Annotated in this window: 56 protein-coding genes and 1 tRNA gene (2 of these 57 running past the window's edge); 33 read left to right on the top strand and 24 right to left on the bottom strand. The window is 68.5% G+C overall.

What is annotated here, in order from left to right; all coding sequences use genetic code 11:
- From GBB76_RS08075 to GBB76_RS08040, 8 genes are all read left to right on the top strand, one after another.
- A protein-coding gene (locus GBB76_RS08075) for a DUF3445 domain-containing protein (RefSeq protein ID WP_152302831.1) crosses the window boundary here: on the top strand, positions 1-68 show its 3' end. Its footprint begins 871 nt before the window's first position; only the last 68 of its 939 coding nucleotides appear in the window; the start codon falls outside the window, past its left edge; the stop codon is at positions 66-68.
- 70 nt (positions 69-138) lie between these two features.
- Positions 139-639 carry a DUF6790 family protein gene (locus tag GBB76_RS08070; RefSeq protein ID WP_152302830.1) on the top strand — a complete coding sequence of 167 codons (501 nt, stop codon included), beginning with the start codon at positions 139-141 and terminating at the stop codon, positions 637-639.
- A gap of 46 nt (positions 640-685) precedes the next feature.
- Positions 686-2,077, top strand: a complete 1,392-nt coding sequence (locus tag GBB76_RS08065) for an AarF/ABC1/UbiB kinase family protein (RefSeq protein WP_152302829.1) — start codon at positions 686-688, stop codon at positions 2,075-2,077.
- A gap of 87 nt (positions 2,078-2,164) precedes the next feature.
- A complete protein-coding gene (locus GBB76_RS08060; protein WP_152302828.1) occupies positions 2,165-2,458 on the top strand; it encodes an aa3-type cytochrome c oxidase subunit IV in 294 nt (97 codons plus the stop codon).
- A 9-nt stretch (positions 2,459-2,467) separates the two neighbouring features.
- Positions 2,468-3,613 (top strand): Re/Si-specific NAD(P)(+) transhydrogenase subunit alpha, encoded by a 1,146-nt coding sequence (locus tag GBB76_RS08055; protein ID WP_152302827.1) that lies wholly within the window; start codon positions 2,468-2,470, stop codon positions 3,611-3,613.
- A 113-nt stretch (positions 3,614-3,726) separates the two neighbouring features.
- Complete coding sequence (locus GBB76_RS08050; protein WP_152302826.1) at positions 3,727-4,206, top strand: proton-translocating transhydrogenase family protein; 480 nt, start codon at positions 3,727-3,729, stop codon at positions 4,204-4,206.
- A 10-nt stretch (positions 4,207-4,216) separates the two neighbouring features.
- Positions 4,217-5,620 carry an NAD(P)(+) transhydrogenase (Re/Si-specific) subunit beta gene (locus GBB76_RS08045; protein WP_152302825.1) on the top strand — a complete coding sequence of 468 codons (1,404 nt, stop codon included), beginning with the start codon at positions 4,217-4,219 and terminating at the stop codon, positions 5,618-5,620.
- Positions 5,621-5,806: 186 nt separating this feature from the next.
- Entirely contained in the window at positions 5,807-6,262 is a 456-nt protein-coding gene (locus tag GBB76_RS08040; RefSeq protein ID WP_152302824.1) for a CBS domain-containing protein, read from the top strand.
- Between the two features lie 81 nt (positions 6,263-6,343).
- Here GBB76_RS08040 and rpoH read toward each other — a convergent pair whose 3' ends face one another.
- On the bottom strand, positions 6,344-7,255 hold the full coding sequence (gene rpoH / locus GBB76_RS08035; RefSeq protein ID WP_152302823.1) for an RNA polymerase sigma factor RpoH: 912 nt from the start codon (positions 7,253-7,255) through the stop codon (positions 6,344-6,346).
- 155 nt (positions 7,256-7,410) lie between these two features.
- Positions 7,411-8,454 (bottom strand): RluA family pseudouridine synthase, encoded by a 1,044-nt coding sequence (locus GBB76_RS08030; RefSeq protein WP_152302822.1) that lies wholly within the window; start codon positions 8,452-8,454, stop codon positions 7,411-7,413.
- Here GBB76_RS08030 and GBB76_RS08025 point away from each other — a divergent pair.
- From GBB76_RS08025 to fghA, 5 genes are all read left to right on the top strand, one after another.
- On the top strand, positions 8,453-8,794 hold the full coding sequence (locus GBB76_RS08025) for a hypothetical protein (protein WP_152302821.1): 342 nt from the start codon (positions 8,453-8,455) through the stop codon (positions 8,792-8,794). The two genes, GBB76_RS08030 and GBB76_RS08025, sit on opposite strands and share 2 nt — an antisense overlap.
- Before the next feature lie 108 nt (positions 8,795-8,902).
- Positions 8,903-8,977, top strand: a tRNA-Glu gene (locus GBB76_RS08020).
- 361 nt (positions 8,978-9,338) lie between these two features.
- Positions 9,339-9,620 carry a metal-sensing transcriptional repressor gene (locus tag GBB76_RS08015; protein ID WP_152302820.1) on the top strand — a complete coding sequence of 94 codons (282 nt, stop codon included), beginning with the start codon at positions 9,339-9,341 and terminating at the stop codon, positions 9,618-9,620.
- A 30-nt stretch (positions 9,621-9,650) separates the two neighbouring features.
- Positions 9,651-10,778 carry an S-(hydroxymethyl)glutathione dehydrogenase/class III alcohol dehydrogenase gene (locus tag GBB76_RS08010; protein ID WP_152302819.1) on the top strand — a complete coding sequence of 376 codons (1,128 nt, stop codon included), beginning with the start codon at positions 9,651-9,653 and terminating at the stop codon, positions 10,776-10,778.
- Positions 10,778-11,614 (top strand): S-formylglutathione hydrolase, encoded by an 837-nt coding sequence (gene fghA / locus GBB76_RS08005; RefSeq protein WP_152302818.1) that lies wholly within the window; start codon positions 10,778-10,780, stop codon positions 11,612-11,614. Before GBB76_RS08010 ends, fghA begins: the two co-directional genes overlap by 1 nt.
- Positions 11,615-11,726: 112 nt before the next feature.
- Here the strand turns inward: fghA and GBB76_RS08000 are convergent, their stop codons facing one another.
- The 5 genes from GBB76_RS08000 to GBB76_RS07980 all read right to left on the bottom strand — a co-directional run bounded on the left by GBB76_RS08000 (position 11,727) and on the right by GBB76_RS07980 (position 16,920).
- The gene (locus GBB76_RS08000; RefSeq protein ID WP_152302817.1) at positions 11,727-12,440 is read right to left on the bottom strand and encodes an enoyl-CoA hydratase/isomerase family protein; all 714 of its coding nucleotides are present in this window, start codon (positions 12,438-12,440) and stop codon (positions 11,727-11,729) included.
- Positions 12,440-13,645, bottom strand: a complete 1,206-nt coding sequence (locus tag GBB76_RS07995; protein ID WP_152302816.1) for a CaiB/BaiF CoA-transferase family protein — start codon at positions 13,643-13,645, stop codon at positions 12,440-12,442. The genes GBB76_RS08000 and GBB76_RS07995 overlap by 1 nt, the downstream gene beginning before the upstream one ends.
- Positions 13,642-14,154, bottom strand: a complete 513-nt coding sequence (locus GBB76_RS07990; protein ID WP_152302815.1) for a flavin reductase family protein — start codon at positions 14,152-14,154, stop codon at positions 13,642-13,644. Before GBB76_RS07990 ends, GBB76_RS07995 begins: the two co-directional genes overlap by 4 nt.
- Before the next feature lie 26 nt (positions 14,155-14,180).
- Positions 14,181-15,347 carry an LLM class flavin-dependent oxidoreductase gene (locus GBB76_RS07985; protein ID WP_246669077.1) on the bottom strand — a complete coding sequence of 389 codons (1,167 nt, stop codon included), beginning with the start codon at positions 15,345-15,347 and terminating at the stop codon, positions 14,181-14,183.
- A 220-nt stretch (positions 15,348-15,567) separates the two neighbouring features.
- Positions 15,568-16,920, bottom strand: coding sequence for an MFS transporter (locus GBB76_RS07980; RefSeq protein ID WP_246669076.1), 1,353 nt, complete (start codon positions 16,918-16,920; stop codon positions 15,568-15,570).
- 319 nt (positions 16,921-17,239) lie between these two features.
- On the opposite strand from GBB76_RS07980, the gene GBB76_RS07975 reads away from it, so the two are divergent.
- Positions 17,240-18,154: a LysR family transcriptional regulator gene (locus tag GBB76_RS07975; RefSeq protein WP_162375528.1), complete on the top strand. Its 915-nt coding sequence runs from the start codon at positions 17,240-17,242 to the stop codon at positions 18,152-18,154.
- A 13-nt stretch (positions 18,155-18,167) separates the two neighbouring features.
- Here GBB76_RS07975 and GBB76_RS07970 read toward each other — a convergent pair whose 3' ends face one another.
- The 4 genes from GBB76_RS07970 to GBB76_RS07955 all read right to left on the bottom strand — a co-directional run bounded on the left by GBB76_RS07970 (position 18,168) and on the right by GBB76_RS07955 (position 22,310).
- Positions 18,168-19,019, bottom strand: a complete 852-nt coding sequence (locus GBB76_RS07970) for an ABC transporter permease (protein ID WP_152302812.1) — start codon at positions 19,017-19,019, stop codon at positions 18,168-18,170.
- The gene (locus tag GBB76_RS07965; RefSeq protein ID WP_152302811.1) at positions 19,016-19,867 is read right to left on the bottom strand and encodes an ABC transporter permease; all 852 of its coding nucleotides are present in this window, start codon (positions 19,865-19,867) and stop codon (positions 19,016-19,018) included. The genes GBB76_RS07970 and GBB76_RS07965 overlap by 4 nt, the downstream gene beginning before the upstream one ends.
- 113 nt (positions 19,868-19,980) lie before the next feature.
- Positions 19,981-21,162, bottom strand: a complete 1,182-nt coding sequence (locus GBB76_RS07960; protein ID WP_162375526.1) for a PotD/PotF family extracellular solute-binding protein — start codon at positions 21,160-21,162, stop codon at positions 19,981-19,983.
- 38 nt (positions 21,163-21,200) lie between these two features.
- Positions 21,201-22,310 (bottom strand): ABC transporter ATP-binding protein, encoded by a 1,110-nt coding sequence (locus GBB76_RS07955; RefSeq protein WP_152302809.1) that lies wholly within the window; start codon positions 22,308-22,310, stop codon positions 21,201-21,203.
- Positions 22,311-22,474: 164 nt separating this feature from the next.
- On the opposite strand from GBB76_RS07955, the gene GBB76_RS07950 reads away from it, so the two are divergent.
- Positions 22,475-24,310: a hydantoinase B/oxoprolinase family protein gene (locus GBB76_RS07950; protein ID WP_246669075.1), complete on the top strand. Its 1,836-nt coding sequence runs from the start codon at positions 22,475-22,477 to the stop codon at positions 24,308-24,310.
- Between the two features lie 20 nt (positions 24,311-24,330).
- Positions 24,331-26,385 (top strand): hydantoinase/oxoprolinase family protein, encoded by a 2,055-nt coding sequence (locus GBB76_RS07945; protein WP_162375524.1) that lies wholly within the window; start codon positions 24,331-24,333, stop codon positions 26,383-26,385.
- Between the two features lie 136 nt (positions 26,386-26,521).
- On the opposite strand, the gene GBB76_RS07940 is transcribed toward GBB76_RS07945, so the two are convergent.
- The gene (locus GBB76_RS07940; protein WP_202911180.1) at positions 26,522-27,928 is read right to left on the bottom strand and encodes an aminotransferase; all 1,407 of its coding nucleotides are present in this window, start codon (positions 27,926-27,928) and stop codon (positions 26,522-26,524) included.
- Positions 27,929-28,019: 91 nt separating this feature from the next.
- Between GBB76_RS07940 and GBB76_RS07935 the strand changes: the two genes are divergently transcribed.
- Positions 28,020-29,450 (top strand): aldehyde dehydrogenase family protein, encoded by a 1,431-nt coding sequence (locus GBB76_RS07935; protein WP_152302807.1) that lies wholly within the window; start codon positions 28,020-28,022, stop codon positions 29,448-29,450.
- Between the two features lie 24 nt (positions 29,451-29,474).
- Here GBB76_RS07935 and GBB76_RS07930 read toward each other — a convergent pair whose 3' ends face one another.
- A complete protein-coding gene (locus tag GBB76_RS07930) occupies positions 29,475-30,173 on the bottom strand; it encodes a GntR family transcriptional regulator (protein ID WP_152302806.1) in 699 nt (232 codons plus the stop codon).
- A gap of 659 nt (positions 30,174-30,832) precedes the next feature.
- Between GBB76_RS07930 and GBB76_RS07925 the strand changes: the two genes are divergently transcribed.
- The 5 genes from GBB76_RS07925 to GBB76_RS18920 all read left to right on the top strand — a co-directional run bounded on the left by GBB76_RS07925 (position 30,833) and on the right by GBB76_RS18920 (position 33,162).
- On the top strand, positions 30,833-31,144 hold the full coding sequence (locus GBB76_RS07925; RefSeq protein WP_152302805.1) for a hypothetical protein: 312 nt from the start codon (positions 30,833-30,835) through the stop codon (positions 31,142-31,144).
- Between the two features lie 39 nt (positions 31,145-31,183).
- A complete protein-coding gene (locus GBB76_RS07920) occupies positions 31,184-31,459 on the top strand; it encodes a DUF1488 domain-containing protein (RefSeq protein WP_152302804.1) in 276 nt (91 codons plus the stop codon).
- Between the two features lie 27 nt (positions 31,460-31,486).
- A complete protein-coding gene (locus tag GBB76_RS07915) occupies positions 31,487-32,299 on the top strand; it encodes a transglutaminase family protein (RefSeq protein WP_152302803.1) in 813 nt (270 codons plus the stop codon).
- A gap of 313 nt (positions 32,300-32,612) precedes the next feature.
- The gene (locus tag GBB76_RS07910; protein WP_152302802.1) at positions 32,613-32,825 is read left to right on the top strand and encodes a cold-shock protein; all 213 of its coding nucleotides are present in this window, start codon (positions 32,613-32,615) and stop codon (positions 32,823-32,825) included.
- Between the two features lie 208 nt (positions 32,826-33,033).
- Positions 33,034-33,162, top strand: a complete 129-nt coding sequence (locus GBB76_RS18920) for a hypothetical protein (protein ID WP_256366652.1) — start codon at positions 33,034-33,036, stop codon at positions 33,160-33,162.
- A 113-nt stretch (positions 33,163-33,275) separates the two neighbouring features.
- Here GBB76_RS18920 and GBB76_RS07905 read toward each other — a convergent pair whose 3' ends face one another.
- Positions 33,276-33,941 carry a GntR family transcriptional regulator gene (locus GBB76_RS07905; RefSeq protein ID WP_152302801.1) on the bottom strand — a complete coding sequence of 222 codons (666 nt, stop codon included), beginning with the start codon at positions 33,939-33,941 and terminating at the stop codon, positions 33,276-33,278.
- Positions 33,942-34,134: 193 nt separating this feature from the next.
- Here GBB76_RS07905 and GBB76_RS07900 point away from each other — a divergent pair, with 193 nt between their 5' ends.
- The 5 genes from GBB76_RS07900 to GBB76_RS07880 all read left to right on the top strand — a co-directional run bounded on the left by GBB76_RS07900 (position 34,135) and on the right by GBB76_RS07880 (position 40,119).
- Complete coding sequence (locus GBB76_RS07900) at positions 34,135-35,502, top strand: malonyl-CoA decarboxylase (protein WP_152302800.1); 1,368 nt, start codon at positions 34,135-34,137, stop codon at positions 35,500-35,502.
- A gap of 8 nt (positions 35,503-35,510) precedes the next feature.
- Positions 35,511-37,037, top strand: coding sequence for a malonyl-CoA synthase (locus tag GBB76_RS07895; protein ID WP_152302799.1), 1,527 nt, complete (start codon positions 35,511-35,513; stop codon positions 37,035-37,037).
- A 112-nt stretch (positions 37,038-37,149) separates the two neighbouring features.
- Positions 37,150-38,154 carry a TRAP transporter substrate-binding protein DctP gene (dctP, locus tag GBB76_RS07890; protein WP_152302798.1) on the top strand — a complete coding sequence of 335 codons (1,005 nt, stop codon included), beginning with the start codon at positions 37,150-37,152 and terminating at the stop codon, positions 38,152-38,154.
- Positions 38,155-38,293: 139 nt separating this feature from the next.
- Entirely contained in the window at positions 38,294-38,800 is a 507-nt protein-coding gene (locus GBB76_RS07885; protein WP_152302797.1) for a TRAP transporter small permease, read from the top strand.
- The gene (locus tag GBB76_RS07880; protein ID WP_202911179.1) at positions 38,800-40,119 is read left to right on the top strand and encodes a TRAP transporter large permease; all 1,320 of its coding nucleotides are present in this window, start codon (positions 38,800-38,802) and stop codon (positions 40,117-40,119) included. Before GBB76_RS07885 ends, GBB76_RS07880 begins: the two co-directional genes overlap by 1 nt.
- 244 nt (positions 40,120-40,363) lie before the next feature.
- On the opposite strand, the gene GBB76_RS07875 is transcribed toward GBB76_RS07880, so the two are convergent.
- Together GBB76_RS07875 and rpsU are read right to left on the bottom strand one after the other, a co-directional pair.
- Positions 40,364-40,573, bottom strand: coding sequence for a cold-shock protein (locus GBB76_RS07875; RefSeq protein WP_152302795.1), 210 nt, complete (start codon positions 40,571-40,573; stop codon positions 40,364-40,366).
- 179 nt (positions 40,574-40,752) lie between these two features.
- Positions 40,753-41,031 (bottom strand): 30S ribosomal protein S21, encoded by a 279-nt coding sequence (gene rpsU, locus GBB76_RS07870; protein WP_152304791.1) that lies wholly within the window; start codon positions 41,029-41,031, stop codon positions 40,753-40,755.
- Between the two features lie 233 nt (positions 41,032-41,264).
- On the opposite strand from rpsU, the gene GBB76_RS07865 reads away from it, so the two are divergent.
- The 4 genes from GBB76_RS07865 (at position 41,265) to gltS (ending at position 45,566) form a co-directional block, all read left to right on the top strand.
- A complete protein-coding gene (locus GBB76_RS07865) occupies positions 41,265-41,489 on the top strand; it encodes a hypothetical protein (protein WP_152302794.1) in 225 nt (74 codons plus the stop codon).
- Between the two features lie 348 nt (positions 41,490-41,837).
- Entirely contained in the window at positions 41,838-42,875 is a 1,038-nt protein-coding gene (locus tag GBB76_RS07860) for a patatin-like phospholipase family protein (RefSeq protein WP_246669074.1), read from the top strand.
- Between the two features lie 3 nt (positions 42,876-42,878).
- Entirely contained in the window at positions 42,879-44,330 is a 1,452-nt protein-coding gene (locus tag GBB76_RS07855; RefSeq protein WP_152302792.1) for a GntP family permease, read from the top strand.
- A 30-nt stretch (positions 44,331-44,360) separates the two neighbouring features.
- Positions 44,361-45,566 carry a sodium/glutamate symporter gene (gene gltS, locus GBB76_RS07850; protein WP_152302791.1) on the top strand — a complete coding sequence of 402 codons (1,206 nt, stop codon included), beginning with the start codon at positions 44,361-44,363 and terminating at the stop codon, positions 45,564-45,566.
- Positions 45,567-45,575: 9 nt separating this feature from the next.
- Here gltS and GBB76_RS07845 read toward each other — a convergent pair whose 3' ends face one another.
- The 8 genes from GBB76_RS07845 to GBB76_RS07810 form a co-directional block, all read right to left on the bottom strand.
- The gene (locus GBB76_RS07845; protein ID WP_152302790.1) at positions 45,576-46,796 is read right to left on the bottom strand and encodes an alpha/beta hydrolase; all 1,221 of its coding nucleotides are present in this window, start codon (positions 46,794-46,796) and stop codon (positions 45,576-45,578) included.
- A gap of 99 nt (positions 46,797-46,895) precedes the next feature.
- A complete protein-coding gene (locus tag GBB76_RS07840; protein ID WP_152302789.1) occupies positions 46,896-48,527 on the bottom strand; it encodes a complex I subunit 5 family protein in 1,632 nt (543 codons plus the stop codon).
- Positions 48,528-48,537: 10 nt separating this feature from the next.
- Positions 48,538-50,028, bottom strand: a complete 1,491-nt coding sequence (locus tag GBB76_RS07835) for a complex I subunit 5 family protein (RefSeq protein ID WP_152302788.1) — start codon at positions 50,026-50,028, stop codon at positions 48,538-48,540.
- Between the two features lies 1 nt (position 50,029).
- Complete coding sequence (locus GBB76_RS07830) at positions 50,030-50,356, bottom strand: NADH-quinone oxidoreductase subunit K (RefSeq protein ID WP_152302787.1); 327 nt, start codon at positions 50,354-50,356, stop codon at positions 50,030-50,032.
- The gene (locus GBB76_RS07825) at positions 50,353-51,276 is read right to left on the bottom strand and encodes an MnhB domain-containing protein (RefSeq protein WP_152302786.1); all 924 of its coding nucleotides are present in this window, start codon (positions 51,274-51,276) and stop codon (positions 50,353-50,355) included. The genes GBB76_RS07830 and GBB76_RS07825 overlap by 4 nt, the downstream gene beginning before the upstream one ends.
- Positions 51,276-51,563, bottom strand: a complete 288-nt coding sequence (locus tag GBB76_RS07820; protein ID WP_152302785.1) for a monovalent cation/H(+) antiporter subunit G — start codon at positions 51,561-51,563, stop codon at positions 51,276-51,278. Before GBB76_RS07820 ends, GBB76_RS07825 begins: the two co-directional genes overlap by 1 nt.
- Complete coding sequence (locus GBB76_RS07815) at positions 51,560-51,835, bottom strand: multiple resistance and pH regulation protein F (RefSeq protein WP_152302784.1); 276 nt, start codon at positions 51,833-51,835, stop codon at positions 51,560-51,562. The genes GBB76_RS07820 and GBB76_RS07815 overlap by 4 nt, the downstream gene beginning before the upstream one ends.
- On the bottom strand, positions 51,828-52,373 hold the full coding sequence (locus GBB76_RS07810) for a Na+/H+ antiporter subunit E (protein ID WP_162375519.1): 546 nt from the start codon (positions 52,371-52,373) through the stop codon (positions 51,828-51,830). Before GBB76_RS07810 ends, GBB76_RS07815 begins: the two co-directional genes overlap by 8 nt.
- Before the next feature lie 300 nt (positions 52,374-52,673).
- On the opposite strand from GBB76_RS07810, the gene GBB76_RS07805 reads away from it, so the two are divergent.
- Together GBB76_RS07805 and GBB76_RS07800 are read left to right on the top strand one after the other, a co-directional pair.
- On the top strand, positions 52,674-53,807 hold the full coding sequence (locus GBB76_RS07805; RefSeq protein ID WP_152302782.1) for an efflux RND transporter periplasmic adaptor subunit: 1,134 nt from the start codon (positions 52,674-52,676) through the stop codon (positions 53,805-53,807).
- Positions 53,807-55,321 carry the start of an efflux RND transporter permease subunit gene (locus tag GBB76_RS07800; RefSeq protein ID WP_152302781.1) on the top strand. Its footprint extends 1,524 nt past the window's final position, so only the first 1,515 of its 3,039 coding nucleotides appear in the window; it begins with the start codon at positions 53,807-53,809; its stop codon lies off the right edge, out of view. Before GBB76_RS07805 ends, GBB76_RS07800 begins: the two co-directional genes overlap by 1 nt.

Genomic DNA, 55,321 nt, shown 5'->3' with positions numbered 1-55,321 from the left:
ACAAGGCGCTGACCGAGCACCGCGACGCCGTCGCCGCCGCGCTGGAGCGCATCGCCCGGGGCGAGTAGGCTTACTCGCGCTTGGGAGTGCCGACATTCGGGCGCGGCCTTGCGGCCGGCCCGCATGGGGAGATGCAACATGGTGTTCTGGGTTCCGCTGCTGGCCTGGGTCGCGGCGCTGGCGATTCCGGCGGTCCTCCTGCTGCGCGGGCCGCGCCCGCTCACGCTCGCGGCGGTAGCCGACCAGCTTCTGCGGTACATCCTGCTGATCCCGGTCGGCCTTGTCGGGCTGTGGGCCTTTCTCGGCCATGTCTTCTTCGCCGCGCAGTCCGCCGCCGCCATCGGCTGGGCGCCGAGCCCGTTCCAGTTCGAGGTCGGCATGGCCAATCTCGGCATCGGCCTGGCCGGGGTGATCGGCGCCTTCGTGTCGTCGCCCGGCTTCCGCGCGGCGGTCGGCGTGGTCTCGCTCGGCTTCCTCGGCGGCGCCGGCGTCGGCCATCTCGTCCAGATCGCCGAGACCGGCAATCACGCCGCCGGCAATGCCGGCCCCATCCTCTACACCGATTTCCTCACCCCGCTGGCGGTGCTCGGCCTGCTGCTGGCGCAGAAGCTGGCGCGGCGCGGCGGTCCTGCGACATGAGCGCCGTCCCGGTTGCGCGCCGGCGCCGGCGTCCTAGCTAGTGGGCATGTCCGACGACGACACGCCCGATTCCGCCCCGGTCCCGCCGCGCGACAGCGAGGCCAACCGCCTGACCGCCCGCGCGGCGCGCTATGCGCGCGTCGGAACGAAGGTCGGCGGCGTCGCGGCGCGCATCGCCGGCATGCGGCTGTTCGGGGTCGACGACCACAATGGCGGCAATGCGGCGGCGCTGGCCGCCGCGCTGGGGGGCCTCAAGGGCCCGATCATGAAGGTCGCCCAGCTTCTGGCCACCATTCCCGACGCGCTGCCGCCCGAATATGCCGCCGAGCTGGCGACGCTGCAGAACCAGGCGCCGCCCATGGGCTGGGCCTTCGTGAAGCGCCGCATGATGGCGGAACTCGGCCCCGACTGGGCCGGCCGCTTCCTCTCCTTCGACAAGGAGCCGGCCGCCGCCGCCTCGCTCGGGCAAGTGCACCGTGCCCGTGCGCCCGACGGCGCCGAGCTGGCGGTGAAGCTGCAATATCCCGACATGCAGTCCGCCGTGGAGGCGGACCTGAAGCAGCTTGGCGTGGTGCTCGCCATCCATCGCCGGATGGAGCCCGCCATCGACACCCGCGAGATCGCCGAGGAAATCGGCGCGCGGGTGCGCGAGGAGCTGGACTACCGGCGCGAGGCCGCCCATGCGGCGCTCTATGCCGACATCTTGCACGATGTGCCGGCCGTGCGGGTGCCGGGCGTGCACCGCGATCTGTCGACCGGCCGCCTGCTCACGCTCGACTGGCTGGAGGGGGGTCGCCTGCTCGACTATGTCGGCGAGCCGCTGGAGGTGCGCAACGCCATCGCCCGCGCCATGTTCGCCGCCTGGTGGCTGCCCTTCGCCCGTTTCGGCGTCATTCACGGCGATCCCCATCTCGGCAACTACACCGTCTTCGAGACGGAGGGGCGGGCGGCAGGCATCAACCTGCTCGACTATGGCTGCATCCGCATCTTCCCGCCGAGCTTCGTCGGCGGTGTCGTCGACCTCTATCGCGGCCTGCAGCGGGGCGAGGAGGCGCGCATCGTCCATGCCTATGAGACCTGGGGCTTCCGCGGGCTCAGCCGCGAGCTGATCGAGGTGCTCAACATCTGGGCCGGCTTCATCTACGGGCCGCTGCTCGACGACCGTGTGCGCAGCATCGCCGACGGCGTGGCGCCGGGCGAGTACGGGCGGCGCGAGGCGTTCCGCGTGCACAAGGCGCTCAAGGAGAGGGGCCCGGTGCGGGTGCCGCGCGAATTCGTCTTCATGGACCGCGCCGCCATCGGCCTCGGCGGGGTGTTCCTGCACCTGAAGGCGGAGATGAACTTCCACGCCCTGTTCGAGGACGCCATCGCCGATTTCGAGGTCGGGCAGGTGGCGGCGCGGCAAGGCGCCGCGCTGGCAAAGGCCGGGCTCTCCTAGTCTCCGGGGCGGCGCGCCGTTGCCCGAGCCGGCGTCTTCCGCTAAAGCGGAGGCACGCTTCTATTATTCCTTTGGAGGGGGTCTCAGATGGCCGACCACGGACTGCCGGAATACGCCACGGCTGACGGCAACGACTATGCCGAGCACGAGGGCACCTATGAGTTCTTCACCAAGCTGACGCTGGTGGGCACGGTCAATCTGGTCAGCTTCATGATCGCGCTGGCGATTGGCGCCGTGAACGGCCACTGGTTCATCTTCACCCTCGGCACGCTGGCCGCCATCGCCCTGACCGCGATCGGCCTCGGCTCCCGCGATGGCAAGCCCAAGCTGCTGTTCAGCCTGCTCGGTGTGCTCGTCCTCGCCCTGATCGTTACTTCCTGAGATCCAGCCATGCGCATCGCAGTAGTCAAGGAGAGCTCTGGTTCGGAGCCACGGGTCGCCGCGTCTGCCGACACGGTAAAGCGCTACATTGGATTGGGCGCGGAGGTTTTTGTTTCGTCGGGTGCGGGAGTTGCGTCCGGGATCGGGGATTCGGAGTATGAGGGCGCGGGAGCGCGGGTGGTGGCGGACAACGCGGCTGCGGTCGCGGGTGCGGACATCGTGCTCGGGGTGCGCCGTCCTGCGGCGGCGGCGCTGAAGGGGGTCAATCCCGGGGCGCTGGCGATCGCCATCATGGACCCGCACGGGCACGAGAGCGAGCTCGAGGCGCTGGCCAAGGCGGGGGTGTCGAGCTTCGCGATGGAGCTGATGCCGCGCATCACAAGGGCGCAGGTGATGGACGTGCTGTCCTCCCAGGCGAACCTCGCCGGTTATCGCGCGGTGGTGGACGCGGCCGCCGAGTTCGGCCGGGCCTTCCCGATGATGATGACGGCGGCGGGCACGGTGCCGGCGGCGCGGGTGTTCGTGATGGGGGCGGGCGTGGCCGGCCTGCAGGCGATCGCCACGGCGCGCCGGCTGGGGGCGGTGGTCTCGGCCACCGATGTGCGCCCGGCCTCGAAGGAGCAGGTGGAGTCTCTCGGCGCCAAGTTCATCGCGGTCGAGGACGAGGAGTTCAAGCAGGCCGAGACGGCGGGCGGCTACGCCAAGGCGATGTCGGCGGAGTACCAGGCCAAGCAGGCGGCGCTGACGGCGACGCACATCGCCAAGCAGGACATCGTCATCACCACGGCGCTGATCCCGGGCCGGGCGGCGCCGCAGCTGGTGAGCGCGGAGATGGTGGCGTCGATGAAGCCGGGCTCGGTGCTGATCGACCTGGCGGTGGAGCGCGGCGGCAATGTCGAGGGCGCGGTCCCCGGCGAGGTGGTGGTGACGGCGAACGGCGCGAAGATCGTCGGGCACCTGAACGTGCCGGGCCGTCTGGCGGCCACGGCCTCGCAGCTCTACGCCAAGAACCTGTACGCCTTCGTGGAGACGCTGGTGGACAAGGCGACGAAGAGCCTTTCGGTGAAGTGGGACGACGAGCTTGTGAAGGCGACGCTGCTGACCCGGGACGGGGTCGTGGTGCACCCGTCCTTCAAGCCGGCGGACGCGGCGTGATCTGAGCCTTGCGGGCGCGCCGGGGGCGCGCCCGGCAAAGAGGGATGAAGAGGCGGGCGGCGCGGGCAGGCGCGGCACGCGCCTCGTGAACAGACGTCAGGGGATTGAGGGAAATGGCCAATCCGGCAACGGGCGACGCGGTCGCCCAGAACGCGGTCGAGGGAGCGCGCATGGCGGCCGAGGTGGCGCGCCAGGCGGCACAGGCGGCGCAGGCCTATGCGGAAGCGGCGGCACAGAACTACGCGGACATCGCGGGACAGGCGGCGGGAGCGGCGGCGCATGCGCTGACCGGCGGGGCGATCGACCCGTTCGTGTTCCGGCTCGCCATCTTCGTGCTGGCGGTGTTCGTGGGCTACTACGTGGTGTGGTCGGTGACGCCGGCGCTGCACACGCCGCTGATGAGCGTGACCAACGCGATCTCCTCGGTGATCGTGGTGGGGGCGCTGCTGGCGGTGGGCGTGGACACGGTGGCCGAGGGCACCGAATGGGCGCGGGGCTTCGGCTTCATCGGGCTGGTTCTGGCCAGCGTGAACATCTTCGGCGGGTTCCTGGTGACCAGCCGGATGCTCGCCATGTACTCGAAGAAGAAGTGAGGGCGCACCGATGAACGCCAATCTGGTCGCTGTCCTCTACCTCGTCTCGGGGGTCCTGTTCATTCTGGCGCTGCGCGGGCTGTCCAGCCCGGTGACGTCGCGCCAGGGCAATCTGTTCGGCATGGTCGGCATGACCATCGCCATAGTGACGACGCTGGCGGCCTCGCCGCCGGCGGGGCTCGGTGGCTGGGCGCTGGTGCTCGGCGGTCTGGCGCTGGGCGGCGGCGCCGGCGCGGTGATCGCGAAGAAGATCGCGATGACGCAGATGCCGCAGCTGGTGGCGGCGTTCCACTCGCTGGTGGGCCTTGCGGCGGTGGCGGTGGCGGCGGCGGCGCTCTACGCGCCGGGGGCCTTCGGCATCGGCGCGCCGGGCGAGATCCACGCGCAGGCGCTGATCGAGATGAGCCTGGGCGTGGCGATCGGCGCCATCACCTTCACCGGCTCGGTGATCGCCTTCGCCAAGCTGAACGGCAATATGAGCGGCAAGCCGATCCTGCTGCCGGGCCGGCACGTGATCAATGCGGGCCTGGCCCTGCTGATCGTGGTGCTGGTCGGCGTGCTGACCGTGACCGAGAGCCACACGGTGTTCTGGCTGATCGTGATCGCCAGCCTGGTGTTCGGCGGCCTGCTGATCATCCCGATCGGCGGCGCCGACATGCCGGTGGTGGTGTCGATGCTGAACTCCTACTCGGGCTGGGCGGCGGCGGGCATCGGCTTCACGCTGGGCAACACGGCGCTGATCATCACCGGCGCGCTGGTGGGCTCGTCGGGCGCGATCCTGAGCTACATCATGTGCAAGGGCATGAACCGGAGCTTCGTCTCGGTGATCCTGGGCGGCTTCGGCGGCGACGCCTCGGCGGGCCCGGCGGGGGGAGCGGAGACGCGCCCGGTCAAGCAGGGCTCGGCCGAGGACGCGGCCTTCATCATGAAGAACGCGGCCAAGGTGATCATCGTGCCGGGCTACGGCATGGCGGTGGCGCAGGCGCAGCACGCGCTGCGCGAGATGGCGGACAAGCTGAAGGAGGAGGGCGTCGAGGTGAAATACGCCATCCATCCGGTGGCGGGGCGCATGCCCGGGCACATGAACGTGCTGCTGGCGGAAGCCAACGTTCCCTATGACGAGGTGTTCGAGCTGGAGGACATCAACTCGGAGTTCGCGCAGGCGGACGTGGCCTTCGTCATCGGCGCCAACGACGTGACCAACCCGGCGGCCAAGACCGACCCGACCTCGGCGATCTACGGCATGCCGATCCTGGACGTGGAGCGGGCGAAGACGGTGCTGTTCATCAAGCGCGGCATGGCGGCGGGCTATGCCGGCGTCGAGAACGAGCTGTTCTTCCGCGACAACACCATGATGCTGTTCGCCGACGCCAAGAAAATGGTCGAGGACATCGTCAAGAACCTCAACCACTGACCGGGGCGCCTGCCCCCCTCAAACCCGAAAGGCCCGCCCCCAGGCGGGCCTTTTTGTTTGTTCTCGTGCGCGTCGATGCTGCGCTGCCGCAACGGATTTCATTGACGGCGTGTGTATTGCATACCAGACTTAGACAAAAGAATAAGAAGCGTGACGGTCTAGGCACCACGACCAGAGGGATACGCCATGCTTGTCGCCGATCTCATGAAGCTGAAGAACGCGCGCGTGCCGACCATCCGCATGTCGGAGACCGTTGAAATGGCAGCGACATTGCTCAACCGCGAGCGCATCGGCGCCGTGGTGGTGAAGGACGCCTGCGGCTCGGAGGGCGACACCGTCGTCGGCATCTTCTCCGAGCGCGACGTCGTGCGGGCGGTCGCCGAGCGCGGCGCGGCCGCGCTCAAGATCACTGTCGGCGACCTGATGTCCCGCAACATGATCTCCTGCGCCATGGACGACACGGTCGACCATGTGCGCGCGCTGATGGACAGCCATCATGTGCGCCATCTGCCGGTGCTGGAAGAGCACCAGCTCGTCGGTGTGCTCAGCATCCGCGACGTGCTCTCCCACGATGTGCGGCAGGCCAGCGCGTACTCGGCGCATGCCGCGCCGCCGCCCGCCGACCACGCTCTGCCGGCCTGACCGCCGGGCATCCACGTTTCCTCACGAAAAAGGGCGCCCTTGCGGGCGCCCCTCGATCGGTCGGCTTGCAGGCCGCAGGCGTCACATCGCCGGCGAAGACTCCTGCCGCATCGGCGCCGTCTCCATCTGGTGCACGCGGTCGATCACCGCCTTCTGCACCTTCTCGAAGGCGCGCACCTCGATCTGACGCACGCGCTCGCGCGACACGCCGAACTCGGATGCCAGATCCTCGAGCGTCATCGGGTCGTCGGACAGCCGGCGCGCCTCGAAGATGCGGCGCTCGCGCTCGTTGAGGACCGAGAGGGCCCCCGACAGCGCATTGCGCCGGTTGTCCATCTCCTCATGCTCGACCAGCACCGATTCCTGGCTGTCGCTGTCATCGGCCAGCCAGTCCTGCCATTCGCCGCCGCCCTCGACATCGCCGCGCAGCGGGGCGTTCAGCGAGGAATCGCCGCCGAGGCGGCGGTTCATCTCGATGACCTCCTGCGCGGTCACGCCGAGCTTGGTGGCGATCAGCTGCACCTGATCGGGGCGCAGGTCGCCCTCCTCAAGCGCCGAGATCTGGCTCTTGGCCTTGCGCAGATTGAAGAACAGCTTCTTCTGCGCCGCCGTGGTGCCCATCTTCACGAGGCTCCACGAGCGCAGGATGTACTCCTGGATCGAGGCCTTGATCCACCACATGGCGTAGGTGGCGAGGCGGAAGCCCTTGTCGGGCTCGAAGCGCTTCACCGCCTGCATCAGGCCGACATTGCCTTCCGAGATGACCTCGGAGATCGGCAGGCCGTAGCCGCGATAGCCCATGGCGATCTTGGCCACGAGACGCAGATGGCTGGTGACGAGCCTGTGCGCGGCTTCCGGGTCCTCGTGCTCGCGCCAGCGCTTGGCGAGCATGTATTCTTCCTGCGGCTCCAGCATGGGGAACCGGCGAATTTCCGCCAGATAGCGGTTGAGGCCGCCCTCGGCGGAAGGCAAGCTCATAGCGGAACGGGCCATGACTGCACCCTCCTGTTGTCTCGGTCCCCATGATTGGGCGACCGGTTTGCGGCCGCTTCTAGCCGGCCGTTGCTTTATAATAGCAGCAAGGGCCTCTTTTTGCGAAACCGCAAGGCGGTCGGGGGTCACGAAGCGTTGAGCGGGCGCTCCCGCGCTCAGCCATGGGCTGTGAGCGCCGCCTGAAGACGGGCGAGATCGGCTGGAAGTTCGCTTTCGAACAGCATGAACTCGCCGGTCGCGGGATGCTCGAAGCCGAGGCGGGCGGCATGCAGCGCCTGCCGGCCCAGTGTGCCCAGCTCGTGCACGGCGGCCTCGCCGAGCCGGCTGACGCGGGTGCGCTGACCGACGCCATAGACCGTGTCGCCGAGCAGTGGGTGGCCGATATGGGCCATGTGCACGCGGATCTGGTGGGTGCGGCCGGTCTCCAGCTGGCATTCCACCAGCGCGGCGACCGGGCGGCCCTGCGTGTCCTCATAGGCCTCTAGCTTCTGCCAGTGGGTGATGGCGTAGCGCCCGCCGGCGCGCACGGCGATGCGCTCGCGCGAGACCGGGTGGCGGGCGAGGGGGGCGTCGACCGTGCCGCTCGGTAGGTCCGAAACGCCCCAGACGAAGGCGAGATAGGCCCGCTCGAGCGGGCCGGTGCGGCCATGGTCGGCGAACTGCGCCGCCAGCCTCTTGTGGGCGCGGTCGTTCTTCGCCACCACGAGGAGGCCGGACGTGTCCTTGTCCAGCCGGTGCACGATGCCCGGCCGGCGAACCCCGCCTATGCCGGACAGGCTAGCCCCGCAATGGAAGAGCAGGGCGTTGACCAGCGTGCCGTCGGGATTGCCCGGCGCGGGGTGGACGACCAGCCCGGCCGGCTTGTCGACGACCACGAGGTCGTCATCCTCGTAGACGATGACGAGCGGTATGTCCTGCGGCTCCGGCGTGGCGTCCTCGGGGGCGGGAACCTCGACCGTGAAACGATCGCCGGGGCTGACCTTCGACGAGCCGCCGGCGACGGGATGTCCGTCGCGGCTCACCTTGCCCTCGGCGATCAGCGCCTGCAGGCGCGTGCGGCTGAGCGCGGGGAGGTGGCGCGCCAGCACGCGGTCGAGCCGAAGCCCTTCATCCTCGGGCCCGGCGGTGATATCGACGCGCAGCGCCGCCTCCGGCGCGAGCTCGTCCAGATCCTCATTCACTTCGTCCGGTGCCGGCATGACTTCTCCAGATACAGACGACGACAAGCTCGATCCGGCACAGGAGCGGGTGCTGCGCAAGCTGCGCCGCTTCGCCCTGTTCTCCGGCCTGATCATGGCGCTCGGCTTTCTCGCCGTCTTCGGGGCTATCGGATACAAGCTCATGAGCGGCAGGAAAAGCGCGCCGGCCGATATAGCCGGCACGATCCAGTTGCCGAAGGGGTCCATGGTCCGCTCGGCGGTGATCTCGGGCGAGCTGATCGCGGTGACGCTGGAGCGCGACGGGCGGGTCGAGACCCGGTTCTTCGACCTTGCCACCCGCGCCCCGCGCGGCACGCTCGGCTTCGCCAGCGAGCCGTGAGGCCGCCGGCCGGCGCCGGGCCGGCGAGTGTGGGGAAAATCCACCGCTCCCGCTCCCGCGCCCTTGATCCGGCTGCCGAATGGCTCTAAGAGACCGGCCTGCCTAGATGCGCCCATCGTCTAGCGGTCAGGACGTCGCCCTCTCACGGCGAAAACCGGGGTTCGATTCCCCGTGGGCGCGCCAGCAATTTCAGGGGGTAGCCCCTGGCTGGTCGCAAGAAAATCAAACGTACGGAAAATATACCGAACATGCGCTTCCATGCTCGCGCGAGCCATGGTGAGCTTCCGGGCGCTTTGAACGAAAAGCCGACAGGCATTTCGGCCGTCGCTTTTGGATGCGAGGCGCATCGGTCATCCGGCCCTCGTCGTCGACCAATTCGCGCGGACCATTTTCGTTGGTGCCAACGCCCCGGCGGGTCGAGGTCGGGGGACCCATCGTTCCCACCGGATCGCCGGTAGCAGCCGGCCGCCACTTGCGCACATACTCCCTCCAGTATATTGAAGCGGTTCAAACGTGCCCGCATGCGTGGCGCCGTGGTGTCCTGATGCCCCATTCGCCGGACGACAAGAAGCGCGCCTTGACGCGGCTGCGCCGCATCCGGGGCCAGGCCGAGGCGCTGGAGCGCGCGATCGAGGCGGAGGCCGCATGCGGCGTGCTGCTGCAGCAGATTTCCGCGCTGCGCGGCGCCGCCGGCGGGCTGATGGCCGAGGTGCTCGACGCCCATCTGCGCGAGACCTTCGGGCCAGACGCGCAAGCGGCCGGCGCACCGCCCGCCGCGGACGATCTCGACGCGATCGTGAAGATCCTTCGCACCTATCTGAAATAGCCGCCATTCGATCAGAACAGGGAACATCCGATGAAATCGCGTGCCGCCGTCGCCTGGGAAGCCAAGAAGCCGCTGACCATCGAGACCATCGAGATCGGCGGGCCCAAGCCCGGCGAAGTGCTGGTCGAGATCATGGCGACCGGCGTGTGCCACACCGATGCCTACACGCTGGACGGGCTGGATTCCGAGGGCAAGTTCCCCGCCATTCTCGGCCATGAGGGCGCGGGCATCGTGCGCGAGGTCGGCGCAGGCGTCACCTCGCTTAAGGTCGGCGACCATGTCATCCCGCTCTACACGCCGGAATGCCGGCAGTGCAAAACCTGCCTGTCGCAGCGCTCGAACCTGTGCACCTCGATCCGCGCCACGCAGGGGCAGGGCCTGATGCCCGACCGCACCACGCGCTTTTCCTGCGAGGCGGTCGGCGGTCGCAGCGGCGAGATCTTCCACTACATGGGCTGCTCGACCTTCTCGAACTTCACCGTCCTGCCCGAGATCGCCCTCGCCAAGGTGCGCGAGGACGCCCCCTTCGACAAGATCTGCTACATCGGCTGCGGCGTCACCACCGGCATCGGCGCGGTGGTCTACACCGCCAAGGTGTGGCCGGGCGCCAATGTCGTCGTGTTCGGCCTCGGCGGCATCGGCCTGAACGTGATCCAGGGCGCGCGCATGGTCGGCGCCGACAGGATCATCGGCGTCGACATCAACCCGGCCAAGGTCGAGATGGCGAAGAAGTTCGGCATGACCGACTTCATCAACCCGCTGGAGGTCGGCAGCGACAAGGTGGTTCAGGCGATCCAGGACCTGACCGATGGCGGCGCCGACTTCACCTTCGACTGCACCGGCAATGTCAACGTGATGCGGCAGGCGCTGGAAGCCTGCCATCGCGGCTGGGGAACCTCAATCGTCATCGGCGTGGCGCCGGCGGGCGCGGAGATATCCACCCGCCCGTTCCAGCTCGTCACCGGCCGCAACTGGCGTGGCTCCGCCTTCGGCGGCGCGCGCGGGCGCACCGACGTGCCGAAGATCGTCGACTGGTACATGGAGGGCAAGATCAACATTGACGACCTGATCACGCACACCATGCCCCTCGACGAGATCAACACCGCCTTCGACCTGATGCATGAGGGCAAGTCGATCCGCTCGGTGGTGATCTACTGATGGAAACGATCTCGCGCGCGAAGTCGCATGGCGGCGTTCAGGGCGTCTATCGGCACGACTCGAATTCGACGGGGACGCCGATGACCTTCGCCGTCTTCGTGCCGCCGCAGGCCGCGAACGGCCCGGTTCCGGTGCTGTGGTATCTGTCCGGGCTCACCTGCAGCCATGCCAATGTGATGGAGAAGGGCGAGTACCGGGCGGCCGCGGCGGCGCATGGCGTCATCGTCGTCACGCCGGACACCAGCCCGCGCGGGGCCCATGTGCCGGACGAGCCCGACAATTGGCAGTTCGGCTCCGGCGCCGGCTTCTACCTCGATGCGACACGGGAGCCCTACGCCGCGCATTACCGGATGTATTCCTACATCGTCGAGGAACTTGCCGCGCTGGTCGCCGCCGAATTCCCGGCCGACATGAGCCGGCAGGGCATTTTCGGGCACTCCATGGGCGGGCATGGCGCGCTGACCATCGCGCTGAAGCATCCCGACCGCTTCGGCAGCTGCTCGGCCTTCGCGCCGATCGTCCAGCCAAGCACGGCGGATTGGTCCCGGCCGGCGCTGGAGAAATATCTCGGCGCCGATCCGCAAGGCTGGCGCGCCTATGACGCGGTGGCGCTGATCGAGGATGGACGGCGCTTTCCGGAATTCCTGGTCGATCAGGGCTCGGCCGATCCGTTCCTGGAGACCGGCCTGCGGCCGCAGCTTCTGGCCGACGTCTGCGACGCCGCCGGCATCCCCCTCACGCTCAATCTGCGCGAGGGCTACGACCATTCCTACTTCTTCATCTCGACCTTCATGGCCGACCACATCGCCTGGCACGCCGCCCGCCTCGCCCGGTGAACGTCGTCGTTCCAGCCGGGGCGCCTGCGGCGGACAGGCGTCACTGCAATCGCGCGAGGGCGGCCGCCTCGATATAGCCGAGCTGCCGGCCCTCGCGCGCCGCGAAGGCGTTCTACACGTGCTGTCCGCGATAGCGCGCGATCCGTTCGTGCAGCCCGGCGGGGGCAAGCGAGCGCACCATCTCGGCGAGATCGGCGTCGCCGGTGTCGGTGCCGGTCAGCCGGAGGATGCGCGCGGCGGCGGCGGGCGGCAGGCCCTCATGCGCGGCGAGCAGCCGCCCGGCCGTGGCGGACAACTCCCCCTCATCGACGAGATGGGTGAGCAGGCCGACCCGCAGGGCCTCCGACGCGTCGAGGGTGCGGTTCTCCAGCAGGATCGCGCGCGCCATGTCGGCGCCGACCAGCGCCGCCAGACGGCGCGTGCCGAGCGCGACGCCGAAGCGGAAGCCGGGAAAGCGGAACTTCGCCTTCGCCGTGCCGAGCCGGTAGGTGCAGGCGGCGACGAGATCGGCGCCGGCACCGAAGGCGGCGCCGTCGACCAGGGCGAACGAGACCGCCGGCGCGGTGCTGACGGCCTGCAGCAGCATCTCGATATGGGCGAAGCGCAACAGCAGGTCGCCCGCGCTCTGCGTCTCGACGCCGGTGAAATCGAAGCCGCCGCAGAACACCCGCCCCTCGGCGCGGAAAGCGAAGGGCGAGCCTTCGGCGGCGGCAGCGGCGACGCCGGCGGAGAGCGCGGCGACGCTGGCCGGATCGAGCGCATTCGCCTTCTCCGGCCGGGACAGGGTGATCAGGCGCAGCCCGTCAGGTGCATCGGCTGTGCTCATCACACGGCCCTCATCCGGCGATGCTGGCACCATTCCCGGTAGACCTCCTCGTCGTGCTCGCCAAGCTCGGGCGGGCGGCGCTCGATCTCGAAGGAATAGCCGGTGAAGGCGACGGGGAACCCCACCGTCTCCGCCGTCGCGCCGTTCGGCATCGTCATGGGCTGCACCCAGCCCATCTCGCGCACATGCGGGTCGGCGAGAATGTCCGCGAAGTCGTTGATCGGTGCGCAGGGAACGCCCTTGGCGTCGAAGGCGGCGAGCCATTCCTGCGCCGGGCGCGTCGCGAAGATCGGCTGGAGTATGGCGGTCAGCGCGGCCTGGTTCGCGGCGCGCAGCGACTGGGTGGCGAAGCGGGGATCGTCGGGCAGGTCGGGACGCCCGACAATGGCGCAGGTGTCGCGCCAGAGCTTGTCGTTGCCGGCCGCGATGGTGAAGGGCTTGTCGGCGGCGTCGAAGCCGGCATAGGGCGCGTTGCGCGGATGCGCCGAGCCGAGCCGGCGCGGGGCCTGGCCGGTGCCGAAATACTCGCTCGTCTGCAGCGCCGAGATGCCGAGCAGCGCGCCGAGGATCGAGCAGTCGATATGCGCCCCCTCGCCAGTGGCGCGCGCGCGCATGACGGCGGCGAGGATGACATAGGCAGCATAGAGCCCGGTGACGAAATCGCCGACCGGCACGCCGCATTTCACCGGGGGCCCGTCGGGCTCGCCGGTCACGCTCATCACGCCGCTCATCGCCTGCACGGTGACGTCGAAGGCGCCCTTCTGCGCATAAGGCCCGTTCTGGCCGTAGCCGGTGATGGAGCAGTAAACGAGGCGGGGATTGCGGGCCTTCAGGTCCTCATAGGCGAGGCCGGAGCGGGCGAGCGCGCCGGGTCGGAAGTTCTCGACGAAGACGTCGGCATTCTCGACCAGTTCGTACAGGCGCTCGACATCGGCCCGGTTCTTGATGTCGAGCGCGACCGAGCGCTTGTTGCGGTTGAGCGAGGAGAAATTGCCGCTGAACGACGGTCCGGGTTCGTCCGCTCCCGGATGCAGCGGCGGCCAGCCGCGCATCCCGTCGCCACCATCCGGGCGTTCGACCTTGACCACGTCGGCGCCGAGGTCCGCGAGCAGGCAGCCGGTGAAGGGGCCGGCCGCGATCTGCGCGAATTCGAGCACGCGCAGCCCGGCGAGCGGCTTTGCCGGCGTAGATTCGGGGTTGTTCACGCGACCATCCTTTCACGTTCCAGCGCGGCATAGGTGCCGCGATGATAGAGCAGCGGTTCGCCGCCGAAGACATGCACATGGTCGACGGCGCCGATGATGATGGTGTGGTCGCCACCGGGGCAGATCTCCGAGACGGAACATTCGGCAGCGGCGACGACGCCCGCGATCAGCGGGCTGCCCCGGCGCCCGGGCCGATGGGCGATGCCGGCGAACTTGTCCTCCTGCTTGGAGGCGAACAGGCGCGAGATTTCCGTCTGCTCGCGGGCGAGGAAGTGCAGTCCGAAATGGCCGCTGGCGACGAGCGCCCCCAGCGTGTTGGAGCGATGGTCGAGGCAGATCAGGAACAGCGGCGGGTCGAGCGACAGCGAGGTCACCGCGTTGATGGTGACGCCGTGGAGCGGGCCGTCGGGATGGGCGGTGGTGACGACGGCGACGCCGGTGGGGAAATGGCCGGCGAAGGCACGCAGTTCGCCCGACGAGAGGGCCGGCGTGGTGAGGGGATCCGACATGGTTGGCCTCCGGGAGTTCGATGCGCTCAGGCGGCAGCCGCGAGCGGATGATCGAGGCGAAGCCCGGCCTCGCGCATCAGCGGCAGCACGCGCGCGCCGAAGAATTCGAGATCGGGGAGGAAGTCGTAGAAATTGACCTGGACGCCGTCGCAGCCGGCCAGCTTCAGCCGCTGGAAGCCCTCGACCACCTGGGCGGGCGTGCCGACAATGTGGACATTGCCGCCAATGGTCCATTGCTCCCGCGTCGCCGCCTTCCACGAGGTCTGGTCGCCGCCGACGAAGGTCCGGTAGAAGTTTTCCGCCGCGACCGGGTCCTGATGCCGGAGGATGGCGTCGTACTGCGCCCAGGCTTCCGCTTCGGTCTCGCGGCAGATGACATGCGGATTGATGATGGTGCGCACGTCGCGCCCCTGCTCGGCGGCAGAAGCCTTGATCGCGGCGTTGTGGGTCGGCAGCGCTTCGCAGGCGCGGTCCAGATTGGCGCCGGCCGGGCTGGTCACGAAGATCAGGTCGGAATGCTTGACGGCATAGGCAAGGCCGGCACCCGAGGACGAGGCGTTGACCAGAAGGCATTTGTTGCCGACCGGCTTGGGCGCGACGAAGGCCCCCCTGGTCTTCCAGAACCGGCCGTCGATGGTGAGGTTCTCGTCCTCCGACCAGAGGCGCTTCATCATGGTGACGAACTCGTCGGCCATGACATAGCGGTGGTCGTGCTCGATCGGTTCGAGACCGAACATCTCAAATTCGCTGCGCTTGTAGCCGGTGACCATGTTGAGGCCCCAGCGGCCGCCGCTCATTTCCGACAGCGTGGCGCCGAACTTCGCCAGATGCAGCGGGTGCCAGCCATAGAGAATGTGCACGGTGGAGACGAGGAGGATCCGCTTCGTCAGCGCGGCGAGGCCGGCGGTGATCAGCAGCGGGTCGGTCGCCATCTCGCGGAACTTCATCTCGCCGCCATAGCCGCCCTTGCCCATCCACTGGGCGAGGCCGAAGACGAGATCGAAGCCGAGCTTCTCGGCCATGACGGTGCAGCGCGCATTGTAGTCGAAGGTCCACGAGGTGCCGCGCGGCGCGGTGGACGGGCTCCACGCGCCCGACTGGATCGGCAGGAACAGCCCGAGCATGAGGGGCTGGAGCTTGGCGGCCTCGATCGGCGAAAGTCGGGAGCCGTTGTCCGACATCGTGTCCAACATGCGTCTCTCTCCCATTCTGATTGTGTGTCGGGTCCGATGAGCGGTTGCCGGGAAAGAAGTTCTCAGCGGCAATTGCACAATGGAACGATAGAGTGCGAGTAAATCGATTGAAAACGATAGTTTTCGATGTGATTTATTCGATATATTCGATGCCTTGACCTGAAGAAAAAGGCCGGGGTGCGAACAGGTCCGCTCCCCGGCCGAAGGCCTCCGTCCAGGATCAGGTGGAGGGCGAGGCAACGCGGGCGATGACCGGCGCGCCGTCTTCGCGCACCCAGCCCTCGTTGGTGGCGTAGTCGTCCTGCGAGCGGTCGCGCAGGAACAGCGCCGATATGAAGCTGATCGCGGCGATGACCGCGATGTAGGTACTGATCGCCGTCGAGGTGCCGTAGGTGTGCAGCAGGAAGGCGGCGATCATCGGCGCGGGTCCGCCCGAGGTGATCGAGGCAAGCTGGTAGCCGATCGACGAGCCCGAATAACGCACGCTCGGCGGGAAGCTTTCGGCGATGAAGGCGGCCTGCGGGGCGTACTGCATGTCGTGGATCGGCAGGGACAGCAGGATCGCCATCACGATGAGGAAGGGAATGCGCGTATCCAGCATCCAGAAGTACGGGAAGGCGAACGCCATCATTGTGAAGGCGCCGATCAGGTACATCCGCTTGCGGCCGATCCGGTCGGAGAGATAGCCGAAGAACGGCGTGGTGAAGAGCGAAAGCGCCGCCGCCGCCAGCACGCAGTTGAACAGGAACGACCGTTCCAGCCCGAGATTCTTCGTGCCGTAGGACAGCAGGAAGGTGGTGAACAGCACGAAGGGCGCCTGCTGCCCGGTGCGGATCAGGCAGGTGAGCAGGATCTGCCGCCAGTAGCCGCGCACCGCGTCGATCACCGGCGTTCGGGCGATCTGCTTCTTCTCCTGCATCTGCTGGAAGACCGGCGTTTCCAGCACGCCGAGGCGGATATACAGGCCCACGACGATGAGGAGCGCGCTGATCAGGAAGGGAATGCGCCAGCCGATGCTCTCGAACCATTCCGGCGTGCCGACCCAGGAGGTGACGGTGAGCGCCGCCACGGCGAGCAGCATGCCGAGAGGCGAGCCGAATTGCGGCCAGGAGGCTGCAAGTCCGCGCCGCTTGTTGAACTTCGACCATTCGGTCGCCACCGCGATGGCGCCGCCCCATTCGCCGCCGACGCCGATGCCCTGCAGCATGCGCAGCACGGTCAGCGCCACGGCGCCCCAGATGCCGATCTGGTCATAGGTCGGCACCAGCCCGATGAGGACCGTGCTGACGCCCATCAGAAGCAGCGTGGCCACCAGCGTGCCCTTGCGGCCGATACGGTCGCCGAAATGGCCGAAGATGATCGCCCCGAGCGGCCGGGCGGCGAAGCCGAGGAAGAAGGTGGAAAAGGCCAGCAGCGTCGCCGCATAGGGGTCCTGCATCGGGAAGAAGAGCTTTCCGAATACCAGCGCGGCGACGAGGCCGTAGAGATAGAAATCGTACCATTCGATCATCGTGCCGACGGTCGAGGCGATAACGGCGCGGCGCGCATGACGCGCGGAATCGACGTCGCTCATGGGCGACGCCCTCAGATGCGAGGCCATCTATTCCTCCCAAAGCGCTCCTTTTCGGAGCGTGTTTCTCGTCCCTAGGTACGCTGACGACGTCGACTTCTTGTTCTGCCGGAGCATAGGCCGGCAGTGACGCAGTGTCCGCGTGGCGTGCGCGGGCCCTGCGTCTCGCGACGTCGGCGAGCGCGTTTTCGTCTTGTTGTTGTCTAGACGAGATGCGTCGCACCCCATCCAGAAGCAGCCTAGGCGCGGGATTTTTTTATTGAAAGCGATTGATTTCGATCAATACTGTACGGGATAATCGATGGTAGAGGGCCGCTTTTCAATGAACTTCCGTCAGCTGGAGACATTCATCGAGATCGTGCGTCTCGGAAGCTTCGCAGCTGCAGCAAACAAGCTTCACGCCACGCAATCCACCATTTCCGCGCGCATTCAGGAGCTGGAGAGCGATCTGGGCGTCGTGCTGTTCGATCGCAGCCAGCGCAAGGCCACGGTGACGGCCAAGGGGCGGGAACTGGTGGGCTACGCCGAGCGCGCGCTGCATCTTCATGACGAGATCCGCCAGCAGATCGCGCCGCGCGAGTCGCTGTCGGGTACGGTGCGCGTGGGCGTGGCCGAGCTGGTCGCCATGACCTGGCTGCCGCAGCTCGCGGCGACGGTGCATGAGCGCTACCCGAACATCAGCCTCGAACTCGACATCTCGCTGACCGCGCCGCTGCGTGCCCGCCTGCTCTCGGGGGAACTCGACGTGGTGTTCATTCCCGGCGACGCGTTCGATCCCTCTCTGGTCGCCCATCCGCTCGGCGCGGTCGTTTTCCGCTGGATGGCCGGGGCCGACTACGCATTGCCCGCCCGGCCGTTGGTGCCGGTCGATTTCGCCGATCTGCGCATTCTCTCGCTCGGCGAGAACTCGATCCACTATCAGACCATCTCGTCCTGGATCGAAGAGAGCCGTTCGGTGCAGCGTCCCGATCTGTGCAACAGCATGACGGTGCTTTCGACCCTGACCGCGGCCAATGTCGGCGTCAGCCTGCTGCCGCCCTGCTGCTACGGCAAGGAGATCGAGGAGGGGCGGCTGCGCGTGCTCGCCGCCGATCCCGAGCCGCCGCCGGTGCCGTTCTCCTGCGTCTACAAGCGGCGACGGCTCGCCACGTTGCAGGAGATCATCGCCGAGACCGCGATGGAGATCAGTTCCTTTGGTCCCCCGGGGGCGTCGGTCGTGCCGGGCATGAACGGCTGAACCCGGCCTCCCGCTATCTCTCCTCGGCGCGGCCGAAGAGCAGCCAGAACGAGACGCCGATCAGCAGCAGGCTGACGAGCAGAACCAGCGTGGCAAGGGCGAAGATCAGCGGCACGTTGGACGAGTGCGAGGTGGCCTGCGCCCATTCGAACAGCGGCAATGTCGTCGCGGTGCCGCGCAGCAGGATGGTGCGCGCAAGCTCGTTGAACGACAGCAGGAAGCCGAACAGCGCCGCCGACACCACGCCCGGCATGATCAGCGGGAACTCGATATCGGCGAAGCGCCGCCACGGCCCGGCGCCGAGATCGGCGGCCGCGTCGTTGAGCCGGGTGTCGAAGCGCGTCGTCGTCACCAGCAGGGCCAGCAGCGCGAAGGGATAGGCCCAGGCGAAATGGGCGAGGAAGACCGACCACCAGCCGAGCCTCAGCCCGAGGAAGACGCGCAGATAGAGGAACAGCCCCGCCCCGAGAAGAACGCCGGGGATGAACAGCGGGGCGAGGAAGGCCAGGAGCAGCGGCCCGCGTGCGCGCAGATGTGGCAGGGCCCGTGCGACCAGCAGCCCGGAGGCGGCGCAGGCGAGCCCCACCACCACGCCGCAGCCCAGGCTGGACACCAGCGGGCCGACCCAGCGCCGGTCGGTGAAGAGCCGGTCATACCATTCCAGCGTGAAGGGTCCCGGCAGGCCGCCGAGCGGATCCGCGCTCACCGACATCACGCCGAGCCAGAGCATCGGCGCATAGGTGAGCACGATCATGCCGAAGCCGCCGAGGGCGGCGACGAGGCCCAGATGGCGCTCAAGCCGGCCGGCGCGCACGCGAACCGGGCGCGCTTCGGGCGTGGCGGTGCCTGAAAGGGGCGCCTTCATCGCTTCATCCCCTCGAAGACGGCGGCGATGGACCCGCCGCCGATGAGCCGCAAGGCCAGGAACAGCGCCGCCAATATGCCCAGCACCAGCGCCGCCAGTGCGGCGGCGACGGGATAGTTCAGCACCTGCAACAGGCTGGTGATCGAGGCGCCGAGCATCGCGACCCGACCGCCGCCGAGGAGCTGCGGCACCACCGTCTCGCCGAGCAGCGGCACGAAGGTGAAGATGATGCCGGCGACGATGCCGGGCAGCGCCAGCGGCAGGATCACGTCGCCCAGCACCTTGACGGGCGAGGCGCCGAGATCGCGCGCGGCCTCGATCAGTTCGTCGTCGATCAGCGAGATCGACAGGAAGACCGGCAACACCATGGTCGGGAAGGAGGGGGCCAGCAGGCCGAGATGCACCGAGAATTCGGAGAAGAGCAGCCAGTCCAGCGGCTGGTCGATGATGCCCAGATGCATCAGCGCGGTGTTCACGAGGCCCGAGCGCGAGAGCACGGAACGCCAGACGATGGTGCGCGAGGCCAGGCTGATGAAGAAGGGCACGGTCAGCAGCGCCAGCACCATCGCCTTGAGCAGGGGCGAGCGCACGCCCTTGGCCAGCCACAGGGCGAAGGGCAGGGCGAGGCCGAGCTCGATGGCGGTCACGGTCCCGGCGATGCGCAGCGTGCGCAGCGTGACCTCGTAGCGGCCGGAATCGAACACGGCGGCGTAGGCATCGAGGCTCAGGCTGGTGGAGAAGCTGTAGTCCTTCATCTCGAGGAAGGACCACAGCACCAGCAGCGCGACCGGCACCACGACGAAGACCGCCCACAGGGCGATGAAGAGGAACAGGGTGGTGCGCAGCATCGGCCCTAGGATCGCATGTGGACGGGATCGCGTGTGGAGGAGACGCGTGGAAAAGGCGAGGGGCGGCACCGACGGCGCCGCCCGCGTGAGCGTGGAAGGTCAGCCGCGGCGCATCAGGCCTGCCGGAAGCGTTCCCACTCGGCCTCGATGGCCTGGATGTTGGTCGGCGCGGCATTCTGCCAGAACAGCGGGGCGGCGAACTTCTTTTCGATCTTGGCGATGTTGGCCTTGATGGACTCGATGTCTTCCGCCGGCATCTTCTGCGCCTCGGCATAGGCCAGGCCCGCCTTGGCGTTGGCGGTGGCGTAGCCGCGCAGCACGGCGATCTGCGCCGCATAGGCGCCGCCGAGGAAGCCGGAAAGCGCCTTGGCGACGATCTCCGCCCGCGCGCCGGTGGCGGCCTCCTTGGGCACATAGGCGCAGATCATCCACTTGTTGTAGCCCTCCTTGGTGAAGGCGTAGCGCACGTCCTTGCCCTGCTTGCGCAGTTCCTTCACCGCCGGCTCCCAGCAATTGATCGCCACAACCTCCTTGCGGGCCATCAGGTCGATGGATTCCTCGAAGGTGGACCACAGGGTGCGGAACTGGCCGGCCTTCTTGCGCGCGACGAGGAAATCGACGACCGCCTTGGCTTCGGCGGGGGTCATGTTGGACGGGTCGCCGATCGCCTGCTTACCGGCGACCTTGAGATAGGTGGCCGCCATCGGCAGCGAGGTGAGCCACGTATTCTCCAGCGAGACCTTGCCGAGCGTCTTCTCGCTTTCGAACAGCAGCGCGTAGGAGAGCGGCTCCGCCTCGCCGATCACCTCGGGATAATAGGCGAAGGAATCCGCGTTCATCACCACCGGCATGCCGAACTGCTTGCCGTCCGGCCCCTGCGCCAGCGGCGAGTTCATCACCGAGGCGGGGGCGGCGTCCCAGCCCTTCACCTTGGCCGGGTCGATAGGCGCGAAGAAGCCCTTGGCGCCGAGTTCGTCCTCGATGCCGCCATCCATCAGGAAGATGTCGATCCGTTCGCCGGCGGCGTTGGCCACCACTTCCTGGCGGAAGATGCCGGGATCGGAATTGATGCCGGTGAACTCGACCTTCAGGCCGGTTTCCTTCTCGAAGGAAGCCCAGTTGTCGAGCGCCGCCGTCTCGACGCCCATGATGCGCACGGTCGGCGTGGCGGCCTGGGCGCGCCCGATCAGCGAGGGGGTGGCGAGGACGGCGGCGCCGGCGACCGTGCCCTTGAGGACGGCGCGGCGGCTGAGGCCGGCCCGGATCGGCGGCTTGGTGAGGTCATGCCCGTTCATCTGCCTGTTCTCCTGGTTCTGGATGGTTCTGGTTGTCGTCATCCCTCTGCGGGGACGCATCTGGCATCGCCGGCGGACCAGCCGATCCGCACGGTGTCGGAGGTGAGGTCGTCCTCGGTCCAGGCGCGGGCGTGGATCGTGCCGAACCGGGTCTCGATGGCGACGTCGATGTACTTGCCCTTGTAGATCCGGGCGGTGATCCGGCCCTCGATGCTGTCGCTTGGGGCCGTCGCGGCGCCACCGGCCGGCTGAAGGCGCAGCTTCTCGGCGCGCAGCAGCAGGGCGGCCTTCTGGCCCGGAAGCGGCGCCTCGGCGCCGGTCCAGAGGCCGTGGAAGACGCCACCCGGCGCGGTGATCTCGGCGACCCCGCCGGCGACCCCGGAGACGGTGCCGTCGATGATGTTCTCCACCCCCATGAAGGAGCCGGCGAAGCGCGAGCAGGGGCGCTCGAACAGGTCGCGGGGCGTGCCCTCCTGCGCGATGCGCCCGCCCCGCATCAGCACGACGCGGTCGCTCATGGTGAGCGCCTCTTCCTGGCTGTGCGTGATGAAGACGAAGGTCATGCCCAGCCGGCGCTGCAGTTCCACCAGCTCGATCTGCATGTCGAGCCGCAGCCGCTCGTCGAGCGCGCCAAGCGGCTCGTCGAGCAGCAGCACGTCCGGCTCGGTCAGGATGGAGCGGGCGAGGGCGACGCGCTGGCGTTCGCCGCCGGAAAGCTGGTGGATGCGCCGGTCGTATTTGTCGGGCAGCCGCACCGTCGCCAGTGCCGCCTCGGCGCGCGCGCGGCGCTCGCTCGCCCCGACGCCGCGCAGCTTCAGCCCGTACTCCACGTTCTGGCCGACGCTCATATGCGGAAACAGGCCATAATGCTGGAAGACGGTGGTGACGTTGCGCTTGTGCGGCGGCAGGCCGAGCACGTCCCGGCCGCCGATGCGCAGCGCGGCGACGGAGGTCGGATGGTCGAGGCCGGCGATGATGCGCAGAAGGGTGGTCTTGCCCGAGCCGCTCTGGCCCAGAATGGTAAGGAACTCGCCGCGCGCGGCCGTCACGGTCACGTCGTCCAGCCCCTTGACGGCGCCGAAGTCGCGCGAGGCGCGGATCACTTCCAGCGCCGGGGCGTCGTTTGCTTTATCGCTCAGGCTGGGCATGGGCGTTTCCGACCAAGGGACGAACCTCACTGTTTCGCGGCGAGCCGTCGCCGGAAGGGCGGGTGCGGCAGGCGCTCGATCCGAACTTGAGCCGCCGCACCACTTCGCTTAGCATGACGCTATTCTGTGATCACTGATCGCAAAAAGCAACAAGAGGGATATGCATGGCGACGAGAAAAGCCCCCGGCGGCGGCATGACGGGCGAAGCCGTCACCACCATGGAGCCTTTCCTGCTCTCGGTGCTCTCGTCGCGGCTCTCCGCCATCGTGCGGGAGATGAATGCGACCCTGATGAAGTCGAGCCGCTCGGCGGTCATCAAGAACGCGCGGGATTTCTCGTGCGGCCTGCTGACCTACGACCACCGGCTGCTCTCGGTGGAGGACTGCATCCCCATCCACATCACCGCACTGGACCTCACGACCAAGCCGATCACGGAGTTCTTCGACGACATCCGCGAGGGCGACGCCTTCATCAACAACTGCCCCTATACCGGGAACACCCATCACGCCGACATGACGCTCTGCGTGCCGGTGTTCTGCGACGGTGAGCCGCTGTTCTGGACGCTGGCGCGCGCCCACCATGCCGATATCGGCGCGCCGATCCCCACCACCTACCTGCCGGAAGCCAAGACGATCTACGAGGAGGGCATTCACCTTCCCTGCGTGCGCATCCAGGAGAATTTCAAGGACAAGGCCGACATCATCCGCATGTGCCGGATGAAGATCCGCGTCTCCGACCTCTGGTATGGCGACTACCAGGCGCAGGTCGGCGCCTGCCGGGTCGGGGAGCGGCGGCTGAAGGAGCTGTGCGACCGCTATGGCCGCCCCACGGTGAAGGCCTTCATCGAGGAATGGATGGCCTATGGCGAGCGCCGGATGATCGCCGAGGTGCGCGCGCTGCCCAAGGGGACATGGAAGTTCGAGACCCGCCACGATCCGGTGCCGAACGTCGCCGAGGACGGCATTCCGGTGCGCGTCACCCTCAGCATCGACCCGGACGAGGCGATGATCACGGTCGATGCCACCGACAATGTGGACTGCGTGCCGGGCGGGCTCAATCTCACCGAGGCCACCGCGCTCGCCGCCTGCCGCATCGGCGTGTTCTACAATCTCGACCCCGACCTTCCGCATAATGAGGGCAGCGCCTCGCGCATCCGCATCCTGCTGAAGGACGGATCCGCACTGGGACGGCCCGCCTATCCCGTCGGCACCTCGGTCGCCACCACAAATCTGACCAGCCGGCTCATCACGGCGGTGGCGAGCTGCTTCTCGCAGATCGGCGAGCCGCACGGCATGGGCGAGTTCGCCTATTCGCAGGCGCTCGGCGAGGCCGTCATCTCCGGCACCGACCCGACACAGGGCGATCCGGCCAAGGGCGGGCAGCCCTATGTGAACCAGATCTTCCTCGGCTATGGCGGCAGCGCCGGCCTCTGCGGCTATGACGGCTGGCTGCTGTCGGGCGCGGGCTGCGACGGCGGCCAGATGTCGGTCGATTCGATCGAGATCAACGAGGCCATGTACCCGATGCTGGTCGAGGAGCGGCGCGTCGCCGTCGATTCCGGCGGACCGGGCGAATTCGACGGCGCGCCGGGCGTCGCCGGCACCTATCGCCCGCTCGCCGGCAACATGACGGTCTACTGGGGCAGCGACGGCGACATCACCCCGGCGCGTGGCGTGCGCGGCGGCGGCGACGCGGCGACCTCCGGCAACTGGCATCGCGACAGGGACGGCGCGGTGCGTCAGCTCGTGACCTTCGGCGACGTCACCATCGGCCCCGACGAGGCGGTTCTGTTCCGGGCCTGCGGCGGCGGTGGCTATGGCGATCCGCGTGGGCGGGCGCCCGAGAAAGTGCTCCGCTCGGTGCGGCGCGGCTGGATCTCGCCCGAGCGCGCCCGCGACGTCTATGGCGTCGTCGTGCGCCCGAGCCCGTCCTTCGGTGGCTGGGAGCTCGACGAGCCGGCGACCGCCGAGCGGCGCGCCTCACGCTCCCCTTCGTCCTGATGATCCGGCGGATGACCCTGATGAGCTTCTCCATCGCCATCGACATTGGCGGCACTTTCACCGACTGCATCGTCGAGGACGGGCAGGGCGAACTCCACATCTTCAAGGCGTCGTCGACGCCGCCGGACTTCGAGACCGGCTTCATGAACGCGCTGAAGCTGGCGGCCGAGCATTTCGGGCTCGGCCTCGCCGACTTCCTCGGCCAGACCGGCCGCATCGTCCACGGCTCCACCGTCTCGACCAACGCCCTCGTCGAGCGCAAAGCCGCGCGCACCGGCTTCCTGTGCAATGCCGGGCACCCTGACATCCTCACCCTGCGCGAGGCGGTGCGCAAACCCGTGTTCAACTGGCGGCTCGACTTCCCCGACCCCTATGTGCTGCCGGCCGACACGGCGGAGATCCGTGGCCGTATCAGCGCGCGGGGCCAGGTGATCGTGCCGCTGGTCGAGGAGGACGTGCGCGCCGCCGCGCACAAGCTCAAGGCGCAGGGCGTCGAGGCCATCGGCATCTGCTTCCTGTGGTCGATCGTCGACGGCAGCCATGAGCGGCGCGCCCGCGAGATCATCCACGAGGTCTGGCCGGAGGTGCCGGTCACGCTCAGCCACGAGCTGAACCCGATCGGGCGCGAATATCGCCGCGCCATCTCCACCGTGATCGACGCCTCGCTGCTGCCTATCGTCAGCGATTATGTGAGCAAGCTGACCGGCGCGCTGGAGGCGGCCGGCTTCCGGGACGAGTTGCTGCTCGCCAATTGCGTGGGCGGCATGATGCCCCCCGGCGACCTGATCGCGCGGCCGATCTTCTCCGTCATGTCGGGGCCGACGCTGGCCCCCGTCGCCGCCCAGCAGCTCACCCCCGAGCCGAACGTGATCGTCGTCGACATGGGCGGCACCACCTTCGACGTCTCGGCGATCCGCGACGGGCATTTCATCGTCTCGCAGGAGGCGATGATCGGCGACGACATGCTGGGCATCCCGAAGATCGACGTGCGCTCGGTCGGCGCGGGCGGCGGCTCCATCGCCTCCATCGACGCCGGCGGCATGCTTCATGTGGGGCCGCACAGCGCGGGCGCGCGCCCCGGCCCGGCCTGCTACGGGCGCGGCGGGCAGCGGCCCACCGTCACCGACGCCAATGTCGTGCTCGGCATCCTCGACCCGGATTATTTCCTCGGCGGGCGGATGAAGCTCGACCGGCCGGCGGCGGAACGGGTGATCGGCGCGATCGCGACCGGGCTCGGCGTGTCGCTGGAGGAGGCGGCCTATGCCATCTACACCACCAGCAACAACGTCATGGTCGGCGCCATCGAGGACATGACGGTCAAGGAGGGCATCGACCCGCGCGACAGCTTCATGATGGTCGGCGGCGGTGCCACGGCGGCGCATATCTGCGAGATCGCGCAGGAACTCGGCATTGCCCGGATGATGGTGCCGCGCTTCGCCGCCGGCCTGTCGGCCTATGGCGGCCTCATCTCCGACATTCGCTGGGAGGAGCAGGCGACGGCGCTCACCTCCTCGGCTGCCTTCGATCCGGCGCGGGTGAACGATGTGGTGGCGCGGCTCACCGCGCGCGGGCGCGCCTTCCTCACGGAAGCGGGCGTCCCGGCCGAGCGCCAGCGTTTCGCCACCGTCTATCTCGGGCGCTACCAGTACCAGTCCTGGGAGATCGAGGTGCCGTTCGACCTGCCTGCGGGCGAGCTCGGCGCGGATGACCTCGCGCGGCTGGTGGCGGCGTTCCACGCCATGCATGAGCGCATCTATTCGGTGAAGGCCGAGACCGACGTGGTCGAATTCACCACCTGGAAGGTGCGCGCCATCGGTCTTGCGCCCGAGCGGCCGGCGCGCGTCATCCGCCCGACCCAGCAGGGCGCACCGGTGCCGAAGTCGCATCGGCGGGTCTATGTGCGCGAGGCGGGCGGCCTCATCGACTGCCCGGTCTATGCCGGCGCCGATCTCGGCGCGGGTGCGTGCGTGAGCGGGCCGGCGGTAATCGAGGAGCCCACCACCACCATCATGCTGCTGCCGCGCTGGAGTGCCACGGCCGACAGCGACGGCAATTATCGCCTCGAACTGCACTGACAGCCGGGCCGGCGGCGGCCGGCCCGAATGCCTGTCCGGCGGGAGAGGCGGTTCAGGAGAGGCGGTTTGCCTTCCGGCAAAAAAGAAGGCCCCGGACGTGGCGTCCGGGGCCTTTCCGCATCTGGGCGCGCGCGGCTCAGTGCTTCTTCGGCAGGGCGCCTTCACGGGCGAGTTCGTCTGTCGCCGCGTCCACCGCGCGGCCGAGGCCCGCCACCAGTTCCTCGATATTGGCGCTCGTCAGGGTGAGCGGGGGCGACATGGCGATCATGTTGCCGAGCGGGCGAACGATCACGCCCTGCTCATAGGCCTTGGCGACGATGCGCGCGCCGACCTTCAGCGAGAGGTCGAAGGGCTGCCTGGTGGCGCGGTCGGCCACCATCTCCACCGCCAGCATCAGGCCGACGCCGCGAATATCGCCGACATGGGGGTGGTCGCCGATGCGCGCCTTCAGTGCCGCCTTCAGCTCGGTGCCGGCGCTCGCGGCATTGCCGACGAGGTTCTCGCGCTCGACGATGTCGAGATTGGCGAGCGCCGCCGCCGCCGCGATCGGGTGGGCGGAATAGGTGAAGCCGTGGGCGAAGGAGGCGACCTCGCCCGACGTGTCCTTCAGCACCTCCCAGATGCGCTCGGAAATCACGCTCGCCGAGATCGGCTGGTAGCCCGACGACAGGCCCTTGGCCATGGTCATGATGTCCGGGCGGATGCCGAAATGGGTGGTGCCGAAGGGCGAGCCGAGCCGGCCGAAGCCGCAGATCACCTCGTCGGCGATCATCAGGATGTCGTAGCGGTCGAGCACGTCCTGCACCGCCTGGAAATAGCCGGCGGGCGGCACCAGCACGCCGCCCGTGCCCATCACCGGCTCGGCGATGAAGGCGGCGACGGTGTCCGGCCCTTCCTTCAGGATCAGCGCCTCGAGCTCGCTGGCGAGATAGGCGGTGAACTCCGCCTCGCTCATGCCTTCCGGCTTCTCGCGGTACTGGTCGACCGAATGGGTGCGGATGATCTGCGGCAGCGGCAGGTCGAAGAACTGGTGGCAGTTGGTCAGCCCGGTGAGGCTGCCCGCGCCGATGGTGACGCCGTGATAGGCGCGGTTGCGCGCCACGATCTTCTTCTTCGCGGGCTTGCCGCGCATGTTGTTGTAGTACCAGACCAGCTTGATGTTGGTGTCGTTGGCGTCCGATCCGGAATTGCCGAAGAACACCTTGCTCATGTGATCCGGCGCCCAGCGCAGCACGCGGTCGGCGAGGCGGATCGACGGCTCGTTGGCGATCGACGTGAAGGAATGGAAGAACGGCAGCGCCTGCGCCTGCCGCGTCATCGCGTCGACGATCTCCTGCCGGCCATAGCCGACATTGACGCACCAGAGCCCGGCGGCGCCGTCGAGATAGCGGCGGCCCTTGCTGTCGGTGACGTGGACGCCCGCGGCCGAGGCCATGATGCGCGGCCCGTTGGCGAGATGGTCGCCAATGCTGGTGAAGGGGTGGAACAGGCTGCGCTTGTCCATCTCCTCAAGTGACATGTTGTGGTGCGGTTCGAGGCTCATGCGCAGGCTCTCCGACTGGACGGCATGTTGAAGCAGGCTGCATGGCACTATAAAGTGTGATCACTGATCTCGCAATTGAGAGGGTCTTGAAGTGCAGCGCAATTTCATCGGCGGGGCCTGGGTCGAGGGACCCGGCAGCCTGCGGAACGTGAATCCGTCCGATATTTCCGACGTGGTGGACGAGTTTTCCCTCGCCACGCCGGCCCAGGTCGCCGAGGCGATCGCGGCCGCGCGGGCGGCGGTGCCGGTCTGGGGAGCCATGACGCTGCAGGTCCGCAGCGAGATGCTGGATGCCATCGGCGCCGCGATCCTGGCCCGGCGGGAGGCGCTTGGCGGGCTGTTGTCGCGCGAGGAGGGCAAGCCGCTCGCCGACGGCATCGGCGAGGTCACGCGCGCCGGCCAGCTCTTCAAGTTCTACGCGGGCGAGGTGCTGCGCCTGGCCGGCGAGCGCCTGCCCTCGATCCGTGCCGGGGTCGAGGTGGAGGTGATGCCCGAGCCGGTCGGGGTGATCGGGCTGATAACCCCGTGGAACTACCCTTCCTCGGTGCCCGCCAACAAGATCGCCCCCGCCATCGCCTATGGAAATGCGGTGGTGCTGAAGCCCTCCGAGCTGGTGCCGGCGAGCGCGGTGGCGCTGTTCGAGATCATGGAGCAGGCCGGGCTGCCGGCCGGCCTCGTCAACCTTGTCGTTGGCGGGGCGGATGTGGGCGAGGCGCTGGCGTCCTCGGCCGACATCAACGGCATCAGCTTCACCGGCTCGACCGTCACCGGCCGCAAGGTCGCGGCCCATGCGGTGGCGAATGGCGCGCGGGTGCAGCTTGAGCTGGGCGGCAAGAATCCGCTGGTCGTGCTGGACGACGCGCCCTTCGACCTCGCGGTAGAATGCGCGGTGAACGGCGCATTCTACCAGACCGGTCAGCGCTGCACGGCATCGAGCCGGCTCATCGTCACCGAGGGCGTGCATGATCGGTTCGTCGAGGCGGTGGCTGGGCGCGTGCGTGCGCTGAAAGTCGGCCACGCGCTGGAGGCCGGCACGCAGGTCGGCCCGGTGATCGACGAGCGTCAGCTCGCCAAGGACATGTCCTATATCGAGATCGCGCGCGGTGAGGGCGCACGGCTGGTCGCCGGCGGCGAGCGGCTCAATCGCCCGACGGAGGGCTTCTATCTCTCGCCCGCGCTCTTCGCCGACACGCATCGCGGCATGCGCATCAACCGCGAGGAAGTGTTCGGTCCGGTCGCCTCGGTGATCCGCGTCCGGGACTATGAGGAGGCGCTCGAGGTCGCCAACGACACGGCCTACGGCCTCTCCGCCGGCATCTGCACGACGACGATGAAATACGCCCACCATTTCCGCCGCAACGTGAAGGCCGGCATGACCATGCTGAACCTGCCGACGGCCGGCGTGGACTATCACGTGCCCTTCGGCGGCACGAAGGCCTCGGGCTACGGGCCGAAGGAGCAGGGCCGCGCCGCGCGCGACTTCTTCACCCAGACCAAGACGTCGTACCTGCTGGAAGGCTGATCAAACCGTCGCGTGCCGGCCGGCTCATTTGCCGGTCGGCGGCTCGGTGGGCGCCTCGGCGAAGACCGCGACGCGCGAGAGGAAGGCGGCGCCGCCGGCGACGTCCTCCTCCATGGCCGCCCGGGCGCTTCGGCCGTCGGCGCGGCGCAAGGCGGCGATCACCGCGTCGTAGCGGTCGGTGTCGAGCTGGCCGCGAATGTCGGCGGCGTAGTGGCGCATGAAGGGGCCGATCTGCAGCCATAGCCGCTCGATCAGGTCTTCCAGCACCGGCGCGCGCGCCGCCTTGAACACCGCGAATTTGAACTGCTGGTTCAACTGGAGATAGGCGTCGGCATCGTTGGCGTTCGCCGCTTCGCGCAGTTCGCGGGAGACCCGCTCCAGCGCCTCGATCTCGCCGTCGGTGATCAGCCGCGCGGCCTTCTCCGTCGCGATCCCCTCCAGCAGCATGCGCAGCTCGATCAACTCGTCGAACTGCTCGCGGGTCAGCAGCGGAATGGAGATGGTGCCGTTGGCCAGCGCCGTGACGGCCTTTTCGGCCGCGAGGCGCGCAAAGGCCGCGCGCACCGGCATGGTGCTGACGCCGAACGCCGAGGAGATGGAACGCACCGTCAGCTTCTGACCCGGCGCGAACCGCGCGGCGATGATGGCGGAGCGAAGTTCGCGATGCACGCGCTCATGGAGCGGGTCGCGCTCCAGCTTCTCGAAAACTACCTGTTCGGTCATGAGATTCTACAAGGCGCGCCGGCGCCTCTTTGCCTAGGCTGGGAGCTGCGATGGGTGATATTGTGATCACTAATCTAATCGCTTTCCAGGGCAGACGCCACCCATGGCGCGCCGTCGGCACGCCTTCGAAACGGTGCCTGCATGGCGGCCGGACGGGGCGCTGGGGCGTCGGGCTGTTTCGTCGTGAAGGGGGAGCGCGGGATGAAATCCCGATGCCGTGCGGCGCGTTTTCATGCCCCTCTATTTCGAATGGCGTTCAGATGACCCGGCTTCATTTCACGAAATTTCTGTTTTTCCTTGTTTAATTTCGGCATGTGCGTATAAGTAAAAACTGTCAGTTTTGCCGATTTGGCTATCGCGGTGTCAGAGACGTCGACCCGCCATACATCCCCAATTCTCGACAATGGATGCATGGTGCCGATCCGGTGCCTGTACCGCCCCGCGCGAATCCGAAGACGAATCTGGCGCTGACCACGGATGTACTGGCAGCCCCCGGGATCGCTCGGGTTCGTCCGGGAGCGGATCTTCGCACCGCCTCACGTCGCATGCGCCTTTTCTCTCGATTGTCGGCTGCCGGCCGTCATCCGGCATGCGGCGCTGGCGTCGCCCGTCATGTCGGCGGGTCGCCATGCCGCTTTCCAAAAGGACCACACGTCATCATGACCGATGCCAGCACAGGGTTACGCAGCGCCCGCCCGGTTCACCGCGAGGCGGCGACGCATCGCTTCGCGATCGGGCAGACCGTTCGGCTGCGGGGCGGCTACGGCGTCTTCACCTCCCGCTTCGGCGACGTCTATCGCGTCACCGGCACGCTGCCGCCCTCCGGGGATTCGCCGCAGTACCGCATCCGCAACGAGCGCGAGCAGTATGAGCGGGTCACCACGGAAGACAGCCTGGAACTGTTCGTCGCGGCCAAGCCGGGCGAGGGCGCAACGCTCCGCGACCAGACGTTCAGCAATGGCCGGAAGTGAAGCCGGCTGCCGGGCGCGGAAGATGCGGGCCGTCCGGCGATGACGCTGGCTTTTCCGAATCCGAGCCGCAGCTTCGACAGGGCGCGCAACGCGGTCCGCTTCACCGGCTATGACGGCATGTTCGAGGTCTCGTTCTTCGTCGATGCCGGCGTGCTCGCGCGATCGGATACGGAACTGCGCCAGGCCGGTGCTCCGGAGACGAAATTTCTTTCCGCGTTTGACGCCCTGCGCGCCTCCATTCACGATGCTGCTCGCAAAGCCTATTCCGAAGGGCGACGCACCTTCTACATCCTCACCGCCGCCGACTTCCGCTAGCCGGATCGATGCACCCGGGAACCGTTCATGCTGATCCGCTACGGCTATGAGATAACGCTGACCTGTCAGCAACCGACCGCTCTCGTCTGTCTTCTGGCCGTACATGAGGATCGCGCGGCCGATATCCGCGCTCCGGAAACGGTCTTCACGACGCCCGACGTCCCGACCACGACCTATCACGATCTGTTCGGCAACCGCTGTCGGCGGCTGGTCGCGCCGGCGGGCGACCTGACGATCTGGGGCGATGCCACGATCGAGGATGACGGCCTGCCGGACAGGGCGTTCCCGAATGCCCGCGAGCTTCCGGTGCCGGAACTGCCCGACGACTGCCTCGTCTATCTCATGGGCAGCCGCTACTGCGAGACCGACCGCCTCAGCCAGACCGCGTGGGACCTGTTCGGCACGATCGCTCCCGGCTGGGGCCGGGTTCAGGCGATCTGCGATTTCGTCAATCAGCACATCCGGTTCGACTACATGCAGGCCCGCTCGACCCGGACCGCCTTCGAGGCGTTCCACGAGCGTGTCGGTGTCTGTCGCGACTTCGCCCATCTCGCGGTGGCGTTCTGCCGCTGCCTCAACATTCCGGCGCGCTATGTGAACGGCCATCTCGGCGACATCGGCGTCCCGGTTGTCGATCCGATGGATTTCAGCGCCTGGATCGAGGTTTTCCTCGACGGCGCCTGGCACACCTTCGATCCGCGCAACAACGTGCCGCGAATCGGCCGGATCGTGGTGGCGCGCGGCCGCGACGCCGCCGACATACCGCTGGTGAACTCCTTCGGGCCCCATATCCTGAAGTCGTTCCGCGTATGGACCTACGAAGTGCAGGCTGTGGGCTAGCCCACTCCTCAAGGCCGAAGCCTCCCGCGCGCACTGCCGGAATTCCGCAGCGGGTGCATCTTGCGGGGCGGCTTTATTCTCAATGTCTTCAACGGTTATCGGGGTAGAAAAATCTTCCCCGCGCCATTTAAAAAAACATCGGCCTTGTAATATCCATCGTCAGGATGCATATTAATCGCGTCGATAAACGGCAAGATGGACTGCTGTTTCGCGGAAATTTCCGTGTCTTTAAGTCCGCTTTTCCTGAAAATGCGATTTCGACGGCCCGCGTCTTCGCGGGCAAGCCACAATTATAATCACGAAAGGGTTTCCCATGGCCACGGGAACCGTAAAATGGTTCAACGCCCAGAAGGGCTTTGGATTCATCGCGCCGGACGATGGCGGCAGCGATGCGTTTGTGCACATCAGTGCTGTGGAGCGCGCGGGTATGAGTGACCTGCGCGAGGGTCAGAAGGTGGGCTTCGAGCTCGTCACTGACCAGAGGAGCGGCAAGATGTCCGCTGACAAGCTCCAGTCGCTGGGCTGATCCGATGACATCGGCGGAACCGGACTCCGGATCCTGCCGATGCGTCCATCGTTCCTGCCGGGTCGACCACGGATGTACTGGCGGCCTGTGCGAACGATGCCAAATCGATACAAGGCGCCTGGCGCCTTCTGGCCCCGCGCCTCACTGAGGACGCGGGGTTTTTTGTTTTCCGGCGACGCCGGTCGACCCCAACACGAAGGAGACGGTCATGGCAAAGGGCCAGATGCGCAGCAATCGCGAAGCCAAGAAGCCGAAGAAGGTCAAGGAGCCGGCGGCGGTTTCCTCGCTCACCAAGGGTGCCCCCCTGGCGATCGCGCTGCCGAAGAAGAAGGGCTGAGACGGCCCCCTGGGCCTTCGCCCTCGGTGGACGAGGGCGGGCCTGACGTCACCCGGCTGTGGCTGCGGCTGCCAGCCGTGACGGTGCGGTCCGGCTCGCCAGCCGGCAGCCGGTCAGTCGGCCGGTTCGGCTTCCTGCTGCAGCGCCGCGAGCAGCGACATGAAGCGCTCGCCCTGCACCAGCACATGCGCGCGGATCCGCTCGGCCGCGCCGGCGCCATCGCCTTCCAGCAGCGCGTTGAGAATCGCCTCGTGCTCGGCGAGCGACGCCGCGATGCGCCGCGGCACCTTCAGCTGAAGACGACGATAGGGCTGGAGGGCGGTCTGTAGCCGTATCGCCTCGGCCCGCAGGACGCGATTGCCGGTGGCCGCGTAGATCGCCGCGTGGAACCGGGCATTGGCCGGGTAATAGGCGTCGTCGTCTCCCGCCGCCACCGCCTCGCAGCAGGCCAGATGCGCCTGATTGATCGCCATGCGGTCCGCCGGTCCGAGCCGCTGCGCCGCCAGCCGCGCACAGGAAGCCTCGATCTCCGCCATAAGCTCGAAGGATTCGACCAGTTCGCGCGGGCCCAGCAGTGCCACATACGCGCCGCGCCGGGGGCGCATCTGGATGAGGCCGGAGGCGGAGAGCTGGATCAGCGCCTCGCGGATCGGCGTGCGCGACACGCCGAAGCGCTCGGCGAGGCTCGCCTCGTCAAGCCTCTGGCCGGGGCGCAGCCGGCCCGCGACGATGTCTTCTTCGAGGGCTTCGCGAAGCCTCGGGGTCTGTTCACCACGCACGGCATACCTCCGCGCGAAGAAGGCCATCTTCCATGCCGCAATGCAAGAGGCTTCATCTTGTATACTTGATGATTGACATTCGATGCAGGCTGGCCTTCACTTGATACAGGTGGCCGGCGCCGTCCGGCCTATCGTGGAACAGGGGGCCGCACCCCGGTGCGGTCGTTTGCGAAGATCCAACGCTGGAACGGCCATGGGATCAAACACCTCGTTCGTGACGGACCTGCTGACCTCCATCGCGGAGCGCGGCCGCACCTTTCTCGACCGCTCGCACCGCGTGACGGCGGCGACGCGGGTGGAAACGCTGGCTGAGCGATGTGAGACATTGCTTTCCGGGCGCGGCGAAGCCTCCGGCGTCGCTCTCGCGGCCGGCATACTGGACCGCTACGCGCACATGAAGACCGGCGAGAGCATCGCCTTCTTCGAGGTTCTGGCCGAGAAGTTCGGGCCCGATCCGCAGCGCCTCGCCGCAGCCCTCGACTCCTATGGCCGCAACGGCCTCGCCGCCGCCGCCGACCTGCACCGGGCGAGCGAGCCGCGCCGGCAGGAACTCTTCCGCCGCTTCAATCTCGCGCCGGGCGGCACACTCTCGCTCGTTCGCATGCGCGAGCAGCTCATGGACGCGATGGTCCGCCGCCGCGACCTCGCCGAGGTCGACCGCGATTTCGCGCACCTGTTCTCGTCCTGGTTCAACCGCGGCTTCCTCGTGCTGAAGCGCATCGACTGGTCGACGCCGGCCAATGTGCTGGAGAAGATCATCCGCTACGAGGCGGTCCATGCCATCCGCGACTGGGACGACCTGCGCGCGCGGGTCGATTCGCCGGACCGGCGCTGCTACGCCTTCTTCCATCCGGCGCTGGTCGACGAGCCGTTGATCTTCGTCGAGGTGGCGCTGATGAAGGAAACGCCCGGCGCCATCGTCCCTATTCTCGATCCGGCCCGCAAAACCCTGCGGCCCCAGGACGCCACCACGGCGGTCTTCTATTCCATCTCCAACTGCCAGAAGGGTCTCGCCGGCGTCTCCTTCGGCAATTTCCTGATCAAGCAGGTGCTGGAGGAGATCGCGCGCGAGCTTCCCTCGCTCGACACCTTCGTCACCCTCTCGCCGGTGCCGGGCTTCCGCAAATGGCTGGACGCCGAGCGCAGGACGGAGCAGAGCCTTGTCCTGTCCCCCGCCGACGCCAAGGCGCTGGAGAGGCTCGACACGCCGGACTGGCAGGACAAGCCGGAACTGCGCGAGGAACTCTCCGTCGTGCTCGGCCCGCTTGCTGCCTATTACTTTCTGGCGGCCCGTACGGCGAAGGGCACGTCGGTCGACCCGGTCGCCCGCTTCCATCTCGGCAACGGCGCGCGGCTGGAGCGCATCAACCTGATGGGCGACCTCTCGCCCAAGGGCATCGCCCAGGCCGCCGGCCTGATGGTGAACTACCGCTACATTCCCGCCGACATCGAGAAGAACCACGAAACCTTCGCCGGCAAGGGCGATGTGGTCGCGAGCGCGGGCGTCCGCAAGCTGCTCAAGGTCGACCCCGCCTCCCGCGCCCTCGTACCCGTTACCTGAAAAGCGTCATGTCACAGAACCATCTGTTTGCCGCCATCCGTTCCGCCGTTCCCTCGCCCGGCAAGAAGCTGGCACTGCTCGCGGACGGCTCCAGCGTGAGCTATGGCGAGGTGCTGACGCTTTCCGCGCGGCTCGCCGGCCTCCTCGTCGCGCGCGGCGTGCGGCCGGGCGACCGGGTGGCGGTGCAGGTCGAGAAGTCGTGGCCCTGCCTCGCCCTCTACCTCGCCACCGTGCGCGCGGGCGCGGTCTACCTGCCGCTCAACACCGCCTACACGCTCAACGAGGTGCGCTATTTCCTCGGCGATGCCGAGCCGGCGCTGTTCGTCTGCCGCCCGGAGAACGCGGTGGAGGCGAGGGTGCTCGCGGCCGAGCTGGGCGTGCCCTGCGTCGAGACGCTGGATGCCGAGGGGAGCGGATCGCTGACCGACGCGGCGGCGGCCTTCCCCCCGGACTTCGACGACGTGGCGTGTGGGCCGGACGATCTCGCGGCGATCCTCTACACCTCGGGCACCACCGGGCGCGCCAAGGGCGCCATGCTGAGCCACGGCAACCTGCTCTCCAACGCGCGGGCGCTGAAGGAGTGCTGGCGCTTCACGGAAGCGGACGTCCTCATCCACGCACTGCCGCTGTTCCACACCCACGGCCTGTTCGTGGCGGTGAACATCGTCCTGCTGAGCGGGGCCTCGATGTTCTTCCGCGCGAAGTTCGACCCGCGGGAAGCGATCGCGCTGATGGACCGCGCCACCTGCCTGATGGGCGTGCCGACCTTCTACACAAGGCTGCTCGACCAGCCCGGCCTGACGCCGGCGGCGACGGCGCATATGCGCCTGTTCGTCTCCGGCTCGGCGCCGCTGCTGGAGGAGACGCACCGGGCGTTCCGGGAGCGGACGAGCCATGCCATTCTCGAACGCTACGGCATGACCGAGACCTGCATGAACACCTCGAACCCCTATGAGGGCGAGCGCATTGCCGGCACGGTGGGCTTCCCCCTGCCGGGCGTCACCCTGCGCATCACCGATCCCGGCACCGGCGCCGCGCTTCCCCACGGGGAAATCGGCATGGTGGAGGTGAAGGGCCCAAACGTGACCAAGGGCTACTGGCGCATGCCGGAGAAGACCGCGAGTGAGTTCCATGACGGCTTCTTCGTCACCGGCGACCTCGGCATGATCGACGCGCGCGGCTATCTGAACATCGTCGGCCGGGGCAAGGATCTCGTCATCACCGGCGGATTCAATGTCTACCCGAAGGAGATCGAAGGCGAGATCGACGCCATTGACGGTGTGGCGGAAAGCGCCGTCATCGGCGTGCCGCATCCCGATTTCGGCGAGGGCGTGACCGCCGTGATCGTGCCCGCCAAGGGCGCGGGCGGCCTGACCGAGCAGGCGGTCCTTCAGGCGCTGGAGGGCCGGCTGGCGAAGTTCAAGCAGCCCAAGCGGGTGTTCTTCGTCGAGGAACTGCCGCGCAACACCATGGGCAAGGTGCAGAAGAACATTCTGCGCGACAGCTACAAGGACATTTATCGCCGGAGCGCCTAGCCTCAGGGCCGGCACCGGACACGCCGAGAAAAACGAGCGGAAAACCGCCCGAAAAGAAAAGACCGAGGAAACGCCAACAGTCCGCCCGAAGGCGGCCGAAAAGGAGGAAAATATGAACGGTACGCGATTGATCGCGCGCGCCCTGACCCTTGGCTGCGCCCTGGCCTTTGCCACCACATCCTTTGCGCAGGACATCACCCTGCGCGCCTCGCACCAGTTCCCGGGCGGCAAGGGCGACCCCCGCGACGAGATGGTGCAGATGATCGCCCGCGACGTCGAGGCGGCGAATGTCGGCCTCAAGATCCAGGTCTTCCCGGGTTCGTCGCTGTTCAAGGCGAACGAGCAGTGGGGGGCGATCACCAAGGGGCAGCTGGACATCACGTCCTTCCCGCTCGACTACGCCTCCGGCCGCGTGCCGCAGTTCTCTGTTACGCTGATGCCGGGCCTCGTGCGCAATTTCGACCGCGCCGAGCGCCTCAACGACTCGCCCTTCATGCAGGATATCAAGGCGCTCATCGAGAAGAACGGCGCCATCGTCATCGCCGATGCGTGGCTCTCGGGCGCGTTCGCCTCCAAGAAGGGCTGCATCACCGGCCCCGACAGCATCAAGGGTCAGGTCACGCGCGCGGCTGGTCCGGCCTTCGAGCAGATGCTGGCGGCGGCGGGCGCGTCCATCGCCTCCATGCCGTCGTCGGAAATTTATTCGGGCATGCAGACGGGCGTGCTCGACGCCACCAACACCTCGTCCGAGAGCTTCGTCTCCTATCGCCTCTACGAGCAGGTGAAGTGCCTCACCGCGCCCGGCGCCAACGCCCTCTGGTTCATGTACGAGCCGGTGCTGGTGTCCAAGCAGGTGTTCGACAAGCTCAACCCGGCGCAGCAGAAGGCTCTTCTGGCGGCCGGCAAGAAGGCGCAGACCTGGTTCGCGCAGGAAGTGCGCAAGGGCGACCAGAAGCTGATCGACACCTACAAGAAGGCCGGCGTCGAGGTGGTGGAGATGTCCGCTGCCGACTACGACGCCTGGCTGAAGGTCGCCCAGGAAAGCTCCTACAAGAACTTCGCCGAGAAGGTGAAGGGCGGCGACGATCTGATCAAGAAGGCCCTGGCGGTCCAGTGACCGCACCCGCTTCGCGGCTCCCCTCGCGGGGGCCGTGTAGCGGCGGCGTCACCGGGTTGTGGCTGGCGCGCGGCCTCCGTCTGGCGGGGAGGCGCGCCGGCTGCCGCGCCCCCGATCCCTCCCGAAGCGAAAGCCTCCCATGATCAGCCTGTTCCTGCGAGCGGTCGATCTCATCTCGAAGATAGCCGCCATCCTGGCCGGCCTCATGCTGATCGCGGCGATGCTGGTGGTCTGCGAGATGATCTTCCTGCGCTACGTGTTCCGCGCGCCGACCATCTGGCAGACCGACTTCGTCGTCTTCTCGGCCACCGCGGCCATGTTCCTCGGCGCACCCTATGTGCTGCAGACCCGCGGGCATGTGGGGGTGGACGTGATCGAGATGGCGCTGCCCTCGGGGCCGCGACGCGTCCTCGGCATCATTGGCGGGATTCTCGGTCTGCTCTTCGCGGTCCTGATGACGTTCGCCAGCGCGATCTTCTTCCACGAGGCCTATGTGAACGAATGGCGCACCGCGACGGTGGCAGCCATCACCTTGTGGATTCCGCTGCTGCCGCTGCCCGTTAGCTTCGCCCTGCTGTCGCTCCAGTATGTCGCCGAACTGATCCGCCGCATCTGCGGCGCGGATGAAGCCCGAGGTCACGCGTGATGAGCCTCTCCCCCACCTTTTCCGGCATGCTCGTCATCGGCCTGCTGTTCGTGCTGCTGGCCACCGGCATGCCGATCGCCTTCGCGCTCGGCCTCACCGCGATCGGCGCCCTGCTGATGGCGAACGGCGTCGGCGTCTTCGACGTGCTGGCCGAGACCATGTTCGCCGGCATCGCCAACCTCGCCTATGTCTCCATACCGATGTTCGTGCTGATGGGCGCGGCGGTGGCCGCCACGCCGGCGGGGCGCGATCTCTACGAGGCGCTGGACCGCTGGCTCAACCGGGTTCCGGGCGGGCTGGTGCTCTCCAATATCGGCGCCTGCGCCATTTTCGCCGGCATGACCGGCTCCAGCCCCGCGACCTGCGCCGCCATCGGCAAGATGGGCATCCCGGAGATGCTGAAGCGCGGCTACCCGGCCTCGGTCGCCACCGGCTCGATCTGCGCCGGCGGCACGCTCGGTATCCTCATCCCGCCCTCGGTGACGATGATCGTCTACGGCATCGCCACCGAGACCTCGATCGGCCGCCTGTTCCTGGCCGGCGTGATGCCCGGCCTCATGCTCACGGCGATGTTCATGGCCTGGGCGCTCTACGACTGCCGCCGCAAGGACTTCAGGTTCGACATCAGCGGCAACCGCTTCACCTTCGGCCAGAAGCTCGCGGCACTGCCGAAGGTCACGCCGTTCCTCATCATCATCGTCGGCACGCTCTACGTGCTCTATGGCGGCGTCGCGACCCCTTCGGAGGCGGCGGGGGCGGGCGCCTTCCTGACGCTCGGCGTCGTTATCATCATGTACCGGCTGTTCCAGCCCAAGCCGATCTTCGAGATATTCTCGTCCACGCTGCGCGAGAGCGTCATGATCATGATGATCATGGCCTCGGCGGAACTCTTCGCCTTCGCCCTCTCCTCGCTTTTCATCACCCAGACCGTCGCCGCCGCCATTGCGGGGCTGGACGTGAACCGCTGGGTGCTGATGGGGCTGATCAACCTGTTCCTGCTGGTGTCCGGCATGTTCCTGCCGCCGGTCGCCATCATCGTGATGTCGGCGCCGCTGCTCTACCCGATCATCGTTTCGTCGGGCTTCGACCCCTACTGGTTCGCGGTGATCCTGACCATCAACATGGAGATCGGCCTCATCACCCCGCCGGTCGGGCTCAACCTGTTCGTGGTCAAAGCCATCGCCCCGCAGGTTCCGGCCCAGCAGGTGCTGAGCGGGGCGCTGCCCTATGTGCTGCTGATGCTGCTCGGCATCGTGATACTGAGCCTCTTCCCCGGCATCGCCACCTGGCTTCCCACCTATGTGATGGGTCCGCTGTGACGGCCGGCCTCTACCCCGCCCCCGGCTCGACAGGGCCGCGGGGAGGTTGGCCGGAGGTTGGCATCCGCTGTGATCTGGTGCTCCCGGCCCGGCGGATACGCCGGCCGGGCGGGCTCCTCACGCGCCCGGTTGCAGGGCCGTCACAGGCGCGGGCGCAATAAAAAAGGCCGGGTTGCCCCGGCCTCTCGGATCGTCTCGACGGTCAATGCCAGTACATCCGTGGTCACTGACCGGAGATGATCGATCACGCAGCCTGCAGGCTGCCGGCCGAGCTCTTGCCGCTGCGGCGGTCGGTCTCGATCTCGTAGGAGATCTTCTGACCTTCGTTGAGGCCGCGCAGGCCAGCCCGCTCGACGGCGGAGATGTGGACGAACACGTCCGGGCCGCCATTGTCAGGCTGAATGAAGCCGAAGCCCTTCTGCCCGTTGAACCACTTCACAGTACCTGTCGCCATGGGAATATCCTTTCAGTCGACATAGAGATTAGAGCGCGCGCGAAACTCGCGAACGTCAGGTGGACATCGATTTGAGAGGAAGCTCGCCGCGGCGCAATTAAGCGCAATAACAAAGTTCAACGTCCAGATCGATGCTTTACCGTACAGGATCCTGATTGCTTGCACAACCCCGGACGGATTTATTTCGGAGCGGCGGCCGGCGTCGACGGGCGAGCGCCCGGACGACCGGGGATCAGCTTCTTCTTGGGCGCGGCGATGAGGCCGTCCCGGATCGCCTGCTTGCGGGCGGCCTTGCGGGCGCGCCTCACGGCCTCGGCGTCTTCGCGGTTGCGGCGCTCGGAGGGCTTCTCATATGCCCGGCGGGCCTTCATCTCGCGGAAAATGCCCTCGCGCTGCATCTTCTTCTTAAGAACGCGAAGGGCCTGATCGACATTGTTGTCGCGAACTAGAACCTGCAAAACGTCTCCGATCACATGCAGCAAGGCTGCCGGTTGCGGCGTCTCGAAGCAAGGCGCCAGACCCCCCAATGTAGTGACATGGGCGCGAATTGGAAAGGGCGACCGCACATTCCCCTCGCGCGGTGTCCGGAACCAGCCCCCGGGCGCCGTGCGCTTCCGCAAGCGCCGCGCCTTTCGGAAAGATCGCATGGCGCGCGCCGGGCCATAAGGCGGCAACCGACGGAGCCCGCATCATGAGCCAGTTCACCATCACCCTGGAACGTACCGTCACCACCCGCGAGGTCGGCCATGTCACTGTCGAGGCGACCGATCTCGGCGAGGCCGAGCGCATCGCGCGCGGTCGTGCGCACGGCAAGGCGCCGATCGAGGTGGAATGGCAGGTCGATTTGGAGGATGCCGGGCGGGTCGTGGTGGTCGATGTCGAGGAGATGGGCGAAAGCGGCGCCAAGGCCGCGTGAAGCCTCCTCCGCCGCGCCGCCATCATATTGCAACGCAGCAAAGTCTTAGTCTAATCCGCTCCCGTCGCTGTCAAATGACAGCCGGCGAGATCGGCGTCGCAACGTTAAGTGCCGTTAGGATCACGTAATTCCGCGCCGTGTTGAAGCGCACCCGCCGGGCTTTCATGTTGTGGTGCAGCATGGAGGCGGCTAGGGTACCGCCGTTCCCCAGGAAAGGCGTGCCCCATGGCCAAAGCGACGACGCCCCGTGCGAAAGCTTCCCGAGCCAAGTCCCCCTCGGCCGCTCCGGCGCCGGCGGCGCTCCCTCCTGCCGACGCGCCCGCCACCCCTGCCGACGTTCCCGCCGACATGCCCGCCGCGACGGCCTCCGGCCGGGCGCCGGTGCTGATCGATCTCGCGCTGCAGGGCGGCGGGTCGCACGGCGCCTTCACCTGGGGCGTTATCGACCGGCTGCTGGAAGAGCCCTGGCTGCGCATCGACGGGGTCTCCGGCACCTCGGCCGGGGCGATGAACGCGGCGGTGCTGGCCGATGGCTTCGCCGCCGGCGGCGCCGAGGGCGCACGCGCCGCGCTCGAGGCCTATTGGCGGCACGTCTCCGACGCCGCCCGCTTCTCGCCCTTCCAGCGCGGGCCGCTCGACGTGCTGCTGGGAAGGTGGACGCTCGACAGCTCGCCGCTCTTCGTCGCCATGGACCTGATGTCGCGGCTCTACTCGCCCTACGACCTCAATCCGGGCGGCTCCAACCCGCTGCGCGCCATCCTTGAGAAGGCGATCGACTTCGACCGTATCAAGACCTCGCCGATCCGGGTGTTCATCACCGCCACCAATGTGCGCACCGGGCGCGGCAAGGTGTTCCGCAATGCCGAGATCACGCCGGACGTGCTGATGGCCTCGGCCTGCCTGCCGACGCTGTTCCAGGCGGTGGAGATCGACGGCGAGAGCTATTGGGACGGCGGCTATTCCGGCAACCCGACCATGACGCCGCTGGTGCGCGAGCTCGATTCCGACGACACCATCCTCATCCCCATCAACCCGATCGAGCGGCCGGGCACGCCGCGCAGCGCCGCCGAGATCCTCAACCGGCTGAACGAGGTGTCGTTCAACTCGGCGCTGCTGAAGGAGCTGCGCATGATCGCGCTGCTGCGCCAGGTGGCCGACCCCGGCCATACCGAAGGCGCGCAATGGGCAAAGATGCGCATCCATCTCGTGCGCAACTCGATCATGGGAACGCTTGGCTATTCCTCCAAGCTCAACGCGGAATGGGACTTCCTCACCATGCTGCGCGAGGAGGGCCGCAAGGCCGCGACCGCCTTCCTCGAAGCCGACGCGGACAATATCGGCAAGCGTTCCTCGGTCGATCTCGACGTGCTGCTCGAAGGGGTGTGAACCATGGGTCTTGTCGGCATTCTGCTCGGCCTCGCGCTTCTCGTCTGGTTCGCCTATCGCGGCTGGAGCGTGCTGCTGCTGGCGCCGCTGTCGGCGATGATCGCCGCGCTGCTGTCGGGTGAGCCGCTGCTCGCCAACTGGACGCAGACTTTCATGGGCAGCGCGGCGAGCTTCGTCGGGCAGTTCTTTCCGCTGTTCCTGCTCGGCGCGCTGTTCGGCAAGCTGATGGAGGATTCCGGCTCGGTCTCGGCCATCGCCGATTTCATGACCGCGAAACTCGGCGCCGGGCGCGCCATCCTCGCCGTGGTGCTGGCCGGCGCCATCGTCACCTATGGCGGCGTCAGCCTGTTCGTCGCGCTGTTCGTGCTGGCGCCGATGGCGCAGGCGCTGTTCCGCGTGGCCGACATTCCGCGCCGGCTGATGGCGCCGGCCATCGCGCTCGGCACCTTCACCTTCACCATGATGGCGCTGCCCGGCACACCGGCGATCCAGAACGCCATCCCCATGCCGTTCTTCGGCACCACGCCCTTCGCCGCGCCGGGGCTCGGCATCATCGCCTCCGCCATCATGCTCGGCTTCGGCCTGTGGTGGCTGGGGCGGGCCGAGGCGGCGGCGCGGCGCGCGGGCGAGGGCTTCGGCGATGGCACGGCGACGGTCAACGCCCATCTCGACGACCCGCTGCTGCGCGAGCGCGCCAGCACGGCGCGGGAGTTCGATCCGGCCGAGATCGGCCATGGTCATCTCAGCACGGCGCGGCCCTCCATCGCGCTGGCGGCGCTGCCGCTGCTACTGGTGATCATCGTCAACCTGTTGATGTCCTTCGTCATCCTGCCGCGCCTCGATTTCGGTTTTCTGGCCGAAGAGCGCTGGGGCGGCATCCCGCTGGCAGCGGTCAGCGGCGTGTGGTCGGTGGCGGTGGCGCTGATCGTGGCAATACTGGCGACGCTGGCCATCAACCGCCGCCGCCTGCCGAAGCTGCGCGAGACGATGGACGCCGGCGCCAACGCCTCGGTGCTGCCGATCTTTTCGGTGGCGAGCCTCGTCGGCTTCGGCGCCGTGGTGGCGGCGCTGCCGGCCTTCGCGCTGGTGCGCGACTGGGTGCTCTCCATCGATGGCGGGCCGCTGGTGTCGCTGGCGGTGGCGACGAACATCCTCGCCGCGCTGACCGGCTCGGCCTCGGGCGGCCTCACCATCGCGCTCGACGCGCTCGGGCCGGTGTTCCTGGAGCGGGCCGGCGAACTCGGCATCGACCCCTCGCTGCTGCACCGCGTGGCGGTGATGAGCGCGGGCACGCTGGACAGCCTGCCGCACAGCGGCGCGGTGGTGACGCTGCTCGCCGTCTGCGGCACAACGCCGAAACAGAGCTACCTCGACATCGTCATGGTTGCTATCGTCGGCGCCATAGTGGCGCTGGTGGCGGTCATCGCGCTGGGATCGGCGGTCGGCAGCTTCTAGAGCATCTAGCCGGCGGGTACGGGAGTGACGATGACGGCGATCAGTGTTTCCGGCCTGCTGACCTTCACCATCGCCATTGTCGTCTTCTTCGCGGGCTCCGGGATCAACAACGCGATCCCGCAGCTGCGCGCCTGGAACATTCCCGAGGCGGTGACCGGCGGCCTGCTCGCCGCGCTGGCGACCTTCGCCGCCTATAAGCTGCTCGACACCGAGATCGGCTTCGCGCTCGGCGCGCGGGACATGCTGCTGCTCTATTTCTTCACCGGCATCGGCCTCAATGCCCGCCTCGACGACCTCTTGGCCGGCGGGCGGCCTCTGGTGATCCTGCTGGCCCTCACCATCGGCTTCCTCATCATCCAGAACCTCGTCGCCCTCGGCTCCGTGGCGCTGCTCGGGCTGCCGGAAGGGCTGACGGTGTTCCTCGGCTCGGCCTCGCTGATCGGCGGCCACGGCACCACCATCGCCTGGGCGCCGCTGATCAGCGAGCGCTTCGGCGTCGCCAATGCGCTGGAAGTCGGCATCGCGGTGGCGACGCTCGGCCTCGTGGTGGCGAGCCTCGCCGGCGGCCCCATCGCCCGCCACCTCATCACCCGCTACAAGCTTAAGGCGCCGCCGGGCAACGAGGCGGTGGTCGGGCTTCCCGGCCATCCCGGCCACCCGGCCGCCGACGAGATCAGCCACGTCAACCTGCTGCGCACCGTGCTGGTGCTCAATGTCGCCATCCTCATCGCCTTCGCGCTGGAGGAGGTGGTGGAGATGACCGGCCTCAAGCTGCCGATGTTCGTGGTCTGCCTGCTGGTCGGCATCGTGCTCACCAACACCGTGCCGCGCCTGTTGCCGCGTCTGCAATGGCCGACCCGCACGCGCGCGCTGGCGCTGGTGTCCGACCTGGCGCTCAACATCTTCCTCGCCATGTCGCTGATGAGCATGCAGCTGTGGACCATTGGCGGGCTCGGCCTCGTGCTGGTCCTCGTGCTGGCGGTGCAGACGGTGGTGGCGGTCGCCTACATCATCTTCGTGGTGTTCCCGCTGATGGGGCGCGACTATCAGGCGGCGGTGATCTCGGCCGGCTTCACCGGCATCAGCCTGGGGGCCACGCCGACCGCCATCGCCAACATGACCGCCGTCACCAAGACGCACGGCCCGGCGCCGCGCGCCTTCATCATCCTGCCGCTGGTGTCGGCCTTCTTCATCGATATCGTGAACGCGGCGGTGATCGGTTTCCTCGCCCGCTGAGGGCGGGGATCAGTCGGCGCCGGGGTCCTGCGCGGTCTCGTTGACCGTGCGGCCGAACTGCTCCACCTGCCCCTGATAGGTGCGGCGCGTCGCCGGGTCGACGACGGCGAGCGGCGCGCTGAGGGCAAGGCCGGCGGCGCCGCCGACCGCCTGCCCGACGCCCATCGCCCCGGCGGCGATGCGGTCGCCGAGGCTTACTTCCGAATCCGTCACCGTCTGGCCGTTGATCAGCCGCTGGCCGATGAGCTGCACCACCTCGGGCGAGGAGGCGAAGCGGCCATGGTTGAGCGCGTCGTCGCCGCTGCGCATGGCGGTGAGGTCGATCACCACGATGCCCGACTTCTCAAGGTCGGCGTAGTATTTCTGGGCGTCGATCAGGCCGAGCCGGTCCACCCCGCCGGCGATGCGGCGCGAGACCTGAAGCGCCCGGTCGTCCTGCGAGACGAACAGGGTAAAACGCGCCTTCGGCCCGTTGAGCGCGCGCCATTGCGAGGCGAAGACGTCGACGTCGACGTCCGGCGAGGCGAGGATGACGTTGCTGATCTTGGCCGGCAGCGTGCCGCGCCGGATCGCCATCTGCCGCAGCCCTTCCATGGCGAGCCACGCGCCCATGGAGTGGGCCATGATGGTGACGTCCTCGACGCGCGGATCGCTGGCGACCTGCCAGACCGTTTCCTCGAAGGCGTCGCGCGAGAAGATGGTGCTCTCGCGGTCGAACAGATAGTCGAACACGCGGGCCCGCGAGGGCCAGGTGAACAGCACCGGCGCCACTTCCGAGCCGGAATCGTGGACGATCTGCGCGAAGCGGAAGACGGCGTCCTCGAAGCGGTTGTTGAATCCGTGCACGAAGATCAGCACGCGCCGGCTCGGCGGCAGGTGCGTGTCCAGCCAGCCCTTGGCCGCCTTCACCGTCGGCAGCGGCTTCACATCGACGGTGGCAAAGTCGGTGGCGGGATTGGGCGGAAGCTGGCGCGGCCACTGCACCTGTCCGACCGTGCGGCGGTCGTCGGGCGGGATGGAGACGGTGAAGGCGCTGAGCGACACGCCGGGTCCGCGCTCGCCGGTGTAGACGATGCCGGCATTGTCGGAGGGCGCGCGCGTGGTGGCGACCAGAAGGTCGACCGTCGACGTATCGGCCGCGGACGCCTCGACAGGCTCAAGCACGCCCACCGGGCGGCTGGCACATCCGGCGCTCAAGGCGCAGGCCAACGCAACAACGACCAGACGCATACCGCCTCCGCTGGGCCTACTCCCAGACGCTGGGGCAGCAATATCGCGCCTGCGCCCCGCTGACCAGACGCCGGCAGGACACAGGGGGCGCGGAAAGCGTTACGGGGCGAGGCCGAGGGCGGCGCCCAGCGCCAGCACGAGAGCGACCAGCGAGACACCCGCCACCGGCCAGCGGCGCAGCACGGCGTCGAGCCGCTCGATGCCGGCGCCGAGCGCGCGCACCATGGGCGCCGCCCGCTCGGCCAGCACCACCACGTCGCCCTCCGGCACGGCCGGCAGGCGGTTGCCGAAGCGGGCGAGGGCGAGCGCCAGCACCATTCCCAGCAGGATCGGCCAGCTCGCGTCCCGCAGCGCGGTGAGAGACAGGACATCCGCCGCCGTGTAGCCGGTCGCCGGTCCGAGCAGCGCCCAGCCGGCGACGAGCGAGGCGAGCGCCGTGCCCGCGAAGGGCAGCACCATGCCGGCGGGTGCCGCCGCGCCCGGCGCGGCCTTCGAGGCGGAGGATACCAGCCGCAGGAAATGCAGCATCAGCAGCGCGCTGCCGGCGGCCGAGAGGGCCGCGAGCATAGCGGCGAGGCCGTCGCCGAAGGGCGCCTTGGCGGCATATTTGGCCAGCGCGCCGGAGGTGAAGGGCAGGCCGGCGAGGCTCAGCGCCATCACCGCCATGAGGGCGAGCACCGGCCCGCGCCGACGCACGCCCGTCGCCGCGACGACCCCGACGCCGAGGAACAGCGCGCCCTTCACCAGCATGTGGTGCAGCGCGTAATAGGCCACGAGATCGGCCACACCGGCATCGCCGATGGCGAGCCCGGTGCCGGCGATGGCCGCCACCAGCCCCATCTGGCTCACCGTCGAATAGGCCAGCACGGTCTTGGGGTGGCGCTGGGTGATGCCGAAGGCGACGCCGTAATAGGCGGTGCCGAGGCCCAGCACCATGAGCGCGCCGCCCCATTCGGCCAGCGGCGTGCCGAAGGGCAGGAATCGGATCAGCCCGATCACCCCCGCCTTCACCACGATGCCGCTCAGCACCGCCGAGGCCGGCATCGGCGCCACCGGATGGGCGAGCGGCATCCACACATGCAGCGGCGCCAGCCCCATCTTCAGCCCGAAGCCGAGGATGAGCAGCACCAGCGTCGCATCGCGCCAGGGCGAGGCGTCGAGCGTGGCGACGGCATCGGCGATGAGCTGGTTTCCCGCCGGCCCGGCGGTGGCCAGCAGCACGAAGGCGAACAGCAGGCAGGCCTCGCCCAGCAGCGCCAGCGTCACGTAGAAGAAGCCCGCCCGCTCGGCGCGGGCCGAATTCTCGTGCATCACGAGCCCGTAGGCGGACAGGCTGACCAGCGAGAACATCAGGTAGAAGCTGGTCATGTCGGCGACGACGAACACGCCGAGGCTGCCCGCCAGCGTCAGCAGCCACCAGATGGCAAAGCCGGCTCGTTCGGCCTCCTCGCGCATATAGGTCCGGGCGTAGAGCCCGGCGGCGGTCCACAGCAGCGCGGCGCCGCCGAGCAGCATCGCGCCCGGCCCGTCCAGCGCCAGCACCAGCCGGAACGGCGCCGGCGCCAGCAGCAGCGACCCGCCCGGCGCGAGAAGCGCCGTCACCACACCCGGCAGCGGGGCGAGCGCGAGAAGCCCGAAGACGCGCCGCCGGAACGCCGGCAGCAGGCACAGCCCGACCATGGCGAGCGGGGTCGCGAGGGTGGCGACGAGCAGCAGTCCGGCCAGCGTCATGATCGCGTCCTCATGGCCGGCCGATGGCGAGCAGTTCGAAGGGTTGCAGCGGCACGAGGCCGAGCGCCACCGCGATCAGCGCCAGCGCCAGCGCCGCCAGCTCGCGCGAGAGCGCCACCGGGCGCGTGGCGAGCGGGGCCGGCGGCATCGCCATGGCGCGCTTGAGCACGCGCGTGACATAGGCGGCGGCGAGCAGCCCGCCGACGCTGATGACGGCCGCGATCCACCACGCGCCGGCCAGCGTCGCGGCGTTGAGCAGCAGCAGCTTGGCGACGAAGCCGCCGCTCGGCGGCAGGCCCATCAGCGACAGGCCGGCGAGGCCGAAGGCGAACAGGCTCACCGGCACGGCCCGGCCGGCACCGGCGAGGTCGGCGATGCGGTCATGGCCGAGCGCCTCGGCGATCAGTCCGGCGGCGAGGAACATCGCCGCCTTGGCGAAGGCGTGCGAGACGAGCTGGAGCATGCCGCCGGTCCAGCCGATGGTCTCCCAGGCCGGCACGCCGGGCTCGATGGTCAGCCGGAACATGAGGAACAGGTAGCCGATCTGCGCCACGGTGGAGTAGGCGATCATCAGCTTGAGCCGCTCCTGCCGCAGCGCGACGACGCTGCACACGAGGATCGCCGCCGCGCCGAGCCCGGCGAACACCTGCGCCGCCGGCAGGCTCGGCGGGCCGGGCAGCACGTCGAACCACAGCCGCAGAATGAGGAAGAACGGCGCCTTCACCACCAGCGCCGAGAGCACGGCGCTGGCCGGCGCCGGCGCCCCCGCATGGGCGGGCGGCAGCCAGATGTGCAGCGGGAACAGCGCCGCCTTGGCCATCAACCCGCCGATCATCAGCGCCACGGCGGCGTGGGTGGCGAGGTCCGGCCGGGTGAGGCCGGCCAGCGTGGCGATGTCGAGCGTGCCGTACTGGCCGTAGAGGATGGCGGTGCCGAGCAGGTACAGCGCCGAGCCGATCAGCGCGAAGACGAGATAGCGCAGCGCGGCTTCGAGCGTCGCCGCCCGTCCGTCGAGGCAGACCAGCGGCACCGCCGCGAAGGTCAGCAGTTCCAGCGCCACGAAGAGGTTGAACAGGTCCTCGCCGATGAGGACGAGGTTCAGCGCGCTCCACAGCCCCATCAGCAGCGACCAGAAGGCGAAGGCACGCCGGCCCTCCGGCGCGTCGTCGTCCGCGGCGAATTGCGGGCGGGCATAGAGGGCGACGAAGGCGACCACCAGCGCCGCCATCGCCAGCATCACCGCCGACACGCCGTCGGCGCGCAGGGCAAGACCGAGCGGGGGCTCCCAGCCGCCGACCGCATAGGTCAGCGCCGCGCCGGACCGTACCACGGCGAGGGCGATGGCGCCGGCAATGGCGAGCCCGCCGGCGATGGCGACGGCGGCGATCCCCTCCACCCGGCGCAGGCCGAGCAGACGCGCGACCGTCATCGCCAGCATGCCGATGACCGGCACCAGAAGCGCCAGCACCAGGAGATAGGAGGGGGCGGGCGCGTCGGCCATCTCAGCGTCCCCCGGTCCGGTCGGCGGAAGCGTCGGCGGCCTCGCGCGCCCTTGCCGCGGCGAGCCGGCGCATCAGCATGAAGGCGAGGGCGGTGGCGGCGAAGGCGACGACGATGCCGGTGATGACGAGCGCCTGCGGCACCGGATCGCCCGGCAGCCCCGCCGCCGCGCCGCGCCGAGCGCCGACGCCGAACAGCAGGAAGACGCCGGCACCCAGCAGGTTGAAGGCCAGCACGCGGCGCAGCGGCGCGGTGTGCGCCAGCACGCCATAAAGGCCCATGCCGACAAGCAGGCAGGCGGAAAGTCCGTAGAGGGTCGTGCCGGTCATGCCGGTGGCCTCCGGCCGCCGGGGCCGAGCACGATCAGCGCCAGCAGGGCCGCGAGCGAGGCGGTCAGCGCCACCTCGATGACAATGATGAGCGGCTTGGCGAGGCCGTCCGGATAGGCGAGGAAGCTGCCCGGTGTCAGGAAGCCGAACAGGCCGATGGCGATGAACAGCGCCGGTCCGCCGGCGACGAGGGCGCGCAGCCGCGTGTCGCCGAGCCGGGGCGGCGCGACGAGGCCGGCCATCATCGCCAGCAGCCACATGGCGGCGATCAGCGTCGCCGCCTGGAACTTGCCGCCCGGCGCGTCGGCGCCGATCCACAGGATGTGCACCGCGACCACGAGGCCGACCGGCGGCAGTACGCGTGCCAGCAGGCGCAGCGGCGGGCTCGGCCAGGTGTCGCCCGGAACGGCCGGGGCGCCGCGCCAGTCGCCGTCATCCGCCAGCGACCAGATGCCGATCAGCGCCAGCACCACCACGACGGTCTCCAGCAGCGTGTCGAGCGCGCGATAGGCCAGCAGCACGGCGGTGACGGGATTGCCGAGGTCGAGCGCGGCCAGCGGCTCCACCGCCGCCGAGGCGAGGCTGGGCGCCGGGTCCGGCGCGTTCAGCACGATGAAGGCGAGGCCGCCCGCCACCAGCGCGCAGAGGACGGCGAGGGCGAGGCGCAGCGGCGGCGAAGGTGGCTCGCCGGCCGGCACCGCGACAGAGGCGGCGCCGAGCAGCAGCAGGCCGGTGAGCGCGCCGACCGCCGCCTCGGTCAGCGCCACGTCGACGGCGCCGAGCCGCACCCAGGCCAGCGCCAGCAGCAGCCCGAAGCCCATGAAGCCGATCGCCGCCGACCGGGCCTCCCGCGCGGCGAGGCTGAACAGCGCCAGCGCCAGCAGCGTCGCGACCAGCACGGCGTCGAGCATCAGTTCCATCAGCCGCGCCCGTCCCGTACCGCCCGCGCGACGAGCTGGCCGGCGATGGCGCCGGAGAACAGCACGAGCAGCCAGATCGCCAGCAGCTTGAGCGCGGCGAGCACGCCGCCGGCCTGCGCCATAAGCCCCAGCACGATGAGGCCGAGGCCGAGATTGTCGGCCTTGGTCAGCGCGTGCAGGCGCGACAGCGTGTCGGGAAAGCGCAGCAGCCCTGCCGTGCCGGCGAGGAAGAAGAACAGCCCGGCGGCCACCATCGTCACGGTGAACAGGTCGGCGAGCGTGCTCATGACGGCCCCCTCGGCGCGCCGGCGGCATGGAGCGCGGCGGAGGCGAAGGCGGCGAGCAGGGCGAGGGTAAGGGCGACGTCGGTCAGCGCGGCGATGCCGAGCGCGCTGGCCAGCAGCAGCGCGACCGCCGTGCCGCCGGTGCCGGCGAGCTGGACGATCATCAGCCGCCCGGCCGCGCCGCCGGAGCGGGCGGGCGGGCGCAGCAGCGCGGCGAGGCTCGCCAGCAGCAATGCCAGCACCGCGAGGGCGGCAAAGACGAGATATTCAGCCATCGGAACGCTCGCGAAGCAGCGCCGCGAAACGGGCCTCGCCGGCGGCGTAATCGGCGGCCACCGGCGCGGCCGTGTCGAGCACGTGCACCAGCACCGTCGTCTCGCCCCGCGTTCCCACCGGCAGCGTGCCGGGCTGGAGGCTGTACCAGGCGTGGAAAGCCTCGCGCTCCGTTCCCTCCGGCAGCCGCGCCGGGCAGGCGACGATCCCCGGGGCGAGCGAGGGGCGCGGCGCCAGCGCCCGCCGCGCCACGTCGAGGCCGGCGCGCAGCGACTGGACGGGAAAGGCGAGGATGAGGCGGGCGAGCGCGGGGATATCGAGCCGGAGGCGCGAGGGCGGCAGCAGGCGCAGGCTCAGCCATGTCGCGGCGAGGGCGGCCAGCACGCCGACCGGCAGGTCCTTGGGCGCGGCGCCGTGCAGCGCCAGCCAGAGCAGCAGGAAGCCGCAGCCGCGCGCGAGGGCGTGGCCTGCGAGCCGGTGACGGCGGCGGGCGCGGGCGGGTGATTCGGGTGGGGACGATGGGCCCGGAGCCTGCGGCACGAGGGTTTCTCCTGCAGAGCGACGCACCTTGCCTCGTCGACGGCGCCAGTGTGCCGAGCGAAGCGGGTGCGGCGCAATACGGGGCGGGCGGGTCTTTCGTCGCTCCCGCCGACGAGGGGCGCCGCCGATCCGCGCGGTCGGCGGTTCCTTCGCACCGGCGGCGCGTATAATGTCCCGGGAACGCCGCAGCGGTTCGCCGCGCGCCGTCAGACTGTGATGATCCCGCCCTATGGATGCGGACGGGAAGGACGTTTCCGAGGCTCGGCAGAGCACGGCCCGATTTGTGAGGAATGCCCCCCTATGACGACGACCGCCACGCCTCGGACAACAGGGTCACGGATCGCCAGATCATGGAACGCCCAATCCTGGATAGGTTTCGTCGCGCTCGGCGCCAGCCTGGCGCTGGCCGGATGCGGACAGGAACAGGAGGCGCAGGCGCCCCAGCTCCGTCCGGTGCGCGTGGTCACGGTCGAGAAGGGCGAGGGCGGGCAACTGGTCTCCTTCACCGGCGAGGTGCTGGCGCAGGATGAGGCGTCGCTCGCCTTCCGCGTCTCCGGCCGGATGATCGAGCGCAGCGCCAATGTAGGCGATCAGGTCAAGGCGGGGCAGATCGTCGCCCGGCTCGATCCGCAGAACGCGCTCAACTCGCTGCGCTCGGCGCAGGCCGCCGTGACCGCCGCCGAGAGCCAGCTCGTCACCGCCGCCAACACGTTCGACCGGCAGGAGCGGCTGCTCGTCAACGGCTTCACCACGCAGGCCAACCACGACGCCGCGCGCACCGCGCTGCAGGCGGCGCAGTCGGCCCTCGACAATGCCGAGGCCCAGCTCAAGATCGCCACTGACAATGTGAGCTACACCGATCTCGTGGCCGACGCCCCCGGCACGGTGACGGCGCGCGGCGCCGAACCCGGCGAGGTGGTGCAGGCGGGCCAGATGATCCTCCAGCTCGCCCGGCAGGGCGGGCGCGACGCCGTGTTCGACGTGCCGGCGAACATCCTGCGCAGCGCGCCGGCCGATCCGGTCATCCGCGTCACGCTGAGCGACGACCCGAGCGTGACCGCCACCGGCCGCGTGCGCGAAGTAGCGCCGCAGGCCGATCCGGTCACGCGCACCTTCCGCGTGCGCGTCGGCCTCGACACCCCGCCGGCGGCGATGCGGCTGGGCTCGACCGTGGTCGGGCAGGTGCGGCTCGAGAACGATCCGGTGATCGACATTCCCGCGTCCGCGCTGACGGCGGTCAACAGCCAGCCGGCGGTGTGGGTGGTGGATCCCGCCACCCAGACGGTGGCGCTGCGCAACATCCAGGTGCGCAGCTTCTCGCAGGCGCGCGTCGCCGTGGAATCCGGGCTCACGCCCGGCGAGGTGGTGGTGACGGCCGGCGTGCAGGCGCTGCATCCCGGCCAGAAGGTCCGCCTGCTCGGTGCGGGGTCGTGATGCGATTCAATCTTTCCGAATGGGCGGTGCGCGAGCGTTCGCTCGTCATCTACTTCATGATCGCGGTGATCGGCGCGGGCCTCTTCGCCTATTCCCGGCTCGGCCGGGCCGAGGACCCCTCCTTCATCATCAAGACGATGGTCGTGCAGGCCGCCTGGCCCGGCGCGGGCATCGAGGACACGCTGCAGCAGGTCACCGAGCGGCTGGAGCGCACGCTGCAGGAGACGCCCAATCTCGACTTCATCCGCAGCTATACGCGCCCCGGCCTGACCACGATCTTCGTCAACCTCAAGGGCAGCACCACTGCCCAGGAGGTGCCGGACATCTGGTACCACGTGCGCAAGAGCGTCGGCGACATGGCCCACACGCTGCCGCGCGGGGTGATCGGGCCGGGCTTCAATGACGAGTTCGGCGACACGTTCGGCCTCATCTACGGCTTCACCGCCGACGGCTTCACCCATCGCGAACTGCGCGACTATGTGGAGCAGGCCCGCTCGACCCTGCTGCACGTGCCCGACGTCGCCAAGATCGAGCTTCTCGGCGAGCAGGACGAGCAGATCTTCGTCGAGTTCTCGATGCGCGAGCTTGCCAATCTCGGCATCAACCGCGCCGCCCTCGTCGGGGCGCTGCGGGCACAGAATGTGGTGCAGCCCTCGGGCACCATCCAGACCGGCGACGAGAAGCTGGTGATCGACGTTACCGGGGCGTTCGGCTCCGAGCAGGACATCGCCAACATCAACTTCGCGGTGGGCGGGCGCATGCTGCGCCTCGCCGACATCGCCACCGTGCGCCGCGGCTATGCCGATCCGCCGCGCCCGCTGTTCCGCGTCAATGGCGAGCCGGCCATCGGCCTCGCCATCGCCATGCGCGAGGGTGGCGACATCCTCCAGCTCGGCCGCAACATCGACGCCGCCATGGCGCAGATCACGGCGGAGCTGCCGGTCGGCATCGAGCCGCATCTGGTCGCCGACCAGGCGGTGACGGTGCGCAGCGCGATCTCCGAGTTCATGGAGTCGCTCTGGCAGGCCATCGCCATCATCCTCGCGGTGAGCTTCCTCGCGCTCGGCGTGCGCGCCGGGCTGATGGTGGCGCTGACCATCCCGCTCACGCTGGCGGGCGTGTTCGCCATCATGTGGCTGCTCAACATCGACATGCAGCGCATCTCGCTGGGCGCGCTCATCATCGCGCTGGCGCTGATGGTCGACGACGCCATGACCACCACGGATGCGACGCTCGGGCGCCTCGCGGCCGGCGAGAAGAAGGAGGTGGCGGCGGTCTTCGCCTTCAAGACCTACGCCTTCGCCATGCTGGCGGGCACGCTGGTGACGATCGCCGGCTTCGTGCCGGTGGGCTTCGCGGCCTCCTCGGCGGGCGAATACACCTTCACCCTGTTCGCGGTGGTGACGATCGCGCTGCTGGTCTCCTGGCTGGTGGCGGTGATCTTCGCGCCGCTGATCGGCCTCGTGATCCTGAAGCCGCCGAAGAATGCCGGCGGCGAGCCGGGGCGGGTGATG

The sequence above is a fragment of the Ancylobacter sp. TS-1 genome, from assembly GCF_009223885.1.
GTDB lineage: Bacteria > Pseudomonadota > Alphaproteobacteria > Rhizobiales > Xanthobacteraceae > Ancylobacter.
Note: the sequence above shows the minus strand (reverse complement) of the source record. Positions and strands in the feature narration are given on the sequence as shown.

Coding starts and splice junctions, on each gene's coding strand:
- GBB76_RS08070 (WP_152302830.1), top strand. CDS start 139: ATGGTGTTCTGGGTTCCGCTGCTGGCCTGGGTCGCGGCGCTGGCGATT.
- GBB76_RS08065 (WP_152302829.1), top strand. CDS start 686: ATGTCCGACGACGACACGCCCGATTCCGCCCCGGTCCCGCCGCGCGAC.
- GBB76_RS08060 (WP_152302828.1), top strand. CDS start 2,165: ATGGCCGACCACGGACTGCCGGAATACGCCACGGCTGACGGCAACGAC.
- GBB76_RS08055 (WP_152302827.1), top strand. CDS start 2,468: ATGCGCATCGCAGTAGTCAAGGAGAGCTCTGGTTCGGAGCCACGGGTC.
- GBB76_RS08050 (WP_152302826.1), top strand. CDS start 3,727: ATGGCCAATCCGGCAACGGGCGACGCGGTCGCCCAGAACGCGGTCGAG.
- GBB76_RS08045 (WP_152302825.1), top strand. CDS start 4,217: ATGAACGCCAATCTGGTCGCTGTCCTCTACCTCGTCTCGGGGGTCCTG.
- GBB76_RS08040 (WP_152302824.1), top strand. CDS start 5,807: ATGCTTGTCGCCGATCTCATGAAGCTGAAGAACGCGCGCGTGCCGACC.
- rpoH (WP_152302823.1), bottom strand. CDS start 7,255: ATGGCCCGTTCCGCTATGAGCTTGCCTTCCGCCGAGGGCGGCCTCAAC.
- GBB76_RS08025 (WP_152302821.1), top strand. CDS start 8,453: ATGACTTCTCCAGATACAGACGACGACAAGCTCGATCCGGCACAGGAG.
- GBB76_RS08030 (WP_152302822.1), bottom strand. CDS start 8,454: ATGCCGGCACCGGACGAAGTGAATGAGGATCTGGACGAGCTCGCGCCG.
- GBB76_RS08015 (WP_152302820.1), top strand. CDS start 9,339: ATGCCCCATTCGCCGGACGACAAGAAGCGCGCCTTGACGCGGCTGCGC.
- GBB76_RS08010 (WP_152302819.1), top strand. CDS start 9,651: ATGAAATCGCGTGCCGCCGTCGCCTGGGAAGCCAAGAAGCCGCTGACC.
- fghA (WP_152302818.1), top strand. CDS start 10,778: ATGGAAACGATCTCGCGCGCGAAGTCGCATGGCGGCGTTCAGGGCGTC.
- GBB76_RS08000 (WP_152302817.1), bottom strand. CDS start 12,440: ATGAGCACAGCCGATGCACCTGACGGGCTGCGCCTGATCACCCTGTCC.
- GBB76_RS07990 (WP_152302815.1), bottom strand. CDS start 14,154: ATGTCGGATCCCCTCACCACGCCGGCCCTCTCGTCGGGCGAACTGCGT.
- GBB76_RS07985 (WP_246669077.1), bottom strand. CDS start 15,347: ATGTTGGACACGATGTCGGACAACGGCTCCCGACTTTCGCCGATCGAG.
- GBB76_RS07980 (WP_246669076.1), bottom strand. CDS start 16,920: ATGAGCGACGTCGATTCCGCGCGTCATGCGCGCCGCGCCGTTATCGCC.
- GBB76_RS07975 (WP_162375528.1), top strand. CDS start 17,240: ATGAACTTCCGTCAGCTGGAGACATTCATCGAGATCGTGCGTCTCGGA.
- GBB76_RS07970 (WP_152302812.1), bottom strand. CDS start 19,019: ATGAAGGCGCCCCTTTCAGGCACCGCCACGCCCGAAGCGCGCCCGGTT.
- GBB76_RS07965 (WP_152302811.1), bottom strand. CDS start 19,867: ATGCTGCGCACCACCCTGTTCCTCTTCATCGCCCTGTGGGCGGTCTTC.
- GBB76_RS07960 (WP_162375526.1), bottom strand. CDS start 21,162: ATGAACGGGCATGACCTCACCAAGCCGCCGATCCGGGCCGGCCTCAGC.
- GBB76_RS07955 (WP_152302809.1), bottom strand. CDS start 22,310: ATGCCCAGCCTGAGCGATAAAGCAAACGACGCCCCGGCGCTGGAAGTG.
- GBB76_RS07950 (WP_246669075.1), top strand. CDS start 22,475: ATGGCGACGAGAAAAGCCCCCGGCGGCGGCATGACGGGCGAAGCCGTC.
- GBB76_RS07945 (WP_162375524.1), top strand. CDS start 24,331: ATGAGCTTCTCCATCGCCATCGACATTGGCGGCACTTTCACCGACTGC.
- GBB76_RS07940 (WP_202911180.1), bottom strand. CDS start 27,928: ATGAGCCTCGAACCGCACCACAACATGTCACTTGAGGAGATGGACAAG.
- GBB76_RS07930 (WP_152302806.1), bottom strand. CDS start 30,173: ATGACCGAACAGGTAGTTTTCGAGAAGCTGGAGCGCGACCCGCTCCAT.
- GBB76_RS07925 (WP_152302805.1), top strand. CDS start 30,833: ATGACCGATGCCAGCACAGGGTTACGCAGCGCCCGCCCGGTTCACCGC.
- GBB76_RS07920 (WP_152302804.1), top strand. CDS start 31,184: ATGACGCTGGCTTTTCCGAATCCGAGCCGCAGCTTCGACAGGGCGCGC.
- GBB76_RS07915 (WP_152302803.1), top strand. CDS start 31,487: ATGCTGATCCGCTACGGCTATGAGATAACGCTGACCTGTCAGCAACCG.
- GBB76_RS07910 (WP_152302802.1), top strand. CDS start 32,613: ATGGCCACGGGAACCGTAAAATGGTTCAACGCCCAGAAGGGCTTTGGA.
- GBB76_RS18920 (WP_256366652.1), top strand. CDS start 33,034: ATGGCAAAGGGCCAGATGCGCAGCAATCGCGAAGCCAAGAAGCCGAAG.
- GBB76_RS07900 (WP_152302800.1), top strand. CDS start 34,135: ATGGGATCAAACACCTCGTTCGTGACGGACCTGCTGACCTCCATCGCG.
- GBB76_RS07895 (WP_152302799.1), top strand. CDS start 35,511: ATGTCACAGAACCATCTGTTTGCCGCCATCCGTTCCGCCGTTCCCTCG.
- dctP (WP_152302798.1), top strand. CDS start 37,150: ATGAACGGTACGCGATTGATCGCGCGCGCCCTGACCCTTGGCTGCGCC.
- GBB76_RS07885 (WP_152302797.1), top strand. CDS start 38,294: ATGATCAGCCTGTTCCTGCGAGCGGTCGATCTCATCTCGAAGATAGCC.
- GBB76_RS07880 (WP_202911179.1), top strand. CDS start 38,800: ATGAGCCTCTCCCCCACCTTTTCCGGCATGCTCGTCATCGGCCTGCTG.
- GBB76_RS07875 (WP_152302795.1), bottom strand. CDS start 40,573: ATGGCGACAGGTACTGTGAAGTGGTTCAACGGGCAGAAGGGCTTCGGC.
- GBB76_RS07865 (WP_152302794.1), top strand. CDS start 41,265: ATGAGCCAGTTCACCATCACCCTGGAACGTACCGTCACCACCCGCGAG.
- GBB76_RS07860 (WP_246669074.1), top strand. CDS start 41,838: ATGCCCGCCGCGACGGCCTCCGGCCGGGCGCCGGTGCTGATCGATCTC.
- GBB76_RS07855 (WP_152302792.1), top strand. CDS start 42,879: ATGGGTCTTGTCGGCATTCTGCTCGGCCTCGCGCTTCTCGTCTGGTTC.
- gltS (WP_152302791.1), top strand. CDS start 44,361: ATGACGGCGATCAGTGTTTCCGGCCTGCTGACCTTCACCATCGCCATT.
- GBB76_RS07845 (WP_152302790.1), bottom strand. CDS start 46,796: ATGCGTCTGGTCGTTGTTGCGTTGGCCTGCGCCTTGAGCGCCGGATGT.
- GBB76_RS07840 (WP_152302789.1), bottom strand. CDS start 48,527: ATGACGCTGGCCGGACTGCTGCTCGTCGCCACCCTCGCGACCCCGCTC.
- GBB76_RS07835 (WP_152302788.1), bottom strand. CDS start 50,028: ATGGCCGACGCGCCCGCCCCCTCCTATCTCCTGGTGCTGGCGCTTCTG.
- GBB76_RS07830 (WP_152302787.1), bottom strand. CDS start 50,356: ATGACCGGCACGACCCTCTACGGACTTTCCGCCTGCCTGCTTGTCGGC.
- GBB76_RS07825 (WP_152302786.1), bottom strand. CDS start 51,276: ATGGAACTGATGCTCGACGCCGTGCTGGTCGCGACGCTGCTGGCGCTG.
- GBB76_RS07820 (WP_152302785.1), bottom strand. CDS start 51,563: ATGAGCACGCTCGCCGACCTGTTCACCGTGACGATGGTGGCCGCCGGG.
- GBB76_RS07815 (WP_152302784.1), bottom strand. CDS start 51,835: ATGGCTGAATATCTCGTCTTTGCCGCCCTCGCGGTGCTGGCATTGCTG.
- GBB76_RS07805 (WP_152302782.1), top strand. CDS start 52,674: ATGACGACGACCGCCACGCCTCGGACAACAGGGTCACGGATCGCCAGA.